Annotated in this window: 49 protein-coding genes and 1 tRNA gene (1 of these 50 running past the window's edge); 22 read left to right on the forward strand and 28 right to left on the reverse strand. The window is 34.8% G+C overall.

All coding sequences use genetic code 11. The features are described from left to right. Positions 1–33 precede the first annotated feature (33 nt). Positions 34–702, reverse strand: coding sequence for a WG repeat-containing protein (locus AC9UEH_RS03610; protein ID WP_509528483.1), 669 nt, complete (start codon positions 700–702; stop codon positions 34–36). A gap of 475 nt (positions 703–1,177) precedes the next feature. On the opposite strand from AC9UEH_RS03610, the gene trhO reads away from it, so the two are divergent. The 7 genes from trhO to AC9UEH_RS03645 all read left to right on the forward strand — a co-directional run bounded on the left by trhO (position 1,178) and on the right by AC9UEH_RS03645 (position 9,348). Beyond that, positions 1,178–2,533, forward strand: a complete 1,356-nt coding sequence (trhO, locus tag AC9UEH_RS03615) for an oxygen-dependent tRNA uridine(34) hydroxylase TrhO (RefSeq protein WP_509528486.1) — start codon at positions 1,178–1,180, stop codon at positions 2,531–2,533. Positions 2,534–2,758: 225 nt separating this feature from the next. Continuing rightward, entirely contained in the window at positions 2,759–3,196 is a 438-nt protein-coding gene (tnpA, locus tag AC9UEH_RS03620; RefSeq protein ID WP_509528488.1) for an IS200/IS605 family transposase, read from the forward strand. A gap of 373 nt (positions 3,197–3,569) precedes the next feature. After that, positions 3,570–4,868, forward strand: coding sequence for a PSP1 domain-containing protein (locus AC9UEH_RS03625; RefSeq protein ID WP_509528490.1), 1,299 nt, complete (start codon positions 3,570–3,572; stop codon positions 4,866–4,868). Continuing rightward, a complete protein-coding gene (locus AC9UEH_RS03630) occupies positions 4,852–5,337 on the forward strand; it encodes a gliding motility lipoprotein GldH (protein ID WP_509528493.1) in 486 nt (161 codons plus the stop codon). The genes AC9UEH_RS03625 and AC9UEH_RS03630 overlap by 17 nt, the downstream gene beginning before the upstream one ends. Before the next feature lie 4 nt (positions 5,338–5,341). Next, the gene (locus tag AC9UEH_RS03635; RefSeq protein ID WP_509528496.1) at positions 5,342–7,639 is read left to right on the forward strand and encodes a penicillin-binding protein 1A; all 2,298 of its coding nucleotides are present in this window, start codon (positions 5,342–5,344) and stop codon (positions 7,637–7,639) included. A gap of 264 nt (positions 7,640–7,903) precedes the next feature. Beyond that, positions 7,904–8,602: a CoA transferase subunit A gene (locus AC9UEH_RS03640; protein ID WP_509528498.1), complete on the forward strand. Its 699-nt coding sequence runs from the start codon at positions 7,904–7,906 to the stop codon at positions 8,600–8,602. 86 nt (positions 8,603–8,688) lie between these two features. Next, positions 8,689–9,348, forward strand: a complete 660-nt coding sequence (locus AC9UEH_RS03645; RefSeq protein WP_509528500.1) for a CoA transferase subunit B — start codon at positions 8,689–8,691, stop codon at positions 9,346–9,348. Between the two features lie 119 nt (positions 9,349–9,467). Here AC9UEH_RS03645 and thiL read toward each other — a convergent pair whose 3' ends face one another. From thiL to AC9UEH_RS03725, 16 genes are all read right to left on the reverse strand, one after another. Further along, positions 9,468–10,517, reverse strand: a complete 1,050-nt coding sequence (thiL, locus tag AC9UEH_RS03650) for a thiamine-phosphate kinase (RefSeq protein WP_509528503.1) — start codon at positions 10,515–10,517, stop codon at positions 9,468–9,470. A gap of 103 nt (positions 10,518–10,620) precedes the next feature. Further along, on the reverse strand, positions 10,621–11,673 hold the full coding sequence (locus AC9UEH_RS03655) for an NAD(P)/FAD-dependent oxidoreductase (protein ID WP_509528505.1): 1,053 nt from the start codon (positions 11,671–11,673) through the stop codon (positions 10,621–10,623). A gap of 2 nt (positions 11,674–11,675) precedes the next feature. Further along, positions 11,676–12,257 (reverse strand): precorrin-2 dehydrogenase/sirohydrochlorin ferrochelatase family protein, encoded by a 582-nt coding sequence (locus tag AC9UEH_RS03660; protein ID WP_509528507.1) that lies wholly within the window; start codon positions 12,255–12,257, stop codon positions 11,676–11,678. Further along, the gene (cobA, locus tag AC9UEH_RS03665; RefSeq protein ID WP_509528510.1) at positions 12,257–13,039 is read right to left on the reverse strand and encodes a uroporphyrinogen-III C-methyltransferase; all 783 of its coding nucleotides are present in this window, start codon (positions 13,037–13,039) and stop codon (positions 12,257–12,259) included. The genes AC9UEH_RS03660 and cobA overlap by 1 nt, the downstream gene beginning before the upstream one ends. Further along, positions 13,032–15,122, reverse strand: a complete 2,091-nt coding sequence (locus tag AC9UEH_RS03670) for a ferredoxin-like domain-containing protein (RefSeq protein ID WP_509528512.1) — start codon at positions 15,120–15,122, stop codon at positions 13,032–13,034. The genes cobA and AC9UEH_RS03670 overlap by 8 nt, the downstream gene beginning before the upstream one ends. Before the next feature lie 65 nt (positions 15,123–15,187). After that, a complete protein-coding gene (locus tag AC9UEH_RS03675) occupies positions 15,188–16,432 on the reverse strand; it encodes a sulfate adenylyltransferase subunit 1 (protein WP_509528514.1) in 1,245 nt (414 codons plus the stop codon). 166 nt (positions 16,433–16,598) lie between these two features. Beyond that, a complete protein-coding gene (cysD, locus tag AC9UEH_RS03680; RefSeq protein ID WP_509528516.1) occupies positions 16,599–17,498 on the reverse strand; it encodes a sulfate adenylyltransferase subunit CysD in 900 nt (299 codons plus the stop codon). Between the two features lie 80 nt (positions 17,499–17,578). Next, positions 17,579–18,280 (reverse strand): phosphoadenylyl-sulfate reductase, encoded by a 702-nt coding sequence (locus AC9UEH_RS03685; protein WP_509528518.1) that lies wholly within the window; start codon positions 18,278–18,280, stop codon positions 17,579–17,581. Further along, positions 18,280–19,191, reverse strand: a complete 912-nt coding sequence (locus AC9UEH_RS03690; protein ID WP_509528521.1) for a sulfite exporter TauE/SafE family protein — start codon at positions 19,189–19,191, stop codon at positions 18,280–18,282. The genes AC9UEH_RS03685 and AC9UEH_RS03690 overlap by 1 nt, the downstream gene beginning before the upstream one ends. Positions 19,192–19,296: 105 nt before the next feature. After that, positions 19,297–19,707: an RrF2 family transcriptional regulator gene (locus AC9UEH_RS03695; RefSeq protein WP_509528523.1), complete on the reverse strand. Its 411-nt coding sequence runs from the start codon at positions 19,705–19,707 to the stop codon at positions 19,297–19,299. Positions 19,708–19,755: 48 nt separating this feature from the next. After that, positions 19,756–20,928, reverse strand: coding sequence for a trans-sulfuration enzyme family protein (locus tag AC9UEH_RS03700; RefSeq protein ID WP_509528525.1), 1,173 nt, complete (start codon positions 20,926–20,928; stop codon positions 19,756–19,758). A 137-nt stretch (positions 20,929–21,065) separates the two neighbouring features. Then, positions 21,066–21,509 carry an OsmC family protein gene (locus tag AC9UEH_RS03705; protein WP_509528527.1) on the reverse strand — a complete coding sequence of 148 codons (444 nt, stop codon included), beginning with the start codon at positions 21,507–21,509 and terminating at the stop codon, positions 21,066–21,068. Beyond that, the gene (locus AC9UEH_RS03710) at positions 21,506–22,597 is read right to left on the reverse strand and encodes a homoserine dehydrogenase family protein (RefSeq protein WP_509528529.1); all 1,092 of its coding nucleotides are present in this window, start codon (positions 22,595–22,597) and stop codon (positions 21,506–21,508) included. The genes AC9UEH_RS03705 and AC9UEH_RS03710 overlap by 4 nt, the downstream gene beginning before the upstream one ends. Then, positions 22,584–23,576 carry an alpha/beta fold hydrolase gene (locus AC9UEH_RS03715; RefSeq protein ID WP_509528531.1) on the reverse strand — a complete coding sequence of 331 codons (993 nt, stop codon included), beginning with the start codon at positions 23,574–23,576 and terminating at the stop codon, positions 22,584–22,586. The genes AC9UEH_RS03710 and AC9UEH_RS03715 overlap by 14 nt, the downstream gene beginning before the upstream one ends. A 78-nt stretch (positions 23,577–23,654) precedes the next feature. Beyond that, positions 23,655–24,947 carry an O-acetylhomoserine aminocarboxypropyltransferase/cysteine synthase family protein gene (locus tag AC9UEH_RS03720; protein ID WP_509528533.1) on the reverse strand — a complete coding sequence of 431 codons (1,293 nt, stop codon included), beginning with the start codon at positions 24,945–24,947 and terminating at the stop codon, positions 23,655–23,657. 556 nt (positions 24,948–25,503) lie between these two features. Beyond that, the gene (locus AC9UEH_RS03725; protein ID WP_509528535.1) at positions 25,504–26,055 is read right to left on the reverse strand and encodes a hypothetical protein; all 552 of its coding nucleotides are present in this window, start codon (positions 26,053–26,055) and stop codon (positions 25,504–25,506) included. Positions 26,056–26,168: 113 nt separating this feature from the next. Here AC9UEH_RS03725 and AC9UEH_RS03730 point away from each other — a divergent pair, with 113 nt between their 5' ends. From AC9UEH_RS03730 to AC9UEH_RS03760, 7 genes are all read left to right on the forward strand, one after another. Continuing rightward, positions 26,169–28,943 carry a 2-oxoglutarate dehydrogenase E1 component gene (locus tag AC9UEH_RS03730; RefSeq protein ID WP_509528537.1) on the forward strand — a complete coding sequence of 925 codons (2,775 nt, stop codon included), beginning with the start codon at positions 26,169–26,171 and terminating at the stop codon, positions 28,941–28,943. A gap of 180 nt (positions 28,944–29,123) precedes the next feature. Then, positions 29,124–30,350 (forward strand): 2-oxoglutarate dehydrogenase complex dihydrolipoyllysine-residue succinyltransferase, encoded by a 1,227-nt coding sequence (gene odhB / locus AC9UEH_RS03735; protein WP_509528539.1) that lies wholly within the window; start codon positions 29,124–29,126, stop codon positions 30,348–30,350. Between the two features lie 119 nt (positions 30,351–30,469). Next, a complete protein-coding gene (locus AC9UEH_RS03740) occupies positions 30,470–31,237 on the forward strand; it encodes a TatD family hydrolase (RefSeq protein WP_509528541.1) in 768 nt (255 codons plus the stop codon). A 60-nt stretch (positions 31,238–31,297) separates the two neighbouring features. Next, complete coding sequence (locus AC9UEH_RS03745) at positions 31,298–32,434, forward strand: 1-acyl-sn-glycerol-3-phosphate acyltransferase (RefSeq protein WP_509528543.1); 1,137 nt, start codon at positions 31,298–31,300, stop codon at positions 32,432–32,434. Next, entirely contained in the window at positions 32,424–33,452 is a 1,029-nt protein-coding gene (locus AC9UEH_RS03750; protein WP_509528545.1) for an asparaginase, read from the forward strand. Before AC9UEH_RS03745 ends, AC9UEH_RS03750 begins: the two co-directional genes overlap by 11 nt. Positions 33,453–33,509: 57 nt before the next feature. After that, positions 33,510–33,594, forward strand: a tRNA-Ser gene (locus tag AC9UEH_RS03755). A gap of 181 nt (positions 33,595–33,775) precedes the next feature. Then, positions 33,776–34,462, forward strand: coding sequence for a porin family protein (locus AC9UEH_RS03760; protein WP_509528548.1), 687 nt, complete (start codon positions 33,776–33,778; stop codon positions 34,460–34,462). Here the strand turns inward: AC9UEH_RS03760 and AC9UEH_RS03765 are convergent. From AC9UEH_RS03765 to AC9UEH_RS03800, 8 genes are all read right to left on the reverse strand, one after another. Continuing rightward, on the reverse strand, positions 34,457–35,062 hold the full coding sequence (locus tag AC9UEH_RS03765; protein WP_509528550.1) for a hypothetical protein: 606 nt from the start codon (positions 35,060–35,062) through the stop codon (positions 34,457–34,459). The genes AC9UEH_RS03760 and AC9UEH_RS03765 overlap by 6 nt on opposite strands. Positions 35,063–35,074: 12 nt before the next feature. Continuing rightward, positions 35,075–36,541, reverse strand: coding sequence for an RNA polymerase factor sigma-54 (gene rpoN, locus AC9UEH_RS03770; RefSeq protein ID WP_509528552.1), 1,467 nt, complete (start codon positions 36,539–36,541; stop codon positions 35,075–35,077). Positions 36,542–36,609: 68 nt separating this feature from the next. Continuing rightward, positions 36,610–38,043, reverse strand: coding sequence for an asparagine--tRNA ligase (gene asnS / locus AC9UEH_RS03775; protein WP_509528554.1), 1,434 nt, complete (start codon positions 38,041–38,043; stop codon positions 36,610–36,612). Between the two features lie 188 nt (positions 38,044–38,231). Then, on the reverse strand, positions 38,232–38,759 hold the full coding sequence (locus AC9UEH_RS03780) for a hypothetical protein (RefSeq protein WP_509528556.1): 528 nt from the start codon (positions 38,757–38,759) through the stop codon (positions 38,232–38,234). A gap of 9 nt (positions 38,760–38,768) precedes the next feature. Further along, positions 38,769–39,458, reverse strand: coding sequence for a tRNA pseudouridine(55) synthase TruB (gene truB, locus AC9UEH_RS03785; protein WP_509528558.1), 690 nt, complete (start codon positions 39,456–39,458; stop codon positions 38,769–38,771). A 7-nt stretch (positions 39,459–39,465) separates the two neighbouring features. Then, positions 39,466–40,275 (reverse strand): undecaprenyl-diphosphate phosphatase, encoded by an 810-nt coding sequence (locus AC9UEH_RS03790; RefSeq protein ID WP_509528560.1) that lies wholly within the window; start codon positions 40,273–40,275, stop codon positions 39,466–39,468. 4 nt (positions 40,276–40,279) lie between these two features. After that, complete coding sequence (locus AC9UEH_RS03795) at positions 40,280–40,519, reverse strand: DUF3098 domain-containing protein (RefSeq protein ID WP_509528562.1); 240 nt, start codon at positions 40,517–40,519, stop codon at positions 40,280–40,282. Positions 40,520–40,561: 42 nt separating this feature from the next. Next, complete coding sequence (locus tag AC9UEH_RS03800) at positions 40,562–41,437, reverse strand: cell division protein FtsX (protein ID WP_509528565.1); 876 nt, start codon at positions 41,435–41,437, stop codon at positions 40,562–40,564. A 311-nt stretch (positions 41,438–41,748) separates the two neighbouring features. On the opposite strand from AC9UEH_RS03800, the gene leuS reads away from it, so the two are divergent. After that, the gene (gene leuS, locus AC9UEH_RS03805; protein ID WP_509528567.1) at positions 41,749–44,700 is read left to right on the forward strand and encodes a leucine--tRNA ligase; all 2,952 of its coding nucleotides are present in this window, start codon (positions 41,749–41,751) and stop codon (positions 44,698–44,700) included. A 78-nt stretch (positions 44,701–44,778) separates the two neighbouring features. Continuing rightward, on the forward strand, positions 44,779–45,450 hold the full coding sequence (locus AC9UEH_RS03810) for a zinc metallopeptidase (RefSeq protein WP_509528569.1): 672 nt from the start codon (positions 44,779–44,781) through the stop codon (positions 45,448–45,450). Between the two features lie 180 nt (positions 45,451–45,630). On the opposite strand, the gene AC9UEH_RS03815 is transcribed toward AC9UEH_RS03810, so the two are convergent. Further along, entirely contained in the window at positions 45,631–46,101 is a 471-nt protein-coding gene (locus AC9UEH_RS03815; RefSeq protein WP_509528571.1) for an Lrp/AsnC family transcriptional regulator, read from the reverse strand. Between the two features lie 430 nt (positions 46,102–46,531). Between AC9UEH_RS03815 and ileS the strand changes: the two genes are divergently transcribed. The 3 genes from ileS to AC9UEH_RS03830 all read left to right on the forward strand — a co-directional run bounded on the left by ileS (position 46,532) and on the right by AC9UEH_RS03830 (position 51,263). Further along, positions 46,532–50,185 (forward strand): isoleucine--tRNA ligase, encoded by a 3,654-nt coding sequence (ileS, locus tag AC9UEH_RS03820; protein ID WP_509528573.1) that lies wholly within the window; start codon positions 46,532–46,534, stop codon positions 50,183–50,185. A gap of 7 nt (positions 50,186–50,192) precedes the next feature. Then, the gene (locus AC9UEH_RS03825) at positions 50,193–50,573 is read left to right on the forward strand and encodes a TraR/DksA family transcriptional regulator (RefSeq protein WP_509528575.1); all 381 of its coding nucleotides are present in this window, start codon (positions 50,193–50,195) and stop codon (positions 50,571–50,573) included. 93 nt (positions 50,574–50,666) lie between these two features. Then, on the forward strand, positions 50,667–51,263 hold the full coding sequence (locus AC9UEH_RS03830; protein ID WP_509528577.1) for a lipoprotein signal peptidase: 597 nt from the start codon (positions 50,667–50,669) through the stop codon (positions 51,261–51,263). Positions 51,264–51,347: 84 nt separating this feature from the next. On the opposite strand, the gene AC9UEH_RS03835 is transcribed toward AC9UEH_RS03830, so the two are convergent. Together AC9UEH_RS03835 and AC9UEH_RS03840 are read right to left on the reverse strand one after the other, a co-directional pair. Next, complete coding sequence (locus AC9UEH_RS03835) at positions 51,348–51,920, reverse strand: 5-formyltetrahydrofolate cyclo-ligase (RefSeq protein ID WP_509528579.1); 573 nt, start codon at positions 51,918–51,920, stop codon at positions 51,348–51,350. Beyond that, positions 51,913–52,890 carry a succinylglutamate desuccinylase/aspartoacylase family protein gene (locus AC9UEH_RS03840; RefSeq protein ID WP_509528581.1) on the reverse strand — a complete coding sequence of 326 codons (978 nt, stop codon included), beginning with the start codon at positions 52,888–52,890 and terminating at the stop codon, positions 51,913–51,915. Before AC9UEH_RS03840 ends, AC9UEH_RS03835 begins: the two co-directional genes overlap by 8 nt. 147 nt (positions 52,891–53,037) lie before the next feature. On the opposite strand from AC9UEH_RS03840, the gene uvrC reads away from it, so the two are divergent. The 3 genes from uvrC to AC9UEH_RS03855 all read left to right on the forward strand — a co-directional run. After that, positions 53,038–54,831 carry an excinuclease ABC subunit UvrC gene (uvrC, locus tag AC9UEH_RS03845; protein WP_509528583.1) on the forward strand — a complete coding sequence of 598 codons (1,794 nt, stop codon included), beginning with the start codon at positions 53,038–53,040 and terminating at the stop codon, positions 54,829–54,831. 8 nt (positions 54,832–54,839) lie between these two features. Next, entirely contained in the window at positions 54,840–57,053 is a 2,214-nt protein-coding gene (locus tag AC9UEH_RS03850; RefSeq protein ID WP_509528585.1) for a patatin-like phospholipase family protein, read from the forward strand. A gap of 94 nt (positions 57,054–57,147) precedes the next feature. After that, positions 57,148–57,671 carry the start of an amino acid permease gene (locus AC9UEH_RS03855; protein ID WP_509528587.1) on the forward strand. It continues 1,117 nt past the right edge of the window, so the window shows 524 of its 1,641 coding nt (coding positions 1–524); its start codon is at positions 57,148–57,150; its stop codon lies off the right edge, out of view.

Here is a 57,671-nt window from a genome sequence, read left to right on the forward strand (position 1 = left end):
AGACTAGTGATAGCAAGTATTACAGGAGTATGATTAAAAACGGATATACATTTTTTCTTTTTTTATGATTTGAAATAAATTTTCACCCATTGAATAATGTCTAACAGTTTCAATTAATTCAATTTTTTCATCTAAAATTATATTGTTTTTCGAATTGTTTATTTCTATAATTTGTGATTTATTATCTTTTGTGGCAAATATTCTATATTTATCAACTGTGTAAAATTTGAATTCTTCTGGAATTATGTTTTTTCCGTTATAATCATAAACTCCATTTAGATTTTTTCCGTTTTCCGTTATGTAAAAATCATCATTTTCTGTAGAAGAAACACTCTTATATTGTAGTGGAATTATAATTTTTCCATTAATATCAGACAATCCAAATATTGATTTATTTGACCAAAGAATAAATCTTTCATTTTTCCGCGATAATATAAATTCAAATTCTATAGGGAGAAGTTCTTTATTATCAAGAGAAAAAAGACCATTTAAGTTATTCTTTCGGATAATCAGTCTTTGATTTTTAAACTCAATAAAATCATATACAAATGGAATTATCATGTTTTTTAAACTGTCCGTAACTCCGAATTTGTTTTCTCTTCTTTCAATAAATTTATTTTCCTCAATCTTCGTTTTAGTATTTTGAGAATATATAAATGTTGTTAATAGCAGAAATAATATAGTTGAAATAGTGCCTTTCACCGATGTCGTTTTTAAAATGTTGCTAACTTGTTCATAGGCGATACAAACCTTCGCTTATCACCCTAGATTTGGGTAGATTGGCGAAGGTTTGTTTCGCATTATTTATTTTCAAATGTAGTTTTAATTTTTCTATATCAGATTTTTTAAAGCCAGATAATAAAAGAAAGCTAAATAATTTTTCCCTCAGCCCCGATTACTTCACTACACTTTTATTTTAATTGGAGTTCAGTGAATTTCATTTGAGGCGGTATCCTCGCAGCGAAGCGAAGAGATATAGCCGAAAGCGGGAATTGCAATTGCAAATAGTTAAGGGCAATTCGCTACAAAAGAAACAGAAGTTGTACCACCTTACAGGTTTCCAAAACTTGTCAGGTGTCACTGAACCTTTGCTACTTTACGCCTTTAAACCTTTGCTTCTTTGCACCTTTTTTCCTATTTTTGCACAACTATTTTCTCAACTTAAACTGTTTATAGCATGCAACTGTACAACACATTAAGCGCAGAAGAGCGAGCCATTATGATTGATGATGCCGGAAAACAGCGACTCACGTTGTCTTTCTACGCTTATGCGCAAATTTCAAATCCCACACAATTCCGTAACGAATTATTTCTTGCTTGGAACAAACTCGAAGTTTTAGGTCGGATTTATATTGCCCATGAAGGCATCAACGCTCAACTTTCGTTACCCGCAGATAATTTTTATGCCTTTAAAGATTCCATAGAAGTCTATGATTTTATGAAAGGAATCCGATTAAATATTGCCGTAGAACAAGACGATCATTCGTTTTTGAAACTCACCGTAAAAGTCCGTGACAAAATTGTTGCCGATGGATTAGTTGACGAAACATTCGATGTTACCAATATTGGGATTCACTTGAAAGCGAAGGAATTTAACGATTTACTCGAAGATTCAAATACCATTGTGATTGATATGAGAAATCATTACGAATCGGAAATTGGACATTTTACAAGCGCTATAAAACCCGACGTGGACACTTTTAGAGAAAGCTTACCCATTATCGAAGACCAACTTTCGGCACACAAACAAGACAAAAAACTGTTGATGTATTGCACTGGCGGCATTCGATGCGAAAAAGCCAGCGCCTATTTCAAACACAAAGGTTTTGAAAATGTCTATCAACTCGAAGGCGGAATAATTGAATATACGCGACAAGTAAAAGCCGAAGGTTTAGAAAGTAAATTCATAGGTAAAAATTTTGTTTTTGATCACCGCTTGGGCGAAAGAATCACCGATGATATCGTTTCGCAATGCCATCAATGTGGCGCTCCTTGCGACGTGCATACCAATTGTGCCAATGAGGGCTGTCACTTACTTTTTATACAATGCGAATCGTGTAAATCCAAAATGGAAGGTTGTTGTTCGGACGAATGTGTTTCGATAATTCATCTTCCCGAAGACGAACAAAAAGCGGTTCGGCGTGGCATAAAAAACGGTAATAAAATTTTCAAAAAAGGGAAATCAGACGTTTTAACGTTCAAAAATAATATAGAAAGTCATAGTATTTTTGTTGCTGATGAAAATAAATCAGTTGTTGCAAAAGCTCCAAAAATTAAGAAAATATTCATTGGAAAAGGAACTCATTTTTATCCAATAGCGAGTATCGCTCAATTCGAAATTGAAGAAAACGAAATCAATATTGGCGATAGAATTCTTATAAAAGGTATAACAACTGGCGAACAGCAACTGCTACTTTCAGAGATGTTTGTTAACGAAAATACTGTCCAAAAAGCAATTGCGGGTGACATTTGTACTTTTAAAGTTTCGTTCAGAATTCGTTTGTCTGATAAATTGTATAAAGTTTTAGGATAAAAACCCAAAGCCAACGGTTTTAACCGTTGGGTTATAATTTGGAATATATGTCAAAACCATAGGCAACGGTTTTAACCGTTGGGAATAATATAATTTCCCACTGTTGAAACCGTGGGCGATAAAAAAACCAAGGGTAGGCAATAGAAAATGAACCTCAGGGCGATAGAAAAGAAAATGAAAAACATAAACAAAAAGATTTTAACCTTTTAAAATAATAAAAAATATATGCCACATTCTTTCAATAAACTATGGATTCATGCCATTTGGGCAACAAAAAATCGTCAGGAACTAATAGATTTCTCAATAGAGAAAAAAATTTATGATTCTATTCGGGAGGAATTAATAGAACTTGGTTGTCCCGTTAGAATCATTAATGGAATGCCAGATCATATTCACGCTTTGTTTTTATTAAATCCCAATAAATCGATAGCCGATGTAATCAAGCAAATAAAAGGTAGTACTTCTCATTCTATAAATGGAGAAAATCTAATTCTTGAAAAATTTTCTTGGCAAACAGGTTATGCGGCTTATTCCGTGAGCGAATCACAATTAGAGGTCGTTTATAATTATATAAAAAATCAGAAACAACATCACCTAAAGAAAAAAGGTCAAGATGAATTTGATGAATTTATTAAAATTCACGGATTAAACAATTCTAAATGATTGATGATTTAATCGGTTTCCATAGCCAACGGTTTCAACCGTTGGAAATAATATAATTAGAAATAAATGCCGCGACAATCAAATCCATAGCCAACGGTTTCAACCGTTAAAAAAAACAGGATTAGACAAAACAAACAAAATGCACGGCTTCAATCTTTGTCAAAGTTCAAAACTTTGACAAAGATCTTAACAGTTCTATTCATAACAATTATAGCTATACTAAAAACCGCTATAGCCATTTCTGGCAGTAGCGGTTTTCTCTTTTTGGAAAACTTTAAACTTTAAACTTATAAACCTTGAATTAAAATAATATCTTTACACATTAATCGTTTATGAACTTAAATTGTGTTCATCACAATACTACATATAAATTATGGCATGTACAAGTTGTTCAACTTCTGATGGCGGAGCGCCAAAGGGTTGCAAAAATAATGGGACTTGCGGCACCGATAGCTGCAATAAATTAACCGTTTTCGACTGGCTTTCTAATATGAGTTTGCCTAATGGCGAAGCACCTTTTGATTGCGTTGAGGTACGTTTCAAGAACGGAAGAAAGGAATTTTATCGCAATACTGAAAAACTTACTTTAAGCATTGGTGATATTGTTGCCACAGAAGCTTCTCCTGGACACGATGTTGGAATTGTAACATTAACTGGCGAATTGGTACGAATCCAAATGAAGAAAAAAGGAGTCAATCACACCAGTATTGATGTTCTAAAAATCTATAGAAAAGCTTCTCAAAGAGACATTGACATTTGGTCAACAGCTCGCGATAAAGAAGAGCCAATGAAGGTGAGAGCACGTGAATTAGCGATTGCTCAAAAATTGGAAATGAAAATTTCTGATATTGAATTTCAAGGCGATGGTTCAAAAGCAACTTTTTATTACACTGCCGAAGCACGAATTGATTTTCGGCTTTTAATCAAAGACTTTGCTAAAGAATTCAGCACTAGAGTTGAAATGAAACAAGTTGGTTTTCGTCAAGAAGCCGCTCGTTTGGGAGGAATTGGTTCTTGTGGTAGAGAATTATGTTGTTCGACTTGGCTAACCGATTTTAGAAGTGTAAATACTTCTGCGGCGCGGTACCAACAATTGTCATTAAATCCTCAAAAATTAGCAGGTCAATGCGGAAAACTGAAGTGTTGCCTGAACTATGAATTGGATACTTATATGGACGCTTTGCAAGGTTTTCCAGATTTCGATACCAAATTAGTTACCGAAAAAGGGGATGCCGTTTGTCAAAAACAAGATATTTTCAAGGGATTAATGTGGTTTGCGTATACCAATAATTTCGCCAATTGGCATGTTTTGAAAATTGAACAGGTTAACGAAATTATTGCTGAAAATAAATTGAAAAACAAAGTTTCATCACTTGAAGATTTTGCTTTGGAAATCGTTGATGAACCTGAAAAAGATTTCAATAATGCAATGGGTCAAGAAAGTTTAACACGTTTTGATCAGCCTAAGAAAAAGAAAAAATCGAATAGAAATAATAAACGTCCAGGAGAAAACGCAATCGTTGCTAATAATAATCGCCCAGCGCAGCCTAAACAACAGCCTAAACAACAGGCAAATCCATCGGGAGATAATAAAATTAGACCTAACGAAAACAAAATCAGACCTAACGAAAACATCATTAAACCTGCTATCAAAAATGAGCCTAAAGAGTAGTTTTCTTTTTATTCTAATTGCTGGACTCTTGATTTCTTGTGATAAAAAAAGAGTTTTTGACGAATATAAATCGGTTGGAAGTGCATGGAATAAAAAAACCGTGGTTAGTTTTGACCTTCCAAAATTAGACACTTTAAAAAAGTATAATTTATATGTAAACTTGCGAGCCAACAACGATTATAAATTCAATAATTTGTTTTTAATCGTTTCATTGGAACAACCCAACGGACTCACAAAAGTAGATACTTTAGAATATCAAATGGCCGATGTTGATGGAACTTTGCTGGGTGATGGTTTCTCGGATTTAAAAGAAAGTAAACTTTTTTATAAAGAAAATGTTCGTTTTAAGGCTTCAGAAAACAATAAAGCCCACATTAAACAAGTCGTGCGTCAATCGGGAAAAGTCGTTGGTGTAGAAAATTTAGAAGGAATTACAGAAGTTGGTTTTAGAATAGAATCATTAGATTAAAAATATGGCAGTTAAAAAAAACAACCCTCAAGGTAAAGACATCGAATACTACAAAAAGAAATTTTGGAAAATCTTTTTTTATGGTCTTGGAGGCTTTTCTGTCTTTTTTCTATTTGCTTCTTGGGGACTTTTTGGATCAATGCCTTCTTTTGAAGATTTAGAAAATCCAGATTCAAATTTGGCTACAGAAGTTATCTCCTCTGACGGAGTAACTATTGGAAAATTTTATAACGAAAATAGAACTTCCATAAAATACCAAGATTTACCAAAACACCTTGTTGATGCATTGGTAGCTACCGAAGACGAACGTTTTTATGAACATTCAGGTATTGACGGAAGAGGAACTTTGCGCGCCGTTGCAAGTTTGGGAACGAGCGGTGGAGCAAGTACTTTGACACAACAATTAGCCAAACAATTATTTCACGGAGAAGGTTCAAAATTCTTGCCTTTTAGAATCGTTCAAAAAGCAAAAGAATGGATTATCGCTATTCGTTTAGAAAGACAATATACTAAAAATGAAATCATTGCAATGTATTTCAACAAAGCCGATTTCATAAATACAGCCGTAGGAATTCGTTCGGCAGCGAAAGTTTATTTTAACAAAGAACCTCGAGATTTAACTATTAGTGAAGGTGCAATGTTGGTTGGAATGCTTAAAAATCCTTCCTTATTTAATCCAATTCGCAGACTCGGAAAAGTACAAAGCCGAAGAAATGTGGTTTTGGGACAAATGGTAAAAAACAACTTTTTATCCGAAAATCTAAAAGCTACATTAGAAAAACAGCCCATCGTTTTAGACTTTCACCCCGAAAGCCACAAAGATGGAATTGCAACCTATTTCCGTGAATATCTTCGTGAATTTATGAAAAATTGGCTGAAAGAAAATAAAAAACCGGACGGTTCTGAATATGATATTTACAGAGATGGTTTGAAAATTTATACCACTATTGATTCACGAATTCAAACCTATGCAGAAGAGGCAGTTACAGAGCATTTAACCAACTTGCAACAAGAATTTTTTTCCCAATCTAAAACCAATAAAAACGCTCCATTCGTAAATATTTCACAAATAGAAACTGATAAAATTTTGATGCAAGCTATGAAATCTTCTGATCGATGGAGGGAATTAAAATTGCAAGAAAAAAGTGATGACGAAATCATTAAATCTTTTGGCATAAAAACTAAAATGACCGTTTTTACTTGGAAAGGCGAACGAGATACAATCATGACGCCAACAGATTCTATTCGCTATTACAAACATTTTCTTCAAACTGGTTTAATGTCAATGGAACCGCAAACGGGACATGTGAAAGCGTGGGTTGGTGGAATAAATTATAAATATTTTCAGTACGATCACGTTGCTCAAGGCGCACGACAAGTGGGTTCTACGTTCAAACCCTTCGTTTATGCAACTGCAATTGAGCAACTAAATATGTCGCCTTGCGATTCCATAATCGATTCGCCATTTACAATTCCTGTTGGGCGTCACCACGTAACCGAATCTTGGACTCCATCAAATTCTGACAATAAATACCGTGGAATGGTAACTTTGAAAAAAGCATTAGCCAACTCCATAAACACTGTTTCAGCAAAATTAATGGACAAAGTTGGTCCAGAAGCCGTAGTTGCATTGGCACATAAATTAGGCATAAAATCAGAAATTCCATTGCAACCATCTATCGCTTTAGGTGCCGTGGACATTACCGTGGAAGACATGGTTGCCGCTTACAGCACGTTTGCAAATCAAGGCGTTTACATCAAACCACAATTTATCACAAGAATTGAAGATAAAAACGGAGTCGTTTTATACGAACCAATTCCAGAATCGCACGATGTTTTGAATAAAGACATCGCTTTTGCGGTGATAAAATTATTAGAAGGCGTTACCGAAGAAGGCTCTGGCTCTCGCTTAAGAACTCAAGGCGGCGGTTATGGCTACGAAAGAGTTACCGGTTATCCGTATGTTTTCACCAACCCAATTGCTGGTAAAACTGGAACCACACAAAATCAATCCGACGGCTGGTTTATGGGAATGGTTCCCAACCTTGTCACAGGAATTTGGGTAGGTTGCGAAGACCGTTCGGCACGTTTCAAAAGTATCACTTACGGTCAAGGCGCCGTTGCAGCACTACCAATTTGGGGACTTTTAATGAAAAAATGCTACAACGATGAAACGTTAACCATCTCTAAAGAAGACTTTGAAAGACCCGATAATCTTTCTATAAAAGTAGATTGTTGGTCGCCACTAGTTAAGAAAGATTCTACAGAAACCGAGCAAAACACAGACGAATTTAGTTTGTAATTTTTTTGGAGCTAATCCAGCTGTACGTTGCAATCCACAAAATTGCTCGTGCCTCACAATTTTGCGGGATTTCCACTGCCATCTGGGCTAGGGTTTCGGTATAAATCAAAATTTGTATTCAATAATAAAAATTTAAGCAAACCCCAAAATCATCTTTATATTTTGATTTTAGGATTGCTTTTTTTATTCCAAAATTGTGAAAAATTTGACAAATAAAGCCCTATTTTTGAAGTGCCTAAAAACACAGAAAAACTAAAAAAGGATATGATTAACAAAAAAGTAAACTCCGTTCAAGACGCACTTATGGGAATTGAAAACGGAATGACTATAATGCTCGGAGGATTTGGTTTATGCGGGATTCCTGAGAATTGCATTGCCGAATTAGTTCAAAAAGAAACCCATTCATTGACCTGTATTTCTAATAACGCAGGAGTTGACGATTTTGGACTTGGTTTACTGTTGCACAAAAAGCAAATCAAAAAAATGGTTTCCTCTTATGTGGGAGAAAATGCAGAATTTGAGCGTCAAATGCTTTCTGGCGAACTCGATGTAGAACTTATACCGCAAGGAACACTTGCCGAAAGGTGTCGTGCAGCACAAGCTGGAATCCCCGCTTTTTTTACACCTGCAGGCTTCGGTACCGAAGTTGCTATTGGTAAAGAAACACGAGAATTTAACGGAAAAATGCATGTTATGGAACATGCTTTCAAAGCCGATTTTGCAATTGTAAAAGCTTGGAAAGGCGACACCGCTGGAAATCTAATCTTTAAAGGAACAGCCAGAAATTTTAATCCGTGCATGGCAGGTGCTGCAAAAATAACTGTCGCCGAAGTGGAAGAATTAGTCGAAGCCGGAACCCTTGACCCCAACCAAATTCATATTCCTGGAATATTCGTGCAGCGCATTTTTCAAGGAGAGAAATATGAAAAGAGGATTGAACAACGCACCGTGAGACAAAAATAATTTGAAAATTATTTAATTTGAAAATTTGAAGTTGAAAAACGATAGGGATAATTTAATTGTAAAATTAAGATTCAAAAAATAAAACTATGGCTCTAGATAAAAACGATATAGCGAAACGCATCGCAAAAGAAGTTAAAAACAATTATTTTGTAAACCTCGGAATTGGCATTCCAACATTGGTGGCAAACTATATCAGAAAAGATATTTCGGTAGAATTTCAAAGTGAAAATGGAGTTCTAGGAATGGGTCCTTTTCCTTTTGAAGGAGAAGAAGACCCTGATATTATCAATGCTGGAAAACAAACCATTACGACCTTGCCGGGCGCAAGTTATTTTGACTCAGGAATGAGTTTTGGAATGATTCGAGGGCAACACGTAGATTTAACTATTCTTGGCGCTATGGAAGTTTCGGAAAATGGCGATATCGCCAACTGGAAAATTCCTGGCAAAATGGTAAAAGGAATGGGAGGCGCTATGGATTTAGTAGCTTCTGCTGATAATATTATCGTTGCTATGATGCATGTAAACAAAGCTGGTGAAAGCAAAATACTCAAAAAATGTACTTTGCCATTAACAGGTGTAGGTTGTGTGAAAAAGGTAGTTACCGAATTGGCCGTTTTAGAAATCACCCCAAAAGGATTTAAATTATTAGAACGCGCACCTGGTATTTCTGTAGAGCACATTATAGCATCAACCGAAGCTCATTTAATTATTGACGGAGACATTCCAGAAATGGAAATAGACTAACTATTTTTTATAGGGAAACGAATTCATGAAGCTATTTTTTATCTTCATTTGACTTATTACTTAAAAATAGTTCACGAAAAACCCATTTACTTATGTGTTGACGTTCTGTAATTTTAGGTTTATTCTTCAGCAATCGCATCCCAACCTCTCGCTTTTAAAGGGATTTTTGTATTGGCGCGAGTTACCAAATGAATCCCTTCACTTTCTTGTGTCATGTGCCCGATAATGGTAAAGTTTGGATTGCCTTTGATTTTTTCGAAATCTTCCATTGCAATGGTGAACAGCAATTCATAATCTTCACCGCCATTTATTGCTACAGTTGTGGCGTCAATATTGAATTCTTCGCACACATTTATCAATTGTGGATCGAGCGGTAATTTGTCTTCATATAAATTACAACCTACTTTTGATTGTTTGCAAATGTGCATAATTTCTGAAGACAACCCGTCAGAAATATCAATCATTGCGGTTGGTTTTATGTCTAAAGCGTGTAGTAAAGTTCGTATATCCTTTCGAGCTTCTGGTCGCAATTGACGTTCGATCAAATAGGTATACGCTTCTAAATCAGGTTGCGAATTTGGGTTGACTTGGAATACTTGTTTTTCACGTTCTAAGACTTGTAATCCCATGTATGCGGCACCAATATCGCCTGAAACTACCAATAGATTGGTTTCTTTAGCACCGTTTCTATAAACCAATTCGGCTTCATCGGCTTGACCAATTGCAGTAATGCTAATAATCAATCCTTTTTGGGAAGAAGTGGTGTCGCCACCGATGACATCTACATTATATTCACGAGACGCCACTGTAATTCCATCGAACAAATCTTCTAATGCTTCAAGGGGAAATCGGTTTGAAACTGCTACAGAAACTGTAATTTGAGTTGCTTTTGCATTCATCGCACAAATATCTGAAATGTTTGCCACGACCGCTTTGTAACCCAAATGTTTCAATGGCATATACGCCAAATCAAAATGTACGCCTTCAATTAACAAATCCGTGGAAATTACAATTTTTTTATCGGCAAAGTCCAAAACCGCAGCATCGTCGCCAATTCCTTTTAGGGTAGAAGGTTGGTTGATGGAGAAGTTTTTGGTTAAATGGTCTATCAACCCAAATTCGCCTAATTGCGCAATACTTGTTCTTTGTGGATTTTTATCTTCAATCATTTTTGTTGTTGCAAAAGTTTTTAGAATTGCAAAGGTACAAAGTTGTGAAGGTTTAAACTTAATTAAAAACAGAGAATTGTTTGCGTTATGATTTTTATTCTAATTATAGTATAGCTTTAACCACTGCTTTTGGAGCCTCTTTTCGAGTTCCGTCAAATCCATCAACGCCAGAAACAGTAGTGTATTTCATTACATATTTCTTTCCTGGATTGATGATTTGATAGGCTGCTTGGCACATCATTGTTGCTTCATGGAAACCACATAGAATTAATTTAAGTTTTCCTGGATAGGTATTTACGTCGCCAATGGCAAAAATTCCTGGGATATTTGTTTGATAATCCAAAGCATTATTTACTTTAATAGCATTTTTCTCTATTTCTAATCCCCAATCTCCAATAGGGCCTAATTTTGGAGTTAATCCAAAAAGCGGTATAAAATAATCGGTTGGAATGGTTCTTTGTGCTCCATTTTCGTCAATTACAATTGATTCTAAATGTTCCGCGCCGTTTAAACCAACAACTTCGGCTGGTGTAATCATTTTGATTTTTCCTTCGTTTTTTAATTCTTGCACTTTATCCACAGAATCTAATGCTCCTCTAAATTCATTTCTACGGTGAATCAAGGTTACTTCGGAAGCAACATTCGACAAGAAAATACTCCAGTCCAATGCAGAATCTCCACCACCAGCAATAACTACTCTTTTGTCACGGAATTTTTCTGGATTTTTAATAAAGTATTTAATTCCCTTATTTTCATAAAATTCGATGTCTTCGATAAGTGGTTTTCTTGGCTCGAAACTTCCTAATCCACCAGCAATAGCAATAACTGAAGCGTGGAATTTTTTTCCTTTGTTTGAAGTAACTATAAAACTTCCGTCTTCTTGTTTTTCTATAGTTTCGGCACGTTCGCCCAATGTAAATCCAGGTTCGAATTGTTTGATTTGTTCCATTAAATTAGAAACTAAATCCCCCGCTAAAACTTCAGGGAATCCGGGAATATCATAGATTGGTTTTTTTGGATACAATTCAGATAATTGTCCGCCAGCTTGTGGCAATGCATCCAGAATATGACATTTTAATTTTAATAATCCTGCTTCAAATACGGTAAATAAACCTGTTGGTCCCGCTCCTATAATAAGCATGTCTGTTTTAACCATTTTTATTCTTTATTTTTTAATGCTTCTGTAATTTCATTCATTTTTTGGACTTTTTCCTCGAAATTTCCTTTTAAGGTTTTCCGATATTCATTAAGGTTTTCAACCATTTTATTAATGTCGTCAGGTATTATTTCTTCGAAAAACTCCCGCAGCCTTTTTGCCGTTGTTGGCGATTTACCATTGGTAGAAATTGCAATTTTTACATTTCCTTTCGTTACAATTCCACCCAAATAATAATCACATAACGGCGGCGTATCGGCAATATTACAAATCAAATATCTTTTTCTTGACAAATCGTAAACTCGTTTGTTTACCGCTAAATCATCGGTACAAGCAATAACCATGTGTCTTTTGCGGAGCATCCACCGATTGAATTTTTTATAAGTCAATCGCACCGACGTATGATGTTTTGACAAAGCTACTAATTCTGGCAAAAACTTTGGTGCAACCACCTCAACATTTGCATTTGGACTCGATTTTAATAAGAAAGATAATTTTTCTAATCCCACGTTTCCTCCGCCTACAATCAGAACATTGAGGTAGTGAAGTTTTAAAAAAACAGGATATAATTCATTCCTCTCCATTATTCTCGGGCACAAATTTTATTAGATACAAATTCTTCGTAAAACCCTTTTAACTTATTACTTTCTCTCACTACTTCACCAATTACAATGATGGCAGGCGAACTTAATTGATTGTCGTTTACCACTTTCGAAATAGTATTTATGGTTCCAACACCGATTTTTTCATTTGGCATTGTACCATTTTGAATAATTGCTACTGGTATTTCTCCTTTGGACTCGTTTTGAAATAAAGATACGATTTGAACTAATTTACTCATTCCCATCAAAATTACAACTGTTGCCGATGATTGCGCCGCAAGAGCTACATCTTTTGATAAATTTCTATCAGATGTTGTTCCTGTAATTACCCAAAAACTTTCAGAAATTCCTCTCTTTGTCAAAGAAATCCCTTGGTTTGCAGGCACCCCAATCGAGGATGAAATCCCAGGCACAACAAATGTTGGAATGCCAAAACTTTCAATGTATTCAATTTCTTCACTTCCTCGTCCAAAAATAAAAGAATCTCCTCCTTTTAAACGCACTACATTTCCATAAGTAAGCGCATTATCAACAATCAATTGATTGATTTGATCTTGCGTATATTCGTGAAAACCCTTTCTTTTTCCAACAAATATTTTTATAGATTTTTTAGGGGCATAAGTCAGAATTTCTTCGTTTGCCAAGGCATCATACAAAACCACATTTGCCTCAGCAAGTGCTTTTGCTCCTTTAATAGTTAGCAAATCAGGATCGCCAGGACCTGCGCCAACTAAGGTTACTTTTGGATTTATAGTTTTATACATTAGCTAAATATTTGGCTCTATACGTTTCAATTGTTTGAAAAAACAAAGCGGCTTCTTGAATATATTTTTTTGCAAAAGCTTCAGAAGGTTCGTTTTTATTAATTTGATAAACCAATTCTTTCAGGCTTGAACTCAATTCTATTTTTTTAGTTTCGATAAAAACCGTGTCAAATAAATCAATTATTCCAGCCTGGTGATTTGTTTTTTGGTTTTCAGCAAGCAATACTGCTTTGGCTCCATTTACAAAACCTGCATAAGCAAGATAAATAGCATCTGACCATTTTTTATCGTCAAAAGCTTCCTGTGCAAAGGTTAATTTGTCTTTGGCTTCTAATAATAAAGTCGCAACCAAATCAATAACCACACCCGCACATTCTCCAACACCAACCGCTTTTACATAATTATCGGCATTTCCCCAATCTACAAAATCAGCTTCTGTAAGATTCGTTAAATCGGCTAATGGTTTTAGAAATTCATAGAAATATTTCTCCCCTTTTGCGTCATAATAATCCAAAAACGAAAGTCCATTTGCATTAGATTCAAAATCATTTAATATAAAACGCAACGCATCTGGTCCTCTGCGACTTGGAATTTTAATCACTTTATCAGAAAATCTTCCCGCTCCATTTCCTAAATTTCCACCACCTAATAATACTTGAAGTGCCGGTGCAACTAGTTTTCCTGAGTTGATAGACATTCCTTGAAAGCCAATTTCTGCCATATTGTGTTGCCCACAGGCATTCATGCATCCACTGATTTTTATGGTGATTTCTTTATTATTGGCATATTGTGGATATTCTGCATTTAAAACGCGCTCTAATTCTACTGCAATTCCGGTGCTACTTGCAATTCCTAAATTACAAGTGTCTGTTCCCGGACAAGCTGTAATGTCAGAAATAGCATTATACCCTAAAGCAACAAAATTTAATTTGGCCAATTCTTGGTAGAAAAAAGCTAAATTTTCTTCTTTTACATTACGAACCAAAATATCTTGTCTTAAAGTAAAACGCAATTCATTAGCTGCATAATTTTTGATTAATTCTGCCAATAATCTTGCTTTGTCGGTGTAAAAATCACCCAAAACAATTTTGATTCCAATGGCTACATAACCGGCTTGTTTCTGTTGAATCACGTTCGATTTTTTCCAAGCTTCAAAAGCGGCTGCGTCATCGATTTCCACTTTTGGTACAGTCAATAAAGGTGCTGGAATTTCACCACCAAAAGCAGTTGTGTCAATTTCATAGGTTTTATAAGACAAGGCTTTTTTCTCTTCTTCAACCAATCTTAAAAACTCGTCTCTTCCCAAATCCTTGATCAAGAATTTCATACGTGCTTTCAAACGTTTGGATCTTTCACCATAGCGGTCAAATATTCTCAAAACCCCTTCGGTTGTCGGAATAATTTGGTTTACTGGAATAAATTCAGACAACAATTCAGCGTGATGTGGTTGAGAACCTAATCCTCCACCAAGCATTACTTTGAATCCTCTTTCGCCATTTACAATTTTTGGAATAAATCCTAAATCATGTAAATAACTCAAAGCAGTGTCTTTATCCGATGAAGAAAATGAAATTTTCACTTTACGTCCCATCTCTTGATTCACAGGGTTTCTCAAAAGAAATCTAAACAATGCGTCAGCATAAGGCGACACATCAAAAGGCTCTTCAATATCAATTCCTGCTGTTTCACTGGCGGTAATGTTTCTAACGGTATTTCCACAAGCCTCTCTTAAAGTAACATCATCTTTTTCTAATTCAGCCCAAAGTTGTGGCGTTTTGTCCAAACTTACATAGTGAATTTGGATATCCTGACGCGTTGTTATGTGCAAACGACCTGTTGAATATTCATCGGATACTTTTGATATTCTCAACAATTGCTCGCTTGTTACTTTTCCAAATGGCAATTTAATACGAATCATTTGAACTCCTTCTTGACGTTGACCGTAAACACCACGCGCCAATCGAAGACTTCGAAAGCGTTCGTCGTCAATTTTTCCGTCACGGAATAAAGCAATTTTTTTCTCTAAATCAATGATGTCTCTTTGGACAATCGGATTTTCTATTTCTGTTATAAAACTTTCCATCTTTATTGGTTGTTGGTTGTCGGTTGTCGGTTGTTAGCAGCATTACTATCAACTGAAACCAATAACTATTTTATAAATCCTACTCCTGCTGTTGTATTCGTTGCGGTATCTATCAAGATAAAAGCACCATTTGATTTGTTGTCGTTGTAGGCATCAAAATACAAGGCTTTACTTAATTTAATGTTTACTTCTCCTATTTCGTTAATGGCTAATTGATTTGCTTCTTTTGTTCCCGAAAAATCAGTTGCAATAACGTTTTTTATGCTGTCAATTTTAGCCAAAACCCTATTAGTGTTGTGTTGTATCAAATATTTTGTTCCTGCAACCAATTTTTTGCTGTGCATCCAGCAAATGGTAGTATTGATATCTTTTTCAATTTGAGGAAGTTCATTTGATCTTACAATCATGTCTCCTCTGGTAACATTGATGTCATTTTCTAATTCCAAAGTAATTGAAGAACCTGCGGTCGCTTCGTCAAATTGCTTGTCGAAAAAGTGGATCTTGGTCACTTTCGACTCGGTTAAAGACGGAAGAACGGTTACTGCATCTCCCACTTTAATATTATTTCCGTATAACTTTCCGGCATATCCTCTAAAATCGTGGTATTCCTCGGTTTTTGGTCTAATCACTGTTTGAACCGGGAAACGGGCTTGTCCTTTATCGTACACATCTGTTGGCTCCAGTCCTTCTAAATGTTCCAAAATTGTTTGCCCAGTGTACCAAGGCATACCACCTAATTTTTCAACCACATTATCACCTATCAAAGCACTTAACGGAATGTAACTTACCACTTGTTCCTTGAAAGTGCTTTTGGCATTCAAGGCTTCAAAATCAGCTTTGATTTTGTTATACACTTCTTCCGAATAATCAACCAAGTCCATTTTGTTTACAGCAACAATCACTTCTTTTACTCTCAATAAATTATTGATAAAAAAGTGGCGATACGTTTGCTCAATTACTCCTTTTCGAGCATCAATTAAAATAATGGATACTTGCGAAGTCGAAGCTCCTGTAACCATATTCCGTGTATATTCCAAGTGACCTGGCGTATCGGCGATAATGTAACTTTTCTTGGCTGTCGAAAAATAAATATGCGCCACGTCAATCGTAATTCCTTGTTCTCTTTCGGCAACTAAACCGTCTGTAGCCAAAGAAAAATCAAGATAATCATATCCTTTTTGCTTGCTGCTTTTTTCGATTGCCTCTAATTTATCTGTAGTTAACGATTGCGTATCGTATAATAATCTCCCGATTAAGGTGCTCTTTCCGTCATCTACGCTTCCTGCTGTTGCTATTTTTAAAACTTCCATATCTTTTTCCTCACCCCGACCCTCCCCGAAGGGGAGGGATACGAGTCTGGTATGTTTATAATTAATATTCTTCTATTTTATTTTCATCATTCTTTTCCCATAAATCAAAACCAATACTAATCCGATTTCGGCTCCCTCCCCTTCGGGGAGGGCTGGGGTGGAGATTCTAAAAGTATCCTTGTTGTTTTCTTTTTTCCATAGCGGCTTCAGAGCGTTTATCGTCAATTCTAGCCCCTCTTTCAGAAATTGTCGAAGTTCTAATTTCTCCAACTACTTCTGAAATGGTTGCTGCATACGAATCAACTGCTGCGGTGCAACTCATATCGCCAACGGTTCTAAAACGAACTATACGCTCTTCGATTTCTTCATCTTCATCTTGGTAAACAAAAGGAGAATGAGACCAAATCATTCCGTCTCTTAAAAATACTTTACGCTTATGCGAAAAATAAATCGATGGAATTTCGATTTGTTCTTGTTCGATATAACTCCAAACGTCTAATTCAGTCCAGTTCGAAATTGGAAAAACACGTACATTTTGACCGTTTTCGATTTTTCCGTTCAATAAATCAAACAATTCTGGTCTTTGGTTTTTTTCATCCCATTGTCCAAAACCATCACGAACAGAGAAAATACGTTCTTTGGCTCTTGCTTTTTCTTCATCACGTCGTGCACCACCAATACAAGCATCAAATTTGAATTCTTCTATTGCATCCAAAAGTGTCGTGGTTTGCAAGCTATTTCTACTGGAATATTTACCTGATTCTTCCACAACTTTTCCCTCATCGATAGCGTCTTGCACATTTCGAACGATTAATTCCAATCCTAATTCAGCAACTAATTTATCTCTAAATGCGATTGTTTCTGGGAAATTATGACCTGTATCTACGTGCAACAATGGAAAAGGAATTTTAGAAGGAAAGAACGCTTTTTGCGCCAAACGCACCAATGTTATAGAATCTTTTCCGCCAGAAAAAAGCAAAACTGGTTTGTCAAATTGAGAAATTACTTCTCTAAATATATAAATCGCTTCGCTTTCGAGAGCATTTGTTTTTAATAGTTTACTCATTTTTATAATTTAAAAATTTAATGATTGAAAGATTTTAAATCTTATAATCTATTATCTATCCGTCTTTTATCTTTTAGTATTTACTTCTGGTGCAACCCACATTCTTTCTGGCTTGATTCCCACCACCATCTTCCGGCTCTAATATCTTCGTCAGGCGAAATTGCTCTGGTACACGGAGCGCAACCAATACTTACAAATCCTTGTTTGTGCAATCCGTTTTGCGGCACATTATTGTCGTCAATGTATTTTTGAACTTCCAATAATGTCCATTTTAGCAAGGGATTGAATTTGATAATATCAAAATGCGCATCATATTCAAAAAGGGCTAAATCATTTCTGTTTTCAGATTGTGCGGCTCTTAAACCCGTAATCCAAATGGCATTTCCTTTCAAGGCTTTGGTCAATGGCACCACTTTTCGAATAAAACAACATTGTTTTCTATTCTCCACCGATTCGTAAAAACTGTTTGGTCCTTTTTCTTTTAGCAATTTTTCTATTGCCGAAGCTTCAGGAAAATAAACTTTGATTTCTTTTTTATATTTTTTCAAGGTCTTATGAAAAACATCATACGTTTCTTGAAATAATCTTCCCGTGTCCAAAGTAAACACGGTAATTGGCAAATCGTTTGTTGCAATTAAAGCCGTAATTACCTGATCTTCCTGACCGAAAGAAGTCGAAAAAACTACTTTGCCATTATATTCATCAGCCAAAAAAGCCAAAGTTTGCTCGATGGAGAAGTTGGCTGTTTTATCTAATATAAAAGTTACTTTTGATGTATTCATTATAATAATTTAGACAATGTTCTTAAACTCAAAATGATAATCAGGATTCCAACGGCAATCATCATTGGTTTTCTTTGAATTTTATTTACCAATTTAGCAGCAATTGGCGCAGCAATTACACCGCCTAAAATCAAACCTATTATCACATTCCATCCTTTAATTCCTCCAAAAATCATAAATGTGACACCACTTGCAAATGAAACGGCAAATTCAGCTGCATTCACTGAACCGATGGTGTATCTTGGATGTCTTCCGCGTCCGAGCAATGTTGAAGTCACAATTGGGCCCCATCCACCACCACCAATAGCATCCATAAATCCTCCGAAAGAAGCCAAAATCCCAAGTCGTTTAGTTTTCTTCTTTATAATATTATTTTGTAATGCTTTTCTAATAATTATAATTGCCAAAACAATCATATATACTGCTATGAAAGGTTTAATTACATCACCATCAATTATATCAGAAAGTAAATAAGCCCCAGTAATTGACCCTAAAACCCCTGGAATCAGAAGATGTTTTACGAGTTTTTTGTTAATGTTTCCAAATTTATGATGAGAGATTGCAGATGCCCCCGTTGTAAACATTTCAGAAACATGAACTCCAGTGCTGCTTATTGCAGGTGGAACTCCATATGCCAATAAAAATGATGTGGAAGTGGCTCCATATCCCATTCCCAATGTGCCGTCAACCATTTGGGCAAAAATTCCTATCACGAAATAGATTAAAAATTCTTGATTAAATCCTGTAAAAAATCCATTCCAAGTAAAATCTGAATAATGATTGTATATCAAAACAGTTAATAATACCACGAGTAAAAATACTGGTGCAATAATCCAAAGTTGCTTAACGAAAGCACTATTTTGGGACACCCCAACTGTATCATTGAAATTTTTAGTAAATTTTTTAATCATAATTCTATCCTATTTTTTTAAATCTATTTTCCTATGGGTTTTGTAGGATAAAATACAAAAGTAATTTTATTATTTAATAAAAGTATAAAAAATAGAGGAATTTTCTTAAAAAACTATATCCGCAAGTGAATTGTTTTCCAAAATAATAAGTGTATTGTCTCTGATTTCCATCATTAGTCTTCTAACAGAGCAAGTAATTTCGTCGGTGCAATCATCACATTTTTCGTAAAAATTATGACTGGCGCAAGGTAATAAAGCAATTGGCCCTTCTAAAATTCTATATACTGTTGCCATATTTATATCTTTTGGGTCTTTAATTAGATAGTATCCACCGCCTTTTCCTTTTTTGGACCCCAAAAAACCAGAATGTTTTAATACCAATAAAATACTTTCTAAAAACTTTACAGAAATATGCTCCGATTTTGCAATTTCTGCAATCTGAACAGGGTTTTGATTTTCTTGACGCGCCAAAAAAGTCAAAGCTTTAATTCCGTATTTTGTTTTCTTAGAAAGCATGTTTATATCTTTAAATCTCGAATAAAGAAGTCAAATATCGTGAAATTTTTATGACAATGCTTGATTTAAATCGGCAATTACATCTTTTACTGTTTCTAAACCAACAGAAACACGAACCAATCCATCGGTAATACTGACCGCCAAACGCTCTTCAACAGACAATTTACTGTGCGTTGTAGAGGCAGGATGGGTTACAATTGTTCGGGTATCGCCCAAATTTGCAGATAAAGTACAGAGTTTGATTTTGTCTAAAAATTTTCGACCACTTTCTAATCCCCCTTTGATTTCAAAGGCTACGACATTCCCGCCCAAGCGCATTTGTTTTTTGGCGATTTCATATTGCGGATGCGATTTCAAGAACGGATATTTCACTAAATTTACATTGGTATGCTTTTCAAGAAATTCGGCTACAACCAATGCGTTTTCACAATGTTTTTCAAGGCGAACCGCTAGAGTTTCAAGACTTTTGGATAAAACCCAAGCATTAAAAGGGGATAATGCAGGTCCAGTATTTCTGGAAAATAAATAAATTTCCTTGATTAAATCTTCACGCCCAACAGTTACTCCGCCCAAAACTCGTCCTTGACCATCAATTAATTTTGTTGCAGAATGTATCACCAAATGAGCACCAAATCGAATTGGATTTTGAATATAAGGCGTTGCAAAACAATTATCAATAATTAAAATCAGATTGTATTTTTTAGCAATTTTGCCTAAATATTCTAAATCTAAAATATCAACAGCGGGATTTGTTGGTGATTCTGCATAAAGAATTTTAGTGTTTTCAGTAATATAACTTTCAATAGTTTCCGGTTTATTGATATCAAAATAGGAAGTTTGAATATTCCATTTCGGGAAATATTTGGTAAAAAGAGTGTGGGTAGAACCAAAAACACTACTTGCAGAAACAATATGATCCCCAGAATTCAACAAGGCAGCAAAAGTAGAATATACCGCTGCCATACCTGTTGCAAAGGCATAACCCGCTTCGGCACCTTCCATTTTGCAAATTTTTTCTACAAATTCGGTTGTGTTTGGATTGCTAAATCGGCTATAAATATTTCTGTCTTTTTCCTCAGAAAAGGAAGCGCGCATGTCTTCAGCATCTTCAAACACAAAACTCGAGGTTAGATATAAAGGAACGGAATGTTCTTGAAATTGAGTTCGTTCTAATTGAGTTCGGATGGCTTGTGTTTCAAAACCAAAATTATTGTTTTCCATAATAAGCCCCCTAACCCCCGAAGGGGGAATTATTAAGCGTAAATAATTAGATTTACTTAATAATTTTGCTTCCGTAGAGAGCGACAAAAGCTTTTATTTTATTTAAAAATGAAATTGTTTTATTTATTTTGGCTCCCTTACCGTTGGGTTGAGTCGGGGATGGGATTTCCGTTTAAAACTACTTTATAAAGTATAGTTACTGTGGGTTGCAAAGTTTTAGAAACAGAACAATATTTTTCAAATGAAAGTTTTACTGCTCGTGCAACCTTCTCTTCATTAATTGGTCCCTCCAAAAAAAACACAACAGTAATTTCTTTAAAAGGTTTGGCATCGTCAGTTTGAACACGAAGTCCATTAACTTCGGCTTTAAAAGATTTAATTTCCTGTCGTTGCTTTTTTAGAATTAAAATAATATCAATCGCGCTGCAACCTGCAACTCCCATTAATACTAATTCCATTGGGCTTGCGCCTAAGTCGTCACCGCCAAATTCTGCTCTATTATCAACGTTTACTATATGTCCACGATCATTTTTTAACTCAAAATGATAATTATCGTTTACTCTTTCTAAGGTAATTTTCATACTAATTGTTTTATGTTTATTTCTGAAAGGCGTAAAATGTCTGATAAAACTCCTCGCGCAGTAACTGCTTTACCAGCACCAGCTCCTTGTATTACAATTGGATTTTCGCCATACGATTTTGAATAAATTTCAATCAAACTATCAGCACCTTTCAATTGTCCTAAAGGAGAATTACTTGGAACAGAAACCAGTTTTACTTCTAATTTATTGTTTTCAACATCTAATTCTCCAATATATCGCAACACAAAACCTTCAATTTGTGTAATTTTTGCAATTCGATACGGTTCATCAAATAAATTTTTACTAATTGCATATTCTGGTTTGGAATGGGTTTCGTTTAAATTTGGAAGCAACAAAGAAGTGATATTTATATCTGAAAATTCAGGTGTTAATTCAATTTCTCTCGCCAAAACCAATAATTTTCGAGCCACATCATTTCCTGATAAATCTTCTCGAGAATCGGGTTCTGTATATCCTAATTTTTCAGCATCTTTAAGAATATCCGAAAAAAGGACATTTTCGTTTGCAAATCTATTAAAAATATAACTTAATGAACCAGAAAAAACACCTTTAATTTTTGTGATTTTATCTCCCGAAAAATGTAAATCGCGAACCGTATTTATAATTGGCAAACCTGCCCCAACATTTGTTTCATACAAATAGTGCTTATCATATTGCTTGAGTTTTTTTCTCAATTCCTTATAAAAATCAAAACTTAAAGTATTCGCAATTTTATTGGCAGACACGATATGAAAGTCATTTTCAATTAATCTTATGTATGATTTTACTAATTTTGAACTTGCAGTAGCATCAACAGCTATCAAATTTTCAAGACCTTGCCTTTTTGTAAAATCAATAACATCTTTAATCTTGAATGGAATTGCCGATTTTGAAAAATTGGTTTCCCACGAGTTTATTTCTCCCTCTTTTTCAAAAAAAGCGTGAGTGGAATTTGTAATTACTGGAAATCGCAATTCAATATTTTTCTTTTCTAAAAAGAATTTTTGACTTTCTATAACTTGATTTATTAGCGTACTTCCAACATTTCCGATTCCAAAAAGGACGATATTTATTTTAATTGTTGACATAAATTTGTTTTGTTTGTTTGATGAAAATGGGTCCGATAATAGCCGATAATTGTTCGAATTCTATTAAAAAAGCATCGTGCCCGTGAATGGATTTGATTTCGTGATAAAAGACATTTTCTTTTGTTGAAATTAATTCTTGATACGTTTCAAGGTTTTCGTTTGGTATAAAAAACAAATCGGTATCAACAGAAATAATATGAATATTTGCCGTAATTGCATTTGCTACAGCCAAAAAATCAGTGTTATTTCTAGAAATATCAATCGTTTTCAACAAGTGATTCATCAATTTATAGGAAGCAAGATGGAACCGATTTTGCAACTTCTTCCCATGATGGTTGAGCCAATTTTCTATTTGAAAACCGTTGGCAATTTCAGATTCTTTTCGATGGAATTTTAATTTTAATGATTGTGGTGTCCTGTACAAAAGCATGGCGTGCAAACGGGCATCTGCAATAGGATTTTGAGAATTATTTAGAATTTGGTCTTGAACCAAAACATTGGCAATTACCCAATCGGTCGCTTTCCAATCGGTCGCAATTGGAATTAAATTCTCAATTTTATTGGGTTCTAATGCTGCCATTTCCCAGGCAATTCCTCCGCCCAAACTTCCTCCAATTACAGCAAAAAGCGACTCGATTTCAAGGACTTTTAATCCTTTCCAAAAAAGAGCGGCGATATTTTTAGCGGAAAAATCTTTGTAATTTAAAACTAAATTTTCAAAATTTCCATCGTATCCGTTTCCAGGAATATTGAAAGCTAAAACGGTATAAAAATCAATGTCTATTGTTTTATTTTCACCGATTAAGTCGCTCCACCACCCATTTTCACCCGTTACTTTAGAGTTCCCAGTAAGTGCATGATTTACTAAAACAACTGGGGCATCCCCTAATTTTTGTCCAAAAATCTGATAGTAAAGAAAAACTTCCTTTTGAATTTTACTGTTTTCTAATTCCCAATTTTGAATAACTATGCGTTTCATTTTCTTTATTTATTGCGAAATTAATTTTAAAAACTGCCTTTGATTTTTCTGAAATTCAAAGGCAGTTTTTAAACACTATTATGCCAATTGCGTTTTATTTATAGTTGCAAAAACAGCTGCTAAGTCGGCTTTCAAATCTTCAATATCTTCAATCCCAACAGACAAGCGAATTAAATCTTTAGTCACGCCCGTTGCAATTTGCTCTTCTTCAGACAATTGTTGGTGTGTTGTGCTTGTTGGGTGAATAATCAATGATTTTGTGTCTCCAATATTAGCCACCAACGAGAATAATTTGGTTTGATCTGCCACTTTTTTAGCCGCTTCAAAACCACCTTTTAATCCAAAAGTCACAATTCCGTTTTGTCCTTTTGGTAAATATTCTTGCGCTAAAGCATAATATTTACTCGATTTTAATCCCGGATAATTTACCCATGCCACTTCTTCTTGCGTTTCCAACCATTCGGCTAAAGCCAATCCGTTTTCGCTGTGTTTTTGAACTCTGATAGGTAACGTTTCTAAACCCTGAATAATTTGAAATGCATTCAATGGACTCAAAGCAGCTCCATAATCGCGCAACCCTTCGATTCTAACTTTTGCAATAAATGCCGCATTTCCTAGAGCTTCGTGATAAATTAATCCGTGGTAACCCGCAGATGGTTCTGTAAATTCTGGGAATTTTCCGCTACTCCAATCAAAAGTTCCAGCATCAATAATTGCTCCTCCAAGAGACGTTCCGTTTCCAGAAATATATTTCGTCAAAGAGTGAATTACAATGTTGGCACCAAATTGAATTGGGTTCAATAAATACGGTGACGGAACCGTATTATCAACAATAAAAGGCACTTTGAAGGCTTTGGCAGCAGCCGAAATCTTCTTTAAATCAAGCACGTCTAATTTTGGATTTCCTAAAGTTTCTGCAAAAAACACTCTCGTATTTTCTTTTGCAGCAGCCGTAAAATTTTCAGGATTTGAAGGATCTACAAATGTGGTCGTGATTCCTAATCGAGGTAAAGTCACTTTCAGTAAATTATAAGTTCCACCATACAAACTGTTTGAAGCTACAATATGATCGCCCGATTTTAGCAAAACCAATAAGGCTGTTGCAATTGCAGATGTTCCAGAAGCGGTTACCACTGCTGCAATTCCACCTTCTAATGCGGCTAATCGTTGCTCCAAAATGTCGTTTGTAGGATTGTTCAAACGGGTGTAAATGAACCCTGCTTCTGCAAGTCCAAATAAATTGGCAGCGTGATCCGAGTTGTTGAAAACATAGGATGTAGTTTGATAAATTGGCACGGCTCTTGTTCCAGCGTGTTTTGAAACGTCGTGTCCTGCGTGTAATGCGTTTGTTGCAAATTTTTGTGTGCTCATGTTGAATTAAATTAATGGTTATTTGTTAAAAATTAAATTGTTACTTGTTAAATGATTTAAATAAAAAAGCCCTTTTGGTTGTTTCCAAAAGGGCTTATAGTTTGAACTATAATTGAGAGTTTCTCTTTCACTTTTGGCAATATTTGGGTGGTGCGCAGAAGCACATCATACAACACATCATCATTTTATTTGAAATCGAATTTTTCATTATTAGTATTTTTGGTTTTAGTGTAAAAAAAAGCCTCTGCGATTTGCAGAGGCTTTAATTGATATATCTTAAGAATTTAAAATTACACAATAGCTGTCTCTGCGGAAGTTTCCGGCATCATACAACACATCATGCAAATAGTAAAATTCATTTTATTCTTATTTGAAATGCAAAATACCGAACTAAATTTCATTCTACCAAATTAAAATTAAAATTTAACAATAAATTGGTTTTCTGTGATATTTAATACCGCTGGTTATTTCAAATTAGTTCAATAAAATTGAACTTGATGAAATATACTGCTGCATTAAACTAGGACTATTGGATTAATTAGTAATTATTATTGGTTTAAAAATAAACCCTTACAAATGGCATAAATGCGGAATTGTAAACAAAATCACGTTCTTTATAAAGTACATTGTAACGAACGCCAAAAATCACATTTTCTGAACCATAGCCCCCGCCAATAAACAAACCTGTATTCCAAAAATTGTTTTGTAGATTCGGCCCACCAATCATATTTAAAGAGCTATTCACTCTCAATTGTTCCAATTCAATTGAAACCTGAAAATTTTCGATTGGGTTAAACAATGAAATCAAAGTCATTCCATAAATTGCAGAAGAAAAATTACCCTCTGAAGAAACAAAACTTCCTTGAAGTCCAATTCCAGCAGAGACATATTTATTGAAATTATAAATCCCACTTGGAGCCAATGTAATATCGGTAAATCCAGAGCCAACATTTAATCCAAATCCTCCTCCAAATCGAACATTTTTCCAAAACTCACTTTTAGTTTTTGAAGCATTAGCTTGACTTTGTGAAAATAAACTCGTTGAAAATAAAATTAATAAAATTGACAAAATGATTTTTGAAACTGTTAAAAAGTACGATTTTCTCATTGATTTTTAAAATATGATTAATAAAACATAAAAGTATGCAAATTATTTAATATTATATTTCATTTATTGTACTTTTGCGTAACAATTTTACAAATCAGGACATTCAAAAAATTATGGAGAGGTTTTCCTTTTTAAACGCAGCACACACAGATTTTTTTGCGCAACTATACGATCAATATTTAGAAAATCCCGATAGCGTTGAGCCTTCGTGGAGAAGTTTTTTTCAAGGTTTCGACTTTGGAATTAGTTCTTCTAATGGAGAAAGCGCTTCCGATGTAACGCTTTCAACTACTTCTGAAGGGCAAGATTTCAGTGAAATTTCAGCAAAACTTCATAAAGAATTTCAAGTATTAAAATTGATTGAAGCCTATAGAACAAGAGGACATTTGTTTACCAAAACAAATCCTGTTCGCGATAGAAGAACCTATTCACCAACATTAGAAATTGAGAATTACGGTTTAAGTCAATCCGACTTAAACACGGTTTTTGATGCTGCAAAAGTGATTAATATCGCACCTTGTAGCTTATCTGATATAATAATTCACTTGGATAAAATCTACTGCCAATCTATTGGTGTAGAATATATGTACATCAGAAAACCAGGGGTAATTCAATGGATTCAAGATAAAATTGGCATAAATGATAATACGCCGACGTTCACTTCTGATGAAAAGAAAGTAATATTAACCAAATTAAACGAAGCTGTTTCATTTGAAAATTTCTTGCATACCAAATACGTAGGTCAAAAACGATTTTCACTTGAAGGTGGAGAATCAATAATTGCAGGATTAGATGCATTAATTGAAGCTGCTGCCGAAAAAGGCGTGGAGCAATTCGTAATGGGAATGGCACATCGTGGGCGTTTGAATATATTGGCGAATATTTTCGGAAAATCAACTCAAGATATTTTCTCTGAATTTGACGGAAAAGATTACAATCAAGAATATTTTGACGGTGATGTAAAATACCATTTGGGTTTAACTTCGGATAAAAAAACAAGAACTGGAAAACACATCAATTTAAATTTAGCACCAAATCCATCACATTTGGAAACTGTTGGAGCTGTTATTGAAGGAATTACCAGAGCAAAACAAGATAAATATTTCCCAGACGATTTCTCTAAAGTACTGCCAATTGCCGTTCACGGTGATGCCGCTGTTGCTGGTCAAGGAATTGTGTATGAAATTATTCAAATGGCACAATTGGACGGCTACAAAACTGGCGGAACCATTCACATTGTCATCAATAATCAAGTTGGTTTTACAACCAATTATTTAGACGCGCGTTCTTCTACTTATTGTACCGATGTTGCAAAAGTGACGTTATCACCCGTTTTACATGTAAATGCAGATGATACAGAAGCGGTTGTTCACGCCATGTTATTTGCATTGGATTACAGAATGGAGTTTGGAAGCGACGTATTCATCGATTTATTAGGATACAGAAAATACGGTCATAATGAAGGTGATGAACCTCGTTTTACACAACCATTATTATATAAAATCATTGCAAGTCATAAAAATCCAAGAGATCTTTATACTGCAAAATTAATTGAAGAAGGTGTAATTGACGCTAATTTCATTAAAAAATTAGAAATAGAATACAAAGCAAAATTGGAAGTAAATTTAGAAGAATCTCGCAAGAAAGAGATGACTATAATTACGCCATTTATGCAAAACGAATGGTTGGGTTACGAGCAAGTTACCAATGTTCAAATGCTTGAAAAATTTGATACTTCCTATCCAAAAGAAGGCCTTACAAATATTGCAAATGCCGTTTGTAATTTGCCAGCGGATAAAAAGTTTATTAGTAAAATTCAAAAGTTAATAAACGACAGAAAGACTATGTTCTTTGAAACCAACAAGTTAGATTGGGCTATGGCAGAACATTTGGCTTACGGTTCCCTTTTACAAGAAGGTTTTAACGTTCGCATTTCAGGTCAAGATGTAGAACGCGGGACATTTTCTCACCGTCACGCAGTTGTGAAAGTAGAAAACTCCGAAGAAGAAGTAATTCTTCTTAATAATATTCAAGGAAAAACAGGAAAGTTCAATATTTTCAATTCTCATTTGTCAGAATATGGCGTTTTGGGATTTGATTATGGCTATGCCTTAGCAAGCCCAAAAACATTAACAATCTGGGAAGCGCAATTTGGAGATTTCAGCAACGGAGCGCAAATTATGTTAGACCAATACATTTCTTGTGGCGAAGATAAATGGAACAACCAAAACGGAATTGTACTTTTGTTACCGCACGGATATGAAAATCAAGGAGCCGAACATTCCTCTGCCAGAATGGAGCGTTATTTGCAACTTTGCGCCCGAAATAATATGTATGTTGCCGATTGTTCGACCCCTGCAAACTTCTATCATTTGTTAAGAAGACAAATGAAAACAACGTTCCGCAAACCATTAATCGTGTTCACACCAAAAAGTTTGTTGCGTGATCCAAGAGTCGTTTCACCAATTGAAGATTTCGAAAAAGCAAGCTTCCAAGAGACTTTTGACGATGAAACCGTAGTTAAATCAGACGTAAAAACACTGGTTTTCTGCACCGGAAAATTCTATTACGACATCACCGCCGAAAGAGAAAATAATGGTCGAAAAGACGTTGCCGTTGTTAGAATCGAACAATTATTTCCATTGCCCGTAGAACAATTAAAAGCAATTATTTCAAACTATCCAAACGCCGACGATTATGTTTGGGCGCAAGAAGAGCCAAGAAATATGGGAGCTTACAGCTTTATGTTAATGAATTTTGACTTGGTAAAATGGAGATTGGCATCATTAAGAGCCTACGCCGCACCAGCATCAGGAAGCTACACAAGGGCAAAACGCCGCCACGCAGATGCAATCCGAATGGTCTTTGATAAAGATTTATTTAGATAATAATTAGGAGCGAATTGTTCCCGCATTTCAGGAATTGCAATTCCCGCTTTCCGTTGCAATCCACGCTAAAAAGCTTGGGATTTTCACTGCAATCGGGGCTAATAAAGTTTTTATAAGTATAAAATAAGTTGTTCACAGAGCAATTTAAAATATAAAATTCATAATTTAAAATAATAGAAGATGATTTTAGAAATGAAAGTTCCCTCACCGGGAGAGTCAATAAAAGAAGTTGAAATTGCAACTTGGTTAGTAAAAGATGGCGATTATGTAGAAAAAGACCAAGCAATCGCTGAGGTAGATTCTGATAAAGCAACCCTTGAATTACCAGCAGAAGCAAGTGGAATCATTACATTAAAAGCCGAAGAAGGCGATGCAGTTGCCGTTGGCGCAGTAGTTTGCCACATCGATACTGAAGGAGCCCCCTCCGCCCCCAAAGGGGGAACTACAGAAGCTGTTGAAAAAGTTACTGATGTAAAAAAAGAAGAAATTAAAGTGGCACCAGTTGTTGTAAAAGCTCCCGCTTCGTATGCATCGGGAACGCCTTCGCCAGCAGCACGAAAAATATTAGACGAAAAAAACATCCAACCTTCTGACATTATCGGAACTGGAAAAGAGGGAAGAATTACTAAAGACGATGCTGTAAATGCAGTGCCTTCTATGGGAACGCCAACAGGTGGTTCTCGTGGTTCTGAAAGAACTAAATTATCAATGTTGCGTCGTAAAGTAGCAGAAAGATTGGTTGCTGCGAAAAATGATACGGCAATGTTAACTACTTTCAACGAAGTAAATATGACGCCAATTAACACGTTGCGTAATGAATACAAAGAGGCATTCAAAGCAAAACACGGTGGAATTGGACTTGGTTATATGTCGTTTTTTACAAAAGCGGTAACCAGAGCCTTGGCTTTATTCCCAGATGTGAATTCCATGATGGATGGTGATTATAAAATTGCTTACGATTTTTGCGATATTTCAATAGCCGTTTCTGGCCCAAAAGGATTGATGGTTCCTGTAGTTCGCAACGCCGAAAACTTAACTTTTAGAGGAATTGAAGCAGAGATTAAAAGATTAGCCATAAAAGCACGCGACGGACAAATTACAGTCGACGATATGACTGGCGGTACATTTACTATTACCAATGGCGGTGTTTTCGGAAGTATGTTGAGTACGCCAATTATCAATCCTCCGCAATCTGGAATTTTAGGAATGCACAATATTATTGAGCGTCCAATTGCGGTAAATGGAAAAGTTGAAATTCACCCAATGATGTATGTTGCGTTATCGTATGACCACAGAATCATTGACGGACGGGAGTCAGTTGGGTTCTTAGTTGCGGTTAAAGAAGCCTTAGAAAACCCCTTGGAATTATTGTGTGATAACAATCCTAAAAAAGCGTTTGAATTGTAAAAGCTTACAATTATTTAAAATATAAAATCCCGTTTAGTTGATACTAAACGGGATTTTTCGTTTGCAAATAGCTATCAAACAAATCAAAACGCTAACTTTGCAATGCTCAATTTATTACTATGACAATCACCGATACCCACACCCATTTGTATGCTGAAGAATTCGACATTGATCGTAATGAAATGATGCAACGCGCCATAAATAACGGTGTAACGCGTTTTTTTATTCCCGCAATTGATTCTTCGTGTATTCAAAAAATGTATGCTTTGGAAGCCAATTATCCAGAAAATGTATTTTTGATGATGGGTTTGCACCCAACGTATGTAAAGGATAATTATCTGGAAGAATTGCAAATTGTAGAACAGGAATTGGCTTCAAGAAAATTTGTGGCTATTGGCGAAATCGGGATTGATTTGTATTGGGATAAAACCCATCTCAAGGAACAGCAAATTGCTTTTATAAGACAAATTCAATTGGCAAAACAGTATAAATTACCAATAGTTATTCACTGCCGCGAAGCTTTTGATGAAATATTTGAAATCTTAGAAGTTGAAAAATCTGAAGATTTATTTGGAATATTTCATTGCTTTTCTGGAACTTATGAGCAAGCATTACAAGCTATTTCTTATAATATGAAACTCGGAATTGGCGGCGTGGTAACTTTCAAAAATGGAAACATTGACCAATTTATAAACCAAATCGAGTTGAAACATATTGTTTTGGAAACCGATTCGCCTTATTTGGCCCCAATTCCATTTCGAGGAAAAAGAAATGAAAGCAGTTATATTGTGAATGTTGTCGATAAATTAGCCATGCTTTATAGGGTTTCATCAGAAGAAATAGCAGCGCAAACCACTGCAAACTCCAAAACCATTTTTGGGATTTAATCCTATAAAAGAATGAAATCGATAAAAATTTCGTTCTTTTGTGAATAAAACTAAAACTAAATGTCGAAATTCGATTCTATACGACCTTTTTATGACGCAGAAATAAATGCAGCCATTCAAGATACGGTGAACCATCCGATGATGAAGGCATTAATGGATTTTACATTTCCAGAAGTTGAAGATGCCGTGTGGAAAGAGCAACTACGAAAAACACATTCTATCCGCGATTTTCAGTGTAATTTCATTTACAATTCCCTAAAAAAAGTATTAGAAAAAAGCTCAGAAGGACTTACAACTTCAGGTTTTGAGACTTTAGAAAAAAACACTTCCTATCTTTTTATTTCCAATCATCGGGATATTATTTTAGACACTTCATTATTGAACGCGTGTTTATTTGACAATGGTTTAGTAATGACGGCTTCTGCAATTGGCGACAATTTGGTTAAAAAGGCATTTATGAATACACTGGCCAAAATGAACCGTAACTTTTTAGTTCAAAGAGGATTATCGCCAAGAGAATTATTGCAAAGTTCAAAATTATTGGCAGAATATATTGGGCAATTGTTGTTGCGAGAAAATCGTTCCGTTTGGATTGCACAGCGAGAAGGACGCACAAAAGATGGAAATGATGCCACACATCCGGGAGTTTTAAAAATGCTTGCGATGGGTTCAGGCGAAGAAAATTTGATGGATTATTTTAAGAAAATTAAGATTGTTCCTGTTTCCATTTCTTATGAATATGACCCTACAGATGCTTTAAAAATGCCACAATTATTAGCTGAAGCTAACAATGAAGTTTATGTTAAAGAAAAAAACGAAGATTTCACGACGCTTTTAAGTGGTATTATGGGTCAGAAAAAACGCATCCATATTCACGTTGGAAAAGTTTTAAATACGGAATTAAAGGCTATCGCAACCGAATTTGAAAACTCAAATAAACAAATACAAGCACTGGCACAAACTATTGACGAATCGATTTTGAAAAGCTATAAATTGTGGCCAACAAATTATATTGCGTTCGATATTTTGAACAAAACCAACGAACACGCTCATTTGTATTCAGAAAATGAAAAATCACTTTTTGAACGCAGATTAGAAATGCGAATTGACAATTCAAATCCTATTGCCTCACAAAGTTTCTTGGCAATGTATGCCAATCCAGTGGTTAATAAAATCAAATTTTCCAATGCAATCTAAAGCCAAAATACTTTTGATTTATACTGGTGGAACCATTGGTATGATGAAAAATTTTGAAACGGGTGCTTTGCAGGCGTTCAATTTCAGTAAATTATTGAATAAAATCCCAGAGTTAAAACAGTTGGATTGTGAGATAGAAACTATTTCATTTGAAAAACCTATGGATTCCTCCAATATGAATTCAATTCATTGGGTTAAAATCGCCAAAATAATTGATGAAAATTATACTTCTTTTGATGGATTTGTAGTTTTGCATGGTTCAGATACGATGTCGTATTCTGCTTCAGCATTGAGTTTTATGCTTGAAAACCTGAACAAACCAGTAATTTTTACAGGTTCGCAATTGCCCATTGGAGATTTGAGAACAGACGCCAAAGAAAATCTTATTACTGCTATTCAAATTGCTTCTTTACAATCTAAAAACAAAGCCGTAATTACTGAAGTTGGACTTTATTTTGAATATAAATTATACCGTGGCAATAGAACTACAAAAATAAATGCCGAACATTTCAATGCTTTTGCATCGCCAAATTATCCTGAATTGGCAGAATCTGGAGTACATTTGAAGGTAAATACTCCGTTTTTATTATCTAAATCAAGTACTAAAAAACTAAAACTAAATACTACTTTAGACAATAATGTTGTGGTAATTAAAATGTTTCCAGGAATTAATGAAACGGTTTTGGCAGCAATATTAAGCATTCCAAACCTCAAAGGAATTGTTTTAGAAACATACGGTTCAGGAAATGCACCAACGGATGAGTGGTTTATTTTGTTATTAAAAAAATCAATTAAAAGCGGATTGCATATTATAAATGTAACGCAATGTTCCGGCGGAAGCGTGAGTATGGGACATTATGAAACAAGTACGTTGCTAAAGAAAATTGGAGTAATTTCAGGAAAAGACATCACCACAGAAGCGGCAATTACGAAGTTAATGTACATGCTCGGGCAAAATGTTGCGCCAAATGTTTTCAAAACTATATTTGAAACATCAATTCGAGGAGAATTATCATAATATCTAAATTTTAACTTTCATAACCGACATTTTTTTTAGTTATTTGCAAACCCAAATAGAGAGGTGGCCGAGTGGCTGAAGGCGCACGCTTGGAAAGCGTGTTTATGGCAACATAACGTGGGTTCGAATCCCATCCTCTCTGCATTAAAAAACCATAAACTATTATCAATAAAGTAGTTATGGTTTTTTTATTTTAGTTTTTTTACGGTTTTCGACTTCTTAAAAACATATTAAACCTTTTAAATCACTAACATTACATTAAAAATTTAATGATACTGATTTGAATTGGCATTTTTTGTATCTTTAGACTCCAAAACACAACTATGCGGTTTATTTTAAATAGCTTTATTTTATTCTCTTTTTTCAATATATTTTCACAAGTCGCTCCTGATTTTGAAGCGGTTGATTCTTTATATAGAGAAGATCAGTTTTATCTTGGAATTACCTACAATACACTTCAAAAACTTCCTTCAGGCATATCTCAAAATAAATTTACGCCAAGTTTCTCGATTGGAGTTTTAAGAGATATGCCCATTAATAAAAATAGAACTAAAGCAATAGCAGCAGGATTAGGGTATTCATGGAATAATTACAATCAAAACATATTGATTTCTGAAACATCTGGCATTACGCAATACAATTCAATCTCGTCTTCCACGAGCTATAATAAAAACAAATTAACACTCCATTCTTTAGATATTCCCATAGAATTTAGATGGAGAACTTCAACTCCTGAAAGTCATAAATTTTGGAGAATTTATACGGGTTTGAAGTTTAGCTATTTGTTTTATACCCTGTCTAAGTTTGAAGATAGCCAAACCAGCATAGAAGTTATTGGAAATCCGGACATTAATAAATTTCAATACGGAACCTATTTAAGTGTTGGATACAATACCGTAAATTTTAATGTTTATTATGGATTAAATCCTATTTTTAAATCGGCTTTTTTAAATGGTAATTCTCTAGATGTGAATACTTTGAATTTTGGATTTATGTTCTATATCTTATAGCCAAAAATACATTAAAATTATTTGTGGGAGCATCCCCGAAAAAAATCCAATTACCAATTCTTTATTCGTATGTGCTTGCAGTTCTAATCTCGAAGACGCTACAAGTCCATTCATTGCTACAAGAATCGCAATGTTGTAAATTGCATTACGGTGATAGTGAAAACTCAATGCAATTACAAAAATGGTTAACGTGCTAATTCCAACCATGTGAATACTGGCTTTTATATTCAAAAACAATAAAAACAACAATAAGACAGTACTAATTAAACCCCCTAAAAAGTAGTAATACAATTCTGGAATTACATTGGCAGTGATGCTTTTTGTAATCAAAAGAAAAATTAAAATAGCCTGAATTGCCAACGGAATTTTACGCTGTGACAATTGGGAAACCATCACGGAATCTACTTTATTAAAAGAGCGCAATAAATAATAAAATGAAATGGGGATAAGAATGGTAATAATGCAAACTTGCAATACTACTAAATATTTTTGCTGATTTGTAAAATAGTAATTAGTATATAAAAAATAAAATAGTGTTCCGAAAATGGGTACGAATATTGGATGAAAAAGATACGAGAAAAAGGATAGAAATTTTTTCAAATCAGTTGTATTTTAAATTTTTTTTCTCATTCTGGCTACAGGAATATCCAATAATTCTCTATATTTTGCTATTGTTCTTCGTGCAATTGGGTATCCTTTTTCTTTTAATATTTCTGCCAATTGATCGTCTGGCAAAGGTTTGTGTTTGTCTTCTTCTGCGATTACATTTTGCAAGATTTTCTTGATTTCAAGCGTAGAAACCTCTTCGCCTTGGTCGTTTTTCATGGCTTCAGAAAAGAATTCTTTGATGAGTTTTGTTCCGTAAGGCGTTTCAACATATTTACTGTTAGCAACACGTGAAATAGTTGAAATATCAAGACCTACCATATCGGCAATGTCTTTCAAAATCATCGGTTTCATTTTTGTTTCATCTCCGTCAAGGAAAAATTCTTCCTGAAAATGCATAATCGCATTCATAGTCACATACAGCGTTTCTTGGCGTTGTCTGATGGCATCGATGAACCACTTTGCAGAATCTAATTTTTGTTTGATAAATTGCACCGCTTCCTTTTGTGAATTCGATTTATCTCTAGAATCTTTATAGGTTTGCATCATTTCCTGATAGTCTTTGGAAACGTGAAGCGATGGTACATTCCGTCCGTTTAAGGTCAGATTTAGTTCGCCATCTACAATTCTTATGGCAAAATCGGGAACTACATTTTCAGTAATTTTATTATTTCCAGTAAAAGACCCACCTGGTTTTGGATTCAATTTCTCTATTTCGTGAATGGCTTTTTTGAGTTGCTCATTAGAAACGTTGAATTTTTGAATTAATTTATCGTAATGTTTTTTAGTAAAAGCATCGAATTGTTCTGATAAAATAGAAGTCGCCAAAGCAACTGATTCTGTTGGAGTTTTATGTTTCAATTGCAACAACAAACATTCTTGTAAATCGCGGGCACCAACTCCCGAAGGTTCTAATTCATGAATAACGTGCAATAAATTCTCGACAGTTTTTTCATCGGTGTAAACCCCTTGCGTAAAAGCCATATCATCGACAATATCCTGAATACTTCTTCTGATATACCCCATATCGTCGATACTACCAACTAAAAATTCTGCAATTTCACGCTCGCTATCATTTAAAATAAAGGTGTTTAATTGGTTAATTAAATCCTGGTGAAAACTAACGGGCGAAGCCAACGGTGACTCTCTATTAGAATCTTCATCACCATAATTATTGGATTGGGTTTTATAATCGGGTATTTCGTCGTTGCTTAAATAATCGTCAATATTGATGTCTTCGGCCTCAATTCGATCGGATTCAGAGTCGTCATAATCATCATAATCATCATTTTCATATTCGTCTTTCTCGTAATCCGCCTCTTCGGTTCCTGATTCTAAAGCTGGATTTTCATTCATTTCCTCCAATAATCGTTGCTCAAATGCTTGCGTAGGCAATTGAATTAACTTCATCAACTGGATTTGTTGTGGAGATAATTTTTGAGATAACTTTAAATTTAGAAATTGCTTAATCATTTTTATTATTTAACCGGTTATCGGTTTAATCGGTTAACCGAACTAACGATTAACCGATTAACCATTTTCTAAAACTCTGCACTTCCTGGAGTTCTTGGAAAAGGAATTACGTCACGAATATTTGTCATTCCGGTTACAAAAAGAACTAATCTTTCAAATCCAAGTCCAAAACCTGAGTGAACCGCACTTCCAAATCTTCGGGTGTCTAAATACCACCACAATTCTTCTTCGTCAATTCCTAAAGCCTTCATTTTTGCGACTAAAACATCGTAACGCTCTTCTCTTTGGGAACCTCCAACGATTTCACCAATTCCAGGAAATAAAATATCCATGGCACGAACCGTTTTTCCATCTTCATTCAAACGCATATAAAACGCTTTTATGTTGGCTGGATAATCAAACAAAATCACAGGACATTTAAAGTGTTTTTCAACCAAATAACGCTCATGTTCCGACTGTAAATCAGAACCCCATTCGTCAATAATATAGTTGAATTTTTTATTTTTATTCGGTTTGCAATTTCTTAAAATATCAATTGCTTCGGTATAAGAAACCCTTTTAAAATTATTTTCTAAAACAAAATTCAATTTCTCAAGCAACGGCATTTCGCTGCGTTCTGCTTGAGGTTTTACTTTTTCTTCTTCTGTCAAACGTCCTTCCAAAAACTTCAAATCGTCTTGACATTTATCCATCGTGTATTTAATTACATATTGAATAAAATCTTCCGCCAAATCCATATTATCATTCAAATCATTGAAAGCCACTTCGGGTTCAATCATCCAAAATTCAGCCAAATGGCGCGAAGTATTCGAGTTTTCAGCACGAAAAGTAGGACCAAAGGTATAAACTTGACCCAAAGCCATCGCATAGGTTTCTGCTTCCAATTGTCCAGAAACCGTTAAATTGGTTTCCTTGCCAAAAAAATCTTCTTTATAATTAACTTTTCCTTCATCAGTTCTTGGAGTTTTGTCAAATGGCAATGCCGTAACTTTGAACATCTCTCCGGCACCTTCAGCATCCGAACCTGTTATAATTGGCGTATTCACATATACAAATCCTTTATTTTGAAAATAAGTATGAACCGCAAACGACAAAACCGAACGCACTCTCATAATTGCCCCAAAAGCATTAGTACGTACTCTCAAATGCGCATTTTCGCGCAAAAATTCTAATGAATGTTTCTTCGGCTGCATAGGAAATTTCTCCGCATCAGAATCGCCAAGAATTTCTAATTTAGTAACTTGAATCTCAAATTTTTGACCCGCACCTTTACTTTCCACCAAATTCCCAGTTACCGAAATCGCAGCACCCGTAGTAATTCGCTTCAAAGTTTCCTCTGGCGTATTCTCGAAATCAACCACACACTGAATATTATTTATAGTCGAACCGTCATTTAAAGCAATAAATTGATTGTTTCTAAACGTGCGCACCCAACCCTTTGCATTCACTTCCTGTAGCGTTGACGCACTGTTTAATAAGTCTTTAACCTTGGTTTGTTTCATCTTGAAAAAATAATAATATTAAAAATAACCATTGCAATTAAATGCAAATATAAAGGATTTTGAGCAATTTTCCTTGTGGGTTTTATAGGATTTCAAGGGTTTTGGATAAATTTTTAAATTTATTGCAAGGTAGAAAATAGGAAAAGAAGAGACAGAAGTATTTCTTACCATTAAATCTAAAAATGCGATTAAAATGTGATTAATGATAATCCGATACTCAAACTCGTAACCGAATTTATATTTACAAATGGAATCCCAAAGTCGGAAACCTGTATAAATAGAGAAACTCCATCATCGTTTTCAACTCCTAAACTAATTTTTCTGTAAATACCAATCAAACTCCCTCTTCCAATTCCAAAGGATTTTCCGAAGCCTGCTTGAACATAAACTCTGACATCTTCTGAAACTTTTGGGCTCAATTTAAAATTAGCAAATACAGGAACTGCAACTAATTTTTGGGTTGCAATCCAGTCAATTCCTGTTTGTAAACCTATAGAACCCCATTTTTTGTGGTCAATTCCAATTCCGTATTTTAAGCTTAATCCATCTGGTAGCAACCAATAATCGCTTCTAATACCATTACTGTCAATTTCCCCGTAGGTTGAATTTCCTTTCAATGGAGTTGAAATATCAAATTGTGTATATCTATTATTTTTTTGTTGAGATTGCATTGAAATTGTAACCAAGAACAAAACTAATAACAGTAATTTTTTCATAGTAAATTATTAAAGCAAACTCTCAAAAACTGTTACATCCAGAGCATTATCTACATTATAATCACCAATTTTGGTTCTTCGTAAAGAGGTTAAATGCGAACCAGATTGCATTGCTTTTCCAAAATCATACGCTATAGAACGAATGTAAGTGCCTTTGCTACAAACTACTCTGAAATCTATTTCTGGCAATGCAATTCTTGTGATTTCAAATTCGTGAATGACAGTTTTTCGGGTTGCAATTTCTACCGATTCTCCTGCTCGTGCATGTTCATAAAGGCGAACACCATCTTTTTTGATTGCTGAATAAATGGGCGGTTTTTGGTCAATTTCACCCAAAAATTGTTTTACAGTTTCGTGAATTAGGACTTCATCAATATGAGAAATCGGAAAAGTTTCATCCATTTCGGTTTCTAAATCATACGAAGGCGTAGTCGCTCCAATATAGAAAGTGCCAGTATATTCCTTGGCTTGACCTTGCAATTCCGAAATTCTTTTGGTGAATTTTCCAGTGCAAACCAACAACAATCCTGTTGCTAAAGGATCTAAAGTTCCTGCGTGACCAATTTTGAATTTTTTAGGAAGACCAACTTTATTAATTAAAGCATATTTTAATTTGTTTACCGCCTGAAACGAACTCCAATTCAATGGTTTGTCAATCAATAAAATCTGCCCATTTTGAAAATCTTCAATTGTAGCCAAATTGCAATTATTTGATGTATGAAAAATAAATTACAAGAAAAATTCCCATAATTATTCTGTAATAACCCCAAGGTTTGAAGCCGTATTTTTTTATAATTCCAATGAAGAATTTAATGGCTAAAACAGCTACTATAAACGCAACAACATTCCCAATTAAAAATAATTTTATGTTGTCTTTCGATTGCAAAAGCAATTCGTAACCTTTCAAATGAGTTGTTTCATACGTTTTCAAAAACACCGAATACAACGTAACCGCCATCATCGTTGGAACTGCTAAAAAGAACGAAAATTCCGCTGCCGCATGTCGTGTTAATCCTTGTTGCATTCCTCCAATTATAGAAGCTGCCGAACGACTTGTCCCCGGCATCATTGCCAAACATTGCCAAAAACCAATGGTCACGGCTTTTTTAATTGTAATATCTTCTTCCACAGCAACCGTTGGATTTTGGAATCTGCTGTCAATAAACAATAACACAATTCCGCCTACTATCAAAACAATTGCAATCGGAATTGGATCACCTAAAACCGCTTCTATTTTATCATCGAATAACTTTCCTAAAACCAAAGCGGGAATTACGGCACAAGCCAATTTGATGTAAAAATTGAATTTTGAAAAGTCAAAAAACTTCTTCCAATACAAAGCTACAACTGCCAAAATAGCACCAACCTGAATAGAAACTTGAAATAATTTTACAAAATCATCATTTTGAATTCCAAAATAAGAACTTGCAAAAATCATATGACCAGTAGAAGAAATGGGAAGATATTCTGTAACGCCTTCAATAATAGCAAGAATAAATGCTTGAATAGTAGTCATTAATTTACTTTTTTGGGGATTTAAAAATAGAATAAATGGTAATTCCAAAACCGATTAGAACCACCGTTGGTGCCAATCGAATTCTTCTAAAATTGAAAATCGCCTCGTTAAAAACTTTCGGATCATCGCTTCCGCCGCCCGACATCAAAATAAATCCAATGGCAATCACGGCAATTCCAATCAATAGAATTTTGTAGTTTATTTTATCAAAAAGAAATTCTGATTTTTGTTCGTTGTTTTTCATTTGTCATTGCGAGGTGCGAAGCAATCCCATCCTCATTATTCGTTAATATAAATCGTCTGTTCTCAAATTCAAAAACCGCTGCGTTGCAAAATAAGTACTAATCCAAGTGATTAAAATCCCAACAGCAACAACGCCTAACAATACTAAAGCAATCATTAATTGATCGTCTAAAATTCCTAAATTCGGGAAACTCGTGTTCAAATAAATCAAAGTGCCAATAAGAGCTAAAACCGCTAACGCCGACCCAATCATTCCTAATTTGATGCTTTTCCAAATAAATGGTTTTCTAATAAACGACTTCGTAGCACCCACCATTTGCATCGTTTTGATAATAAATCGGTTCGAATGAATCGACAATCGCATCGAACTATTTATCAATAAAACCGCCACTAAAGTCAGAAATCCGCTAATTATCAAAATCCAAAAACTCACTTTTTTAATATTGTCATTCACCAAATTCACCAATTGTTTGTCATAAACAATATCAGAAACCATAGGATTTTCCCGCAATTTATTTTCAATTCTTCGGATGTTTTTCGCATCAATAAAATCCGCTTTCAAGTGAATATCAAACGAATTTTGCAACGGATTCGCACCTAAAAAAGTCATAAAATCCTCGCCAATAATTTCCGTATGCACTTTTGCCGCAGCATCTTTGGAAACAAAAACACTTGATTTTACGAATTTTGACGTTTTTAATTCCGCTTCAAAAGCCTTCAAAACCGTGTCGTTTGCCTCACTTTTAAAGAATACCGTCATCGCAATTTGCTCCTTGAAATCATCAGATAATTTCTTGGAATTCAAGACAAATAATCCTAAAATTCCAACCAAAAACAATACTAAAAATACGCTCAGGATTACCGAAAAATAAGAAGAAATCAACCTGCGTTTTTGAAATTTATCGTACGAAGAACTCATATATCATAAAATTAATGTGTAAAAATAACAAAGTATTCCTTTATATAAACTTAATAACGTCCAAAGTTTCAATTTTCGTACAATAAATGTAAATTTGCAGTCTCAAAACCCGTTTTTTTATTTAAAGCGAATATTTTGGGCTGTTCCAGAAATGCAATTCCCGCTGTTCGCAGTATCCACGCCCAAAAGCGAGGCATACTTGCTGCCATCGGGGCTAATTAATATTTTTTTCGCCTATCAATAATTGGCAGTAAAAACAAATTCACGTTGGCAAATCCAACATCGAAATAAAAAATAAATAGTATATTCAGATGAAATATAATCCGACCGAAGTAGAATCAAAATGGCAAAAATACTGGTTTGAACACCAAACATTTGCTGCAAAAAACAATTCTGACAAACCAAAATACTATGTTTTGGACATGTTTCCGTATCCATCAGGAGCAGGATTGCACGTTGGTCATCCGTTGGGATACATCGCTTCCGATATTTATGCGCGTTTCAAACGCCACAAAGGATTCAATGTTTTGCACCCGCAAGGCTACGATAGTTTTGGATTACCCGCCGAACAATATGCCATTCAAACAGGGCAACATCCCGATAAAACTACTAAAGAAAACATAGCAAGATACCGTGAACAACTCGACAAAATCGGATTTTCATTCGATTGGTCTCGGGAAGTGCGCACTTCAAATGCTGATTATTACAAACACACCCAATGGATTTTCATTCAATTGTTCAACTCTTGGTACAATAAAAATTCTGACAAAGCCGAAGACATTGAAACCTTAATTTCTATTTTTGAAAAAGAAGGAAATAATCCCGAGACTTCGGGAATAAATGCCGTTTGCGACAATGAAATTCAAGAATTTTCTGCATCGCAATGGAACTCTTTTTCATCAGACGAACAACAAAAAATCCTTTTACAATACCGATTAACTTATCTCGCCGAAACCGAAGTCAATTGGTGCCCCGGTTTAGGAACTGTTCTTGCCAACGACGAAATTATAAATGGTGTTTCAGAACGTGGCGGACATACCGTTATTCGTAAAAAAATGACACAATGGAGCATGCGGATTTCTGCTTATGCAGAACGTTTGTTACAAGGATTAAACGATATCGATTGGAGCGAAAGCATCAAAGAAAGTCAACGAAATTGGATTGGAAAATCAGTGGGAGCGATGGTTTCGTTTAAAGTCGAAAGTCGAAAGTCGAAAGTCGAAAGTAAGCAACAGTATATTGATGTATTTACTACAAGACCCGACACGCTTTTCGGAGTAACTTTCATGACCTTGGCACCCGAACATCCTTTGGTTCAAGAAATAACAACTTCTGATAATTTAGAGAAAGTAAATGATTATATTTTTGCATCCTCAAAGCGTTCTGAACGGGAAAGAATGGCGGATGTAAAAACAATTTCAGGGGTTTTCACTGGGGCGTATGCAGAACATCCTTTTACAAAAGAAGCAATTCCAGTTTGGATTGGCGATTATGTTCTTGCAGGTTATGGAACAGGCGCTGTTATGGCGGTACCTTGTGGCGATGAAAGAGATTATGCATTTGCCAATTTCTTTAAAGGTCATATTGGAATGCCCGAAATTAAAAATATCTTCAGCCCCCTAACCCCCAAAGGGAGAATTTCGGAAGCTGAAAACTTGATAGAAAAAAAAGCCTATACTTCAAAAGAGGGATTTGTTTTAAATAATTCTGAATTCCTAAACGGATTGAATTACAAAGAAGCAACTCAAAAAATCATTGCCGAATTAGAAAAAATAAACCAAGGAAAAGGCAAAATCAATTACCGATTGCGTGATGCTGTTTTTTCACGTCAGCGCTATTGGGGTGAACCTTTCCCAGTATATTATGTAAATGGTTTGCCACAAATGATTGACAAAAAATATTTGCCAATTGCCTTGCCAGAAGTAGAAAATTATCTCCCTACCGAAGACGGGCAACCGCCTTTAGGAAATGCAACGGTTTGGGCTTGGGATAGTGTTCAGTGTTCAGTTGTAAGTGTTCAGTTAATTGATAACAAAATGATATTTCCACTTGAATTGAATACAATGCCAGGATGGGCGGGAAGTTCTTGGTATTGGATGCGGTATATGGATGCGCACAATGAAGAGGAATTTGCATCAGCGGAAGCTTTGAAATATTGGCAAAATGTTGATTTATATATTGGCGGAAGCGAACACGCAACCGGACATTTATTGTATTCTCGTTTTTGGAACAAATTCTTGAAAGACAAAGGTTTTGCGCCTACCGAAGAACCCTTCAAAAAACTGATTAATCAGGGAATGATTTTGGGAATGAGTGCGTTTGTTTATCGATTAGAGGGAACTAATATTTATATTTCCAAAAACAAAATTGACGAACAAAAAGTGCAACCAATTCACGTTGATGTTTCATTGGTAAATAATTCAGATGAATTGGATATTGAAGCATTCAAAAATTCAAGGGAAGAATATAAAGATGCCGAATTTATTTTTGAGGATAATGACGGTAGTGACAGCTCGCGAGCTGTCCGTACGTATAAGGTAGGTCGCGAAATCGAAAAAATGTCGAAATCCAAATATAATGTGGTAACGCCAGATACTATTTGTGTTGAATATGGCGCTGACACATTGCGTTTATATGAAATGTTTTTAGGACCTTTGGAACAATCAAAACCATGGAATACGGCAGGAATTTCAGGGGTTTTTGGGTTCTTAAAAAAATTATGGCGCTTGTACAATGATGATAATAAGGGTTGGGTTGTAACCAATAATGAGCCTTCGAAAGACAGTTTGAAAACCTTGCACAAAACCATTAAAAAAGTAAACGAAGACATTGAAAACTTCTCTTTTAACACGTCGGTTTCTCAATTTATGATTTGTGTAAATGAATTGACTGCGCAAAATTGTCATGAACGTGCCATTTTAGAGCCATTGGCAATTTTAATTTCGCCGTACGCACCACATATTGCAGAAGATTTGTGGAGTCAATTAAAAGATTTAAAAATTGAAGAATTAAAACATTTCAATGGTATTTCACACGAACCTTTTCCAGTGGTGGACGAGAAATATTTGGTAGAAAGCAGTAAGGAATATCCAGTTTCTTTCAATGGGAAAATGCGTTTCACCATCGAATTGCCTTTGGATTTAACCGTGGCGCAAATCGAAGAAATCATTATGAAAGACGAACGAACCATCAAACAATTGGAGGGAAGAACGCCAAACAAAGTAATTATCGTTCCTGGAAAAGTAATCAACTTGGTGGGATAATGACAAAATTGCATCCAAAAAATTTGGCTTGTAATTTGATGTAGTTTTTGTAACTTTATCTTTTTAAAAATAAAATATATGTATTTAATAGTCGCAGGTTTAATTATGTTGTTCAGTTGGTTGGTGAGTCGCCAATTGAAAAAGAAATTTGAATTGTATTCAAAATTGCAGTTGAATAATGGAATGTCGGGTGCTGAAATCGCCGAAAAAATGCTCGCAGATCACGGAATTACGGATGTTACTGTAATTTCAACTCCGGGGCGTTTGACAGATCATTACAATCCAACGGACAAAACAGTAAATTTAAGTGAAGCTGTTTACAATCAAAGAAATGCTGCCGCTGCTGCAGTTGCTGCTCACGAATGTGGTCACGCAGTGCAACACGCCACCGCCTATAGTTGGTTGGAATTGCGTTCTCAATTGGTTCCAGTGGTAAATATTGCATCAAATTATGTGCAATGGATTTTGATTGGAGGAATTTTCATGATGAAAACATTCCCGTCATTATTGTTAATTGGAATCGTGATTTTTGCTGCCACAACTTTGTTCTCCATTGTAACTTTACCAGTAGAATATGACGCAAGTAACAGGGCATTGGCTTGGTTAGAAAACAAAAATATGTTGACACGCGAAGAGCAAGCTGGAGCACAAGACGCTTTAAAATGGGCTGCAAGAACGTATGTAGTTGCCGCAATTGGTTCTATCGCTACATTATTGTATTATGTAATGATTTATATGAACAGACGATAATCCTAAGTCAAATAAAATTAGAAAAGCGGGGAGCATTATTGTTTTCCGCTTTTTTTAAGCCACGAATTACACGAATTGCCACGAATTTTTTAAAATAAAATTTGAGTAATTCGTGCAATTCGCGTCAAAGAGTTATCTTGTTTTTTATAATCAAATCAACGCATTACCAAATTAACTTCCTTACAATTGTATTTGTCTTTCGATTTGCTGGTCTAAGGAAATGAAGGTTTCCGTTCTTGAAACGCCTTCAATGGCTTGGATTTTGGTATTTAATAGGTGCATTAAATGTTCGTTATCACGACAAATAATTTTGATTAATATTGACCAATTTCCAGTTGTATAATGACATTCTAAAACTTCCGGGATTTTTCTCAACTCTTTCACGGCTTCTGAATTTCGAGCCGCTTTATCTAGGTAAACTCCCACAAATGCCATCGTGCTGTAGCCCAAAACTTTGTTATTGACAATGAATTTAGAACCCGAAATTACACCTGATTGTTCTAATTTTCGCAATCTTTGATGGATTGCAGCGCCAGAAATTCCAATTTTATTGGCAATTTGAAGGATGGGTTTTCGGGCATCTTCCATCAAATCCCGAAGAATTTCTTTGTCGATTCCATCTATTTCTACTATTTGTGAATTGAGCTTCATGTCTTTTATATTTCAACCAAAATGGTATTTTTAGTTATAATTCTAAACCAAAAATACAAAAAAAAACATTAAATTTTGCTGATTTTAATTTTAAACGTATTGGAATAGAAAATCCCGAAGAATATTATTTTAAATTCAGATTTTTCAGTTTTAGATAATGAGTTAGAGGTTGTTTAGTATTTTTCTTGGATGTTAAACCACCAGACACTCGAAGGGATTCGAGAACTGGTAATTTTAAACTAGTAACGAAACACCCGACCGAGTTTAGTGATTGCTTCATTCTTCGCAATGACGCTCAAAACGAGGGCACGCCAAAAAAAAATAAAAAAACCAATAAAAAATTTACTTGCAATCATAACTTTCGAGCTTTGACTTTCGACATTCGACATAAATTTATTACTTTCGCACAACGATTTAAGAAAAGGATAAAATGAGCACTAAATTTACTGAATACAAGGGACTTGACTTGCCAACTGTGGCATCGGAAGTATTGGATTTTTGGAAAAAAGAAAACATATTCGACAAGAGCGTGACGACTCGTGAAGGAAATAAACCGTTCGTATTTTTTGAAGGTCCGCCTTCGGCAAATGGATTACCGGGAATTCACCACGTGATGGCGCGTGCTATAAAAGATATTTTTTGCAGATATAAAACGCAAAAAGGGTTTCAAGTAAAGCGAAAAGCGGGTTGGGATACGCACGGATTGCCAGTAGAATTAGGTACTGAAGCGGCATTAGGAATTACAAAGGAAGACATAGGAAAGTCGATTTCCATTGAAGAATACAACGAAGCCTGCAAGAAAACCGTCATGCGTTATACGGATGTTTGGAACGATTTGACCGAAAAAATGGGCTATTGGGTCGATATGGAAGATCCGTATGTGACCTATAAATCCAAATATATGGAATCGGTTTGGTGGATTTTGAAGCAAATTTACAACAAGGATTTGATGTACAAAGGCTACACGATTCAGCCGTATTCTCCAAAAGCAGGAACAGGATTATCGTCGCACGAAGTGAACCAACCAGGAAGTTATAGAGATGTTACGGATACGACGGTGGTGGCGCAGTTCCTCTCCCCAGCCCTCTCCGAAGGAGAGGGAGCCGAAACGGAAAACTCTGTTGGAAAAGCATTTGGTTTTAGCGCAACGTCACGCTTCCCTTTGGGAAGGGATGGGGATGGGATTTATTTCTTGGCTTGGACTACAACACCTTGGACTTTGCCGTCAAATACTGCATTGACAGTAGGCCCAAAGATAGATTATGTTTTAGTTAGAACTTTTAATGAATACACTGATAAACAAGTTAATGTTATATTAGCAAAAAACTTAATTTCAAAACATTTCAAAGGGAAATATTTTCAAATACCTGAATCAATAGATTTTTCTAATTTGAAAAATGAATATGATGGAATAGGCAGGATTGAAGCGATAACAGGGGAAAAGTTTTCTGATATTGATTTTCGAAACTTTTTTGATATTAAAGTAGGAAAAAAATATAAACATTACGAAAATTCAATTTACAAACAAATTGGATATGATTTTAATGAAGAAACAATAAATTTTATTGAAGCATCAGATATTCAGACTATTAATAAAAAGACTCCATATCAAGTTGTTGCCGTATGCAAAGGCGCTGATTTAGTTGGAATTCGATATGAACAATTGATGCCATTTGTATTGCCATACCAAAACCCAGAAAATGCTTTTAGAGTAATTGCTGGAGATTTTGTAACTACGGAAGATGGAACGGGAATTGTGCACACTTCGCCGACTTTTGGAGCTGATGATGCGAAAGTTGCAAAAGAAGCTGTCCCAGAAATACCGCCAATGTTGGTCTTAGACGAAAATGGAAATCCAGTTCCGTTGGTAGATTTGCAAGGAAAATTCATTACTGGTTTGGGAAGTTATTCTGGAAAATACGTTAAAAACGAGTATTATAAAGATGGTGAAGCACCGGAGCGTTCTGTCGATGTGGAAATTGCCATTCAGTTAAAAGAAGAAAATAAAGCCTTCAAAGTTGAGAAATATGTGCACAGTTATCCACATTGTTGGAGAACCGATAAGCCAATTTTGTATTATCCTTTGGATTCTTGGTTTATAGAAATTACGAAAGTTCGCGACAGAATGTTCGATTTGAACGAAACCATCAACTGGAAGCCAAAAGCTACAGGAGAAGGACGCTTTGGAAATTGGTTGAAAAATGCCAACGATTGGAACTTATCGCGTTCACGATATTGGGGAATCCCATTGCCGATTTGGAGAACGGAAGACGGAACCGAAGAAATCTTGATTGGTTCGGTTGAAGAATTATACAACGAAATAGAAAAATCAATTGCTGCAGGTTTTCAAAAAGTAAATCCATTTAAAGGGTTTGAAATTGGAAATATGAGCGAATCAAATTACGATTTGGTTGATTTGCATAAAAATGTAGTTGACGAAATTAAGTTGGTTTCTGCCTCTGGTAAAGAAATGAAACGCGAAGCCGATTTAATTGATGTTTGGTTTGATTCTGGAGCTATGCCATATGCGCAGTGGCATTATCCATTTGAAAACAAAGATAAAATTGACGGAAACAAAGATTTTCCAGCCGATTTTATTGCCGAAGGAGTCGATCAAACGCGCGGTTGGTTTTATACATTGCATGCCATTGGAACATTAGTTTTTGATAAAATTGCCTATAAAAATGTAGTTTCTAACGGTTTGGTATTGGACAAAAACGGACAAAAAATGTCTAAACGTTTAGGAAATGCTGCCGATCCATTTGAAACATTAAAGGAATATGGCCCTGATGCTACGCGATGGTATATGATTTCGAATGCCAATCCGTGGGATAATTTAAAATTCGATTTAGAGGGAATTGCTGAGGTTCGTCGAAAATTCTTCGGAACATTATACAATACGTATTCGTTTTTTAGTTTGTATGCTAATATTGATAATTTCAAATATACTGAAGCTTCAATTCCTGTAAACGAAAGACCTGAAATTGACCAATGGATAATTTCAGAATTAAATACGTTGATAAAAGTAGTTGATGATGCTTATGCTGATTATGAACCAACTAAAGCGGCTCGTGCCATATCAGAATTTTTGCAAGAAAATTTAAGCAACTGGTATGTTCGTTTGTGTAGAAGACGTTTTTGGAAAGGCGAATACGGACAAGATAAAATTGCAGCGTATCAAACATTATACGAGTGTTTGTTGGCTATTAGCAAGTTAGGTGCGCCTATTGCTCCATTTTTTATGGATAAATTATACAGAGATTTAACATTAGCATCACAAACAGAGTTGTTTGAAAGCGTACATTTGGCTGATTTTCCTCAAAGGGTTGAAAAGTATGTTGATAAATCGTTAGAGAGCAAAATGCAGAAGGCACAAACCATTTCATCATTGGTTTTATCACTACGTAAAAAGGAAATGATAAAAGTGCGTCAGCCATTACAAAAGATAATGATTCCGATACTTGACGAGAGTCAACGTGCTGAAATTGAAGCCGTTTCCGACCTTATAAAAGCAGAGGTAAACGTAAAAGAAATAGTCCTTTTGGATGATGCTTCGGGGATATTGGTTAAGCAAATTAAGCCAAATTTCAAGTCATTAGGCCCTCGATTTGGAAAAGATATGGGTTTGATTGCCAAAGAGATACAGGGATTTTCATCAGAACAAATTAATAAATTTGAAAGAGAAGGGTCTATTGGTATTGTTATTGCAGAAAAAAGCATAATTTTATCATTGGAAGAGGTTGAAATTTCTTCACAAGATATTGAAGGTTGGTTGGTAGCCAATTCAAATGGGATTACGGTGGCTTTAGACATTTCAATTTCAGAGGAATTGCGACAAGAAGGAATTGCGAGAGAATTGGTAAATAGAATTCAGAATATTAGAAAAGATTCCGGATTTGAAGTTACCGATAAAATCAAAGTGCAATTGAAGAGAAACGGAGATTTGGAGGAAGCAATTCTGAAAAACGAAACCTATATTAAGTCTGAAACTTTAACTGATTCTTTAGTTTTTGTAGATGATTTAGAAAATGGAATAGAAATAGAATTTGACGAAATTAAAACAAGAATAGTAATAAATAAATAAATTTAGAATGGTAGACAATACATTAAGATACTCTGATGCTGATTTAGCAGAGTTCAAAGAGCTGATAATAAATAAAATGCACAAAGCACAAACCGATTTAGAATTAATCAAAAGTGCGTATATGAATGATTTAAATAACGGAACCGACGACACGTCACCAACATTCAAAGCTTTTGAAGAAGGTAGTGAAACGATGTCTAAAGAAGCCAACTCACAACTTGCGATTCGTCAAGAAAAGTTTATTCGTGATTTAAAAAATGCGCTTTTCCGTGTTGAAAACAAGACATACGGCTTTTGTAAAGTAACCGGAAAATTAATCAATAAAGACAGATTATTGGTAGTTCCTCACGCTACAATGAGCATTGAAGCAAAGAATTTACAGAGATAATTAAGGATTTATCGATAAAATTATAAACGCTCCTTTTTGGGGCGTTTTTGTATTAAAAAATAGTGTTATTTTTGCGGTATTAAAATTTACAAAATGTCATTAAAAAAAGCCTATTTCCTTATTTTCATTATATTATTAATTGATCAAATTTCTAAAGTCTATATCAAAACTCATTTTGTTTTAGGCGAAGAAGTTGCGGTTTTCAATTGGTTCAAAATTCTTTTCATTGAAAATGAAGGAATGGCTTGGGGAACTCAAATTCCTGGGTCATACGGTAAAATCATATTGACAGTTTTTCGATTATTTGCTGTATCAGGAATTGGCTATTGGCTTTGGGATGCTGTCAGAAAAAACAGTTCCAATTTTCTTGTTGTTGCCATAGCTTTGATATTTGCAGGCGCTTTTGGAAACATAATAGATTCCGTTTTTTACGGGGTAATTTTCGATGACAGCTACCACACTGTTGCTACTTCTTTTTCCGATAAAGCCTATGGAACATTATTTCACGGGAAAGTTGTAGACATGTTCTATTTCCCTATTTGGGAAGGAAACTTACCGAGTTGGTTGCCTTTTTGGGGTGGAAAATACTTCACTTTTTTCAATGCCATCTTCAATGTTGCCGATATGGCGATTTCTACTGGAGTTGGAATTTTACTAGTTTTTAATAAAAAAGCATTCGGGAAAATGTAGTTTTTTATCGCAATCTTATTAAAAAAGTTCGCCACGAATTCCACTAATATTCACCAATCAAATTTGCGAATTTGGGGTTGGTTTTTAGAAAATATTGAATTCAAAAACATTTTTATGAGTAACACAATAATCTAATTTTACATCGACTTCATGAATATCCGAAATCAGTTCTTCGGGCTCAAAGAAGGACAAGCCAATTTTAATTACATCTGGATTGCATTCGGACAAAAATTTATCATAAAATCCTTTTCCATAACCCACACGATTTCCAGTTTTGTCGAATGCCAAAAGCGGCACAAAAACAACTTCCAATTTATTTACAGGAACTTCAATTCCATCAACAGGTTCAGGAATATTGTATTCGTTTTTTTTGATTTTCGTATTATCCGTCAATAAATAATGCGTCATGTTCCGACTTTCAAAATCACTTTTTGAGATGCAGATTTCTTTGTCTTTCCCAGATAATAGGTGCAAAATAAATTCAGTATTCACTTCTTTTTGTTCTTCAATTGGTAAAAACAAATGAAAATACGTCTTTTCCCAAATCGGTAGCGTCAAAACATTATTGGCAATAGCCAGACTCATTTCGTCAATATCTTTTTCAGAAAGTAACTGACGGAGCGTCTTGTATTTCAAACGAATTTCTTTTTTAAACATCGCTTATTTGAGTTGAAATATGATAAATAGCATCGCCTTGATATACAATTGGAGCGTCATTTACATTGATAATATAACCCGAATTTGGCGCTTTTACTTTGTGTTCAATTTTACCATAAGGGTCGGAAATTGTTGCCAGAAACTGCCCTTTTTCAACATAACTCCCAATACTTGTAAAACCATGGAACATCCCAGAATATTTGGCACGAATCCAATTTGATTTTTCAATATAAATGGTTTTCTTTTCAGGAATTGATATTGTTTTTTTTAAATTCAACATCCCAAAATGTTTTAGAATACGTTTGGTTCCCTCAATTCCGTGTTGTGTAATATCATTGTTAATATTAACTGATTTTCCACCTTCAAATAGCAACATTTTTACGCCTAATTTATCGCAAGAATTTCGAAACGAACCAACAATATTTTTTGAATACAATCCAAAAGGCGCTTGGAAAATATCTGCCAAAGCTTTTAATTCTTTATTTTCAGGAACAATTCGTATTTGCGGTGCGTTGAATCTGCTTGAGCCGCCAGCGTGAAAATCTATAGCATAATCAACATGGGGCATAATTTCTTTCAATAAATAATAGGCAAATCTACTTGCCAATGAACCTTTTTTACTGCCAGGAAAAACCCTATTTAAATCTCGTTTATCTGGAAATTCTCGCGTTTGATTTACAAATCCAAACACATTAATTACAGGAATACAAATGATGGTTCCTATTATTGGCTTGTTGATTTTTTGAGTAATAAGTTGGCGAACAATTTCAACTCCGTTAATTTCATCGCCGTGTAACCCTGCCGAAAGTAAAATTGTAGGGCCTCTAAATTTTGAACGCTCCACAATTATTGGAATTTTCAATTTTGTCATCGTGTGCAAGGTTGCAATTTCCATATTGATGGTTTTGCTTTCACCGGGCAAAACAACCTCCGTTAAAATGGTAATACTTTTAGGTTCTAAATGAGTCATAATTAGGATTAAAAGCTAAAAGTAGAAAATTATGAGTTACAAATTATAAGTTATTCATTGTTTTTCGGTTTTGAAAGTGAGATTTTGTAAATTTGAACACCAAAAAAAATCCAAAGCGGTTTTAATTTGGATTGATTTATAAAATAAATGCAAAATCCTTCGCTTCAACTTCAGATACAAACACTTCCAGATGGTCCTGGCGTATATCAATATTATGACAAAGAAGGGAAAATTTTATATGTTGGAAAAGCAAAAAATTTAAAGAAAAGAGTCGCTTCCTATTTTAATAAAATTCACGATACAGCAAAAACAAATGTCTTAGTCAAGAAGATTGTAACCATAAAACACATTGTCGTTCCCACCGAAACCGACGCGCTTTTATTGGAAAATAATTTAATAAAAACATTGCAACCCCGCTACAATGTATTGCTTCGTGACGACAAAACCTACCCTTGGATTTGCATAAAAAAAGAGCCTTTTTCAAGGATTTTTCCAACGAGAAGAATGGTCAAAGATGGTTCCGAATATTTTGGGCCTTATACGAGTTTCAAAACGGTAAATACGATTTTAGAACTAATAAAAGAACTGTATCCGCTGCGAACGTGCAATTATGATTTGAGCAAAAACAACATCGAAACCTATAAATTCAAGGTTTGTTTAGAATACCATATTGGAAATTGTAAAGGCCCTTGTGAAGGATTCGAATCATTGGAAGATTATCAGAAACAAGTTGACGCAATCCGAGAAATTTTGAAAGGAAATTTCAAAGAAAGTATGAGGGATTTCAAAAAAGTAATGACTGATTTGGCTTCAGAAATGCATTTTGAAGAAGCACAAAAAATCAAAGAAAAGATAGCGATTTTAGAAAATTATCAATCGCGATCCACGATTATAAATCCAAAAATCACGAATATTGATGTGTTTTCAATTGTATCCGATGAAAGTGCGGCATTTATCAATTTTCTACAAATTTCCCATGGCTCGATTATTCGCTCGCATACAATGGAAATAAAAAAGAAATTGGACGAAACCGATGCGGAATTATTGGAACTTGCCATTATCGAATTGCGGGAACGGTTCCAATTGTTATCGAAAGAAATTATCGTTCCCTTTGAAGTTGATTTAGGTGAAAACATCAAAATTACCATTCCACAATTGGGCGATAAAAAACAAATTTTAGAGTTGTCTATTCGAAATGCCAAATTTTACAGAATTGAACAGTTAAAACAACTTCAAATTGTAGATCCAGAACGGCATTCCAACCGAATTATGGCGCAAATGCAAAAAGATTTACGGTTACATGAAGAACCTCGACATATTGAATGTTTTGATAATTCAAATATTCAAGGAACCAATCCTGTTGCGGCTTGTGTGGTTTTTATAGATGGAAAACCGAGCAAAAAAGACTACCGCCATTTCAATATAAAAACCGTTGTGGGTCCAGATGATTTTGCGTCGATGGAAGAAGTGGTTTTCAGAAGATACAAACGCATGCTTGACGAAAATCAACCTTTGCCACAATTAATAATCATTGACGGAGGAAAAGGGCAATTATCATCCGCGTTGAAAAGTATTGATGTTTTGGGATTACGAGGAAAAATCGCCATAATTGGCATTGCGAAACGCTTGGAAGAATTATTTTATCCAGGAGATTCTGTTCCATTATATTTAGATAAAAAATCGGAAACATTGAAAGTTATTCAGCAATTACGAAATGAAGCACACAGATTCGGAATTACATTTCATAGAGACAAACGAAGCAAAGCTGCGTTAAATTCTTCCATAGAAAGCATTCCTGGAATTGGCGAAAAAACAATGCTTTCGTTAATTCAGTATTTTAAAAGTGTTAAAAGATTGAAATTAGCCACCGAAAAAGAAATTTCTGATGTGGTTGGGGTTTCAAAAGCCAAAAAAATTACCGACTTTTACAAAACAATTTAAAAGGTATAATGAAAAACATCACGGCATTCGTTTTCTTCCTTCTTATATTTTCACAAAGCACTTTTTCGCAAGAGCCCATAAAACCCCGACTAAAAGTAGGTTTGGTGTTAAGCGGTGGCGGAGCAAAAGGATTTGCGCATATTGGGGTTTTGAAAGTGCTGGAACAAGCAGGCGTGAAAATTGATTATATTGGCGGAACAAGCATTGGCGCGGTAGTTGGCGGTTTATATGCCTCAGGATATAATGCCACTCAAATAGATTCCATATTCAAAGACACGAATTTCAACAACTTAATAACCGATTTTATTCCGCGTTCTTCAAAAAATTTCTATGAAAAAAGAAACGATGAATTGTACGCCCTTACATTGCCAGTGAATAATTTTAAAGTTGGAATTCCAGTGGCTTTATCAAAAGGTATGTACAATTTTAATTTGCTTTCCAGACTTACAAATACCGTTCGACACGTTCGGGATTTTAATAAATTACCGATTCCTTTTTTATGCATTGCGACCGATATTGAAACGGGAAAAGAAGTGATTTTAGATAAAGGCTATTTGCCACAAGCATTATTGGCGAGTTCGGCATTTCCATCTTTATTTTCACCAGTTGAAATTGACGGAAAATTATTGGTTGACGGCGGCGTTTCTAATAATTATCCAATTGATGAAATTCGAAAATTAGGTGCCGATGTGATTATAGGCGTTGACGTTCAAGACGATTTAAAAGACAGAAATAGTTTGAATGATGCTACCAAAATATTAGTTCAAATTACGAATCTTCAAATGATTCAAAAAATGAGATTAAAGAGGGCTTCTACTGATATTTACATAAAACCTGAAGTAAATGCATTTGGAATAATCTCATTTAATGACATTCCAGAAATTATTAAAAAAGGAGAAGAAGCTGCTTTTTCAGTATTTGAAAAAATAAAATTATTGGCGGATTCTACTACAATATTTAAAATAAACAATCTAAAAAAAGAGAGCGATACGCTTCATATTAAAAACATTAAAATCAATGATTTAGACAATTATACACGTTCTTATGTTATTGGAAAACTAGGTTTCAAGGCAAGTACTACTATTGCTTATAATGATTTAAAAATTGGTATAGACAACTTGAGTGCTACACAAAATTTCAAGAAAATATCCTATTCTTTAGATAAAAATGAGGCTTTTGATGATTTAAATCTTACGCTTACAGAAAATCCACAGAAAACTTTTTTAAAATTTGGATTTCATTATGATGGTTTATTTAAAAGTTCTGTTTTAGTAAATTTGACTCAGAAAAAAGTGCTTTTAAAAAATGATGTCGCCTTGTTAGATATTGGATTAGGGGATAATTTCAGATATAATTTTGAATATTATATTGATAATGGGTTTCATTGGAGTTTTGGATTAAAATCAAAATACAATCGATTCACAAAGAACGTTTCTACCGATTTTAATAATGGACTTTTGCTCACACAATTAGGAATTAAAACCCTAAACATTGATTATTCTGATTTTACAAATCAAGCGTATTTGCAAACTGTATCTTTTCAAAAATTCCTTTTAGGGATTGGTGTAGAATATAAAAACTTAAAAATTAGTTCTGAAACTATCTCAAATACAACGCCAATTATTGAAAACAGTAATTATTGGAGCGCCTTTGGTTCGTTAAAATATGATTCGTTTGATAATAAATATTTTCCAAAAAGCGGATGGGCATTTTCAAGTGATTTTCAAACCTATTTACATTCTACAGATTTTACAAATCAATTTCAGCCTTTTTCAATCGTAAAAAGTGATTTTGGAGTCGTTAAAACATTTTATAAAAAAGCAACCATAAAATTTCAAAGTGAGGCTGGCGTTAAAATTGGCAATGGGAATGTTCTGTTTTTCGATTTTGTATTAGGTGGTTACGGGTTTAATCCCATCAATAACATCAAACAGTTTTATGGATATGATTTTCTCAGTATAGCAGGGAACAGTTATATAAAAACATCTTTTACGTTAGACTACGAATTTTTTAAAAAAAATCATTTAAATTTTTCAGGAAATTATTCTCAGATCGGCGATAATTTATTTAGAAATACCGAATGGATTTCTAGACCAAAATATTCGGGATATGCCGTTGGATACGGTCTAGAGACAATTGTTGGCCCTGTTGAAATAAAATATACATGGTCTCCAGAATTGAATAAAGGCTATACTCTGTTCGCTATTGGTTTTTGGTTTTAATAAAAAATCATCCCCAAACCAATATAAATGTTTGATGTTGTAGAAAATTCTATATATTTGAAAATCTAAAATCTAAAAACTAAAATAGTTAAATATGTCAATTTGGAAGAAAAAACCGCTTGCACAATTATTAAGTGAGGCCTCAGAATCTGAAAAAGGATTAAAAAGAACATTAACCGCTAAGGGTTTAACCGCTCTGGGAATAGGAGCAATAATAGGAGCAGGATTATTTTCTATTACGGGAATTGCTGCTGCAACAAATGCAGGTCCAGCAATTACGCTTTCTTTTATTGTAGCGGCATTGGGCTGTGTATTTGCAGGGTTGTGTTATGCAGAATTTTCATCAATGATACCAGTTGCTGGAAGCGCATATACCTATTCATTCGCAACAATGGGTGAATTTATCGCTTGGATAATAGGTTGGGATTTAGTTTTAGAATATGCCGTTGGAGCGGCAACGGTTTCTATAAGTTGGTCAAGGTATTTAGTAAAATTTTTAGATTCATACGGAATTCATATCAATGAAAATTTAACTCATTCCCCTTTTGAAGGCGGTACAATCAACTTACCGGCCGTGTTTATCGTAATGTTAATGTCATTTATTTTGATGCGAGGAAC

Source organism: Flavobacterium sp., assembly GCF_040402835.1.
Taxonomy (GTDB): domain Bacteria; phylum Bacteroidota; class Bacteroidia; order Flavobacteriales; family Flavobacteriaceae; genus Flavobacterium.

What these genes read in the sequence shown, in the direction of transcription:
- leuS (WP_509528567.1), top strand. Translation starts at nt 41,749, where the DNA reads ATGAAATATAATCCGACCGAAGTAGAATCAAAATGGCAAAAATACTGG.
- AC9UEH_RS03700 (WP_509528525.1), bottom strand. Translation starts at nt 20,928, where the DNA reads ATGGAAAACAATAATTTTGGTTTTGAAACACAAGCCATCCGAACTCAA.
- AC9UEH_RS03750 (WP_509528545.1), top strand. Translation starts at nt 32,424, where the DNA reads ATGCAATCTAAAGCCAAAATACTTTTGATTTATACTGGTGGAACCATT.
- AC9UEH_RS03780 (WP_509528556.1), bottom strand. Translation starts at nt 38,759, where the DNA reads ATGAAAAAATTACTGTTATTAGTTTTGTTCTTGGTTACAATTTCAATG.
- cobA (WP_509528510.1), bottom strand. Translation starts at nt 13,039, where the DNA reads ATGTATAAAACTATAAATCCAAAAGTAACCTTAGTTGGCGCAGGTCCT.
- AC9UEH_RS03830 (WP_509528577.1), top strand. Translation starts at nt 50,667, where the DNA reads ATGTCATTAAAAAAAGCCTATTTCCTTATTTTCATTATATTATTAATT.
- uvrC (WP_509528583.1), top strand. Translation starts at nt 53,038, where the DNA reads ATGCAAAATCCTTCGCTTCAACTTCAGATACAAACACTTCCAGATGGT.
- AC9UEH_RS03690 (WP_509528521.1), bottom strand. Translation starts at nt 19,191, where the DNA reads ATGATTAAAAAATTTACTAAAAATTTCAATGATACAGTTGGGGTGTCC.
- AC9UEH_RS03660 (WP_509528507.1), bottom strand. Translation starts at nt 12,257, where the DNA reads ATGGAGAGGAATGAATTATATCCTGTTTTTTTAAAACTTCACTACCTC.
- AC9UEH_RS03670 (WP_509528512.1), bottom strand. Translation starts at nt 15,122, where the DNA reads ATGGAAAGTTTTATAACAGAAATAGAAAATCCGATTGTCCAAAGAGAC.
- AC9UEH_RS03625 (WP_509528490.1), top strand. Translation starts at nt 3,570, where the DNA reads ATGGCATGTACAAGTTGTTCAACTTCTGATGGCGGAGCGCCAAAGGGT.
- AC9UEH_RS03825 (WP_509528575.1), top strand. Translation starts at nt 50,193, where the DNA reads ATGGTAGACAATACATTAAGATACTCTGATGCTGATTTAGCAGAGTTC.
- rpoN (WP_509528552.1), bottom strand. Translation starts at nt 36,541, where the DNA reads ATGATTAAGCAATTTCTAAATTTAAAGTTATCTCAAAAATTATCTCCA.
- thiL (WP_509528503.1), bottom strand. Translation starts at nt 10,517, where the DNA reads ATGATTGAAGATAAAAATCCACAAAGAACAAGTATTGCGCAATTAGGC.
- AC9UEH_RS03850 (WP_509528585.1), top strand. Translation starts at nt 54,840, where the DNA reads ATGAAAAACATCACGGCATTCGTTTTCTTCCTTCTTATATTTTCACAA.
- AC9UEH_RS03655 (WP_509528505.1), bottom strand. Translation starts at nt 11,673, where the DNA reads ATGGTTAAAACAGACATGCTTATTATAGGAGCGGGACCAACAGGTTTA.
- cysD (WP_509528516.1), bottom strand. Translation starts at nt 17,498, where the DNA reads ATGAGTAAACTATTAAAAACAAATGCTCTCGAAAGCGAAGCGATTTAT.
- AC9UEH_RS03760 (WP_509528548.1), top strand. Translation starts at nt 33,776, where the DNA reads ATGCGGTTTATTTTAAATAGCTTTATTTTATTCTCTTTTTTCAATATA.
- AC9UEH_RS03815 (WP_509528571.1), bottom strand. Translation starts at nt 46,101, where the DNA reads ATGAAGCTCAATTCACAAATAGTAGAAATAGATGGAATCGACAAAGAA.
- AC9UEH_RS03695 (WP_509528523.1), bottom strand. Translation starts at nt 19,707, where the DNA reads ATGCTTTCTAAGAAAACAAAATACGGAATTAAAGCTTTGACTTTTTTG.
- AC9UEH_RS03640 (WP_509528498.1), top strand. Translation starts at nt 7,904, where the DNA reads ATGATTAACAAAAAAGTAAACTCCGTTCAAGACGCACTTATGGGAATT.
- tnpA (WP_509528488.1), top strand. Translation starts at nt 2,759, where the DNA reads ATGCCACATTCTTTCAATAAACTATGGATTCATGCCATTTGGGCAACA.
- AC9UEH_RS03810 (WP_509528569.1), top strand. Translation starts at nt 44,779, where the DNA reads ATGTATTTAATAGTCGCAGGTTTAATTATGTTGTTCAGTTGGTTGGTG.
- AC9UEH_RS03790 (WP_509528560.1), bottom strand. Translation starts at nt 40,275, where the DNA reads ATGACTACTATTCAAGCATTTATTCTTGCTATTATTGAAGGCGTTACA.
- AC9UEH_RS03800 (WP_509528565.1), bottom strand. Translation starts at nt 41,437, where the DNA reads ATGAGTTCTTCGTACGATAAATTTCAAAAACGCAGGTTGATTTCTTCT.
- AC9UEH_RS03725 (WP_509528535.1), bottom strand. Translation starts at nt 26,055, where the DNA reads ATGAGAAAATCGTACTTTTTAACAGTTTCAAAAATCATTTTGTCAATT.
- AC9UEH_RS03645 (WP_509528500.1), top strand. Translation starts at nt 8,689, where the DNA reads ATGGCTCTAGATAAAAACGATATAGCGAAACGCATCGCAAAAGAAGTT.
- AC9UEH_RS03835 (WP_509528579.1), bottom strand. Translation starts at nt 51,920, where the DNA reads ATGTTTAAAAAAGAAATTCGTTTGAAATACAAGACGCTCCGTCAGTTA.
- AC9UEH_RS03720 (WP_509528533.1), bottom strand. Translation starts at nt 24,947, where the DNA reads ATGAGCACACAAAAATTTGCAACAAACGCATTACACGCAGGACACGAC.
- AC9UEH_RS03705 (WP_509528527.1), bottom strand. Translation starts at nt 21,509, where the DNA reads ATGAAAATTACCTTAGAAAGAGTAAACGATAATTATCATTTTGAGTTA.
- asnS (WP_509528554.1), bottom strand. Translation starts at nt 38,043, where the DNA reads ATGAAACAAACCAAGGTTAAAGACTTATTAAACAGTGCGTCAACGCTA.
- AC9UEH_RS03840 (WP_509528581.1), bottom strand. Translation starts at nt 52,890, where the DNA reads ATGACTCATTTAGAACCTAAAAGTATTACCATTTTAACGGAGGTTGTT.
- AC9UEH_RS03730 (WP_509528537.1), top strand. Translation starts at nt 26,169, where the DNA reads ATGGAGAGGTTTTCCTTTTTAAACGCAGCACACACAGATTTTTTTGCG.
- AC9UEH_RS03795 (WP_509528562.1), bottom strand. Translation starts at nt 40,519, where the DNA reads ATGAAAAACAACGAACAAAAATCAGAATTTCTTTTTGATAAAATAAAC.
- AC9UEH_RS03630 (WP_509528493.1), top strand. Translation starts at nt 4,852, where the DNA reads ATGAGCCTAAAGAGTAGTTTTCTTTTTATTCTAATTGCTGGACTCTTG.
- AC9UEH_RS03710 (WP_509528529.1), bottom strand. Translation starts at nt 22,597, where the DNA reads ATGTCAACAATTAAAATAAATATCGTCCTTTTTGGAATCGGAAATGTT.
- AC9UEH_RS03740 (WP_509528541.1), top strand. Translation starts at nt 30,470, where the DNA reads ATGACAATCACCGATACCCACACCCATTTGTATGCTGAAGAATTCGAC.
- AC9UEH_RS03745 (WP_509528543.1), top strand. Translation starts at nt 31,298, where the DNA reads ATGTCGAAATTCGATTCTATACGACCTTTTTATGACGCAGAAATAAAT.
- ileS (WP_509528573.1), top strand. Translation starts at nt 46,532, where the DNA reads ATGAGCACTAAATTTACTGAATACAAGGGACTTGACTTGCCAACTGTG.
- trhO (WP_509528486.1), top strand. Translation starts at nt 1,178, where the DNA reads ATGCAACTGTACAACACATTAAGCGCAGAAGAGCGAGCCATTATGATT.
- AC9UEH_RS03685 (WP_509528518.1), bottom strand. Translation starts at nt 18,280, where the DNA reads ATGAATACATCAAAAGTAACTTTTATATTAGATAAAACAGCCAACTTC.
- AC9UEH_RS03715 (WP_509528531.1), bottom strand. Translation starts at nt 23,576, where the DNA reads ATGAAACGCATAGTTATTCAAAATTGGGAATTAGAAAACAGTAAAATT.
- AC9UEH_RS03675 (WP_509528514.1), bottom strand. Translation starts at nt 16,432, where the DNA reads ATGGAAGTTTTAAAAATAGCAACAGCAGGAAGCGTAGATGACGGAAAG.
- odhB (WP_509528539.1), top strand. Translation starts at nt 29,124, where the DNA reads ATGATTTTAGAAATGAAAGTTCCCTCACCGGGAGAGTCAATAAAAGAA.
- AC9UEH_RS03635 (WP_509528496.1), top strand. Translation starts at nt 5,342, where the DNA reads ATGGCAGTTAAAAAAAACAACCCTCAAGGTAAAGACATCGAATACTAC.